General features: G+C 45.1%; 41 protein-coding genes and 2 pseudogenes (1 of these 43 running past the window's edge). 20 read left to right on the forward strand and 23 right to left on the reverse strand.

What is annotated here, in order from left to right:
• Positions 1-109 precede the first annotated feature (109 nt).
• The 5 genes and pseudogenes from H6F66_RS17945 to H6F66_RS17965 form a co-directional block, all read right to left on the reverse strand.
• Positions 110-214 (reverse strand): annotated as a pseudogene (locus tag H6F66_RS17945) (ACT domain-containing protein); the annotation flags it as partial.
• On the reverse strand, positions 211-1,179 hold the full coding sequence (locus tag H6F66_RS17950; protein ID WP_190423790.1) for a DUF4340 domain-containing protein: 969 nt from the start codon (positions 1,177-1,179) through the stop codon (positions 211-213). The gene H6F66_RS17950 and the pseudogene H6F66_RS17945, both read right to left, overlap by 4 nt.
• 165 nt (positions 1,180-1,344) lie before the next feature.
• Complete coding sequence (locus H6F66_RS17955) at positions 1,345-3,216, reverse strand: Gldg family protein (RefSeq protein WP_190423792.1); 1,872 nt, start codon at positions 3,214-3,216, stop codon at positions 1,345-1,347.
• 129 nt (positions 3,217-3,345) lie between these two features.
• Complete coding sequence (locus tag H6F66_RS17960) at positions 3,346-4,149, reverse strand: ABC transporter permease (RefSeq protein WP_190423794.1); 804 nt, start codon at positions 4,147-4,149, stop codon at positions 3,346-3,348.
• Positions 4,149-5,168, reverse strand: coding sequence for an ABC transporter ATP-binding protein (locus tag H6F66_RS17965; RefSeq protein ID WP_190423796.1), 1,020 nt, complete (start codon positions 5,166-5,168; stop codon positions 4,149-4,151). The genes H6F66_RS17960 and H6F66_RS17965 overlap by 1 nt, the downstream gene beginning before the upstream one ends.
• Before the next feature lie 110 nt (positions 5,169-5,278).
• Here H6F66_RS17965 and H6F66_RS17970 point away from each other — a divergent pair, with 110 nt between their 5' ends.
• Together H6F66_RS17970 and H6F66_RS17975 are read left to right on the forward strand one after the other, a co-directional pair.
• Positions 5,279-7,321 carry an S-layer homology domain-containing protein gene (locus tag H6F66_RS17970; protein ID WP_190423799.1) on the forward strand — a complete coding sequence of 681 codons (2,043 nt, stop codon included), beginning with the start codon at positions 5,279-5,281 and terminating at the stop codon, positions 7,319-7,321.
• Positions 7,322-7,466: 145 nt separating this feature from the next.
• Positions 7,467-8,135: a hypothetical protein gene (locus H6F66_RS17975; protein ID WP_190423801.1), complete on the forward strand. Its 669-nt coding sequence runs from the start codon at positions 7,467-7,469 to the stop codon at positions 8,133-8,135.
• 103 nt (positions 8,136-8,238) lie between these two features.
• Here the strand turns inward: H6F66_RS17975 and H6F66_RS17980 are convergent, their stop codons facing one another.
• Positions 8,239-8,799 (reverse strand): phycobiliprotein lyase, encoded by a 561-nt coding sequence (locus H6F66_RS17980; protein ID WP_190423803.1) that lies wholly within the window; start codon positions 8,797-8,799, stop codon positions 8,239-8,241.
• 205 nt (positions 8,800-9,004) lie between these two features.
• Here H6F66_RS17980 and H6F66_RS17985 point away from each other — a divergent pair, with 205 nt between their 5' ends.
• Positions 9,005-9,535, forward strand: coding sequence for a calcium-binding protein (locus H6F66_RS17985; protein ID WP_190423805.1), 531 nt, complete (start codon positions 9,005-9,007; stop codon positions 9,533-9,535).
• Between the two features lie 84 nt (positions 9,536-9,619).
• Here the strand turns inward: H6F66_RS17985 and H6F66_RS17990 are convergent, their stop codons facing one another.
• From H6F66_RS17990 to H6F66_RS18000, 3 genes are all read right to left on the reverse strand, one after another.
• Entirely contained in the window at positions 9,620-10,291 is a 672-nt protein-coding gene (locus tag H6F66_RS17990) for a HEAT repeat domain-containing protein (protein WP_190423806.1), read from the reverse strand.
• 89 nt (positions 10,292-10,380) lie between these two features.
• On the reverse strand, positions 10,381-10,977 hold the full coding sequence (locus H6F66_RS17995) for a methyltransferase domain-containing protein (RefSeq protein WP_190423808.1): 597 nt from the start codon (positions 10,975-10,977) through the stop codon (positions 10,381-10,383).
• Between the two features lie 27 nt (positions 10,978-11,004).
• Complete coding sequence (locus H6F66_RS18000) at positions 11,005-14,250, reverse strand: alpha-mannosidase (protein WP_190423810.1); 3,246 nt, start codon at positions 14,248-14,250, stop codon at positions 11,005-11,007.
• A gap of 68 nt (positions 14,251-14,318) precedes the next feature.
• On the opposite strand from H6F66_RS18000, the gene H6F66_RS18005 reads away from it, so the two are divergent.
• Positions 14,319-16,343, forward strand: coding sequence for a hypothetical protein (locus H6F66_RS18005; RefSeq protein WP_190423812.1), 2,025 nt, complete (start codon positions 14,319-14,321; stop codon positions 16,341-16,343).
• Between the two features lie 7 nt (positions 16,344-16,350).
• Here H6F66_RS18005 and H6F66_RS28490 read toward each other — a convergent pair whose 3' ends face one another.
• The 5 genes from H6F66_RS28490 to H6F66_RS18030 all read right to left on the reverse strand — a co-directional run bounded on the left by H6F66_RS28490 (position 16,351) and on the right by H6F66_RS18030 (position 22,565).
• Complete coding sequence (locus H6F66_RS28490; RefSeq protein WP_190423815.1) at positions 16,351-17,271, reverse strand: tetratricopeptide repeat-containing protein; 921 nt, start codon at positions 17,269-17,271, stop codon at positions 16,351-16,353.
• A gap of 124 nt (positions 17,272-17,395) precedes the next feature.
• Positions 17,396-19,009, reverse strand: a complete 1,614-nt coding sequence (locus H6F66_RS18015) for a DUF4335 domain-containing protein (RefSeq protein ID WP_190423816.1) — start codon at positions 19,007-19,009, stop codon at positions 17,396-17,398.
• Between the two features lie 26 nt (positions 19,010-19,035).
• The gene (locus H6F66_RS18020; protein WP_190423818.1) at positions 19,036-19,623 is read right to left on the reverse strand and encodes a DUF3038 domain-containing protein; all 588 of its coding nucleotides are present in this window, start codon (positions 19,621-19,623) and stop codon (positions 19,036-19,038) included.
• Between the two features lie 145 nt (positions 19,624-19,768).
• On the reverse strand, positions 19,769-22,246 hold the full coding sequence (locus tag H6F66_RS18025) for an endonuclease MutS2 (protein WP_190423820.1): 2,478 nt from the start codon (positions 22,244-22,246) through the stop codon (positions 19,769-19,771).
• Positions 22,247-22,325: 79 nt separating this feature from the next.
• Entirely contained in the window at positions 22,326-22,565 is a 240-nt protein-coding gene (locus H6F66_RS18030; protein ID WP_190423821.1) for a hypothetical protein, read from the reverse strand.
• 489 nt (positions 22,566-23,054) lie between these two features.
• Here H6F66_RS18030 and H6F66_RS18035 point away from each other — a divergent pair, with 489 nt between their 5' ends.
• The 3 genes from H6F66_RS18035 to H6F66_RS18045 all read left to right on the forward strand — a co-directional run bounded on the left by H6F66_RS18035 (position 23,055) and on the right by H6F66_RS18045 (position 26,773).
• Positions 23,055-23,753, forward strand: coding sequence for an OB-fold-containig protein (locus tag H6F66_RS18035; protein ID WP_190423823.1), 699 nt, complete (start codon positions 23,055-23,057; stop codon positions 23,751-23,753).
• Positions 23,754-23,844: 91 nt separating this feature from the next.
• Positions 23,845-25,974 (forward strand): flotillin domain-containing protein, encoded by a 2,130-nt coding sequence (locus H6F66_RS18040; protein ID WP_190423825.1) that lies wholly within the window; start codon positions 23,845-23,847, stop codon positions 25,972-25,974.
• Between the two features lie 190 nt (positions 25,975-26,164).
• On the forward strand, positions 26,165-26,773 hold the full coding sequence (locus H6F66_RS18045; RefSeq protein ID WP_190423827.1) for a hypothetical protein: 609 nt from the start codon (positions 26,165-26,167) through the stop codon (positions 26,771-26,773).
• Between the two features lie 82 nt (positions 26,774-26,855).
• Here H6F66_RS18045 and H6F66_RS18050 read toward each other — a convergent pair whose 3' ends face one another.
• On the reverse strand, positions 26,856-27,422 hold the full coding sequence (locus H6F66_RS18050) for a Uma2 family endonuclease (protein WP_190423829.1): 567 nt from the start codon (positions 27,420-27,422) through the stop codon (positions 26,856-26,858).
• Between the two features lie 451 nt (positions 27,423-27,873).
• Here H6F66_RS18050 and H6F66_RS18055 point away from each other — a divergent pair, with 451 nt between their 5' ends.
• The 5 genes from H6F66_RS18055 (at position 27,874) to H6F66_RS18075 (ending at position 33,186) form a co-directional block, all read left to right on the forward strand.
• Entirely contained in the window at positions 27,874-29,037 is a 1,164-nt protein-coding gene (locus H6F66_RS18055) for a GuaB3 family IMP dehydrogenase-related protein (protein ID WP_190423831.1), read from the forward strand.
• A gap of 276 nt (positions 29,038-29,313) precedes the next feature.
• The gene (trxA, locus tag H6F66_RS18060) at positions 29,314-29,637 is read left to right on the forward strand and encodes a thioredoxin (protein ID WP_190423833.1); all 324 of its coding nucleotides are present in this window, start codon (positions 29,314-29,316) and stop codon (positions 29,635-29,637) included.
• 314 nt (positions 29,638-29,951) lie between these two features.
• Complete coding sequence (locus H6F66_RS18065) at positions 29,952-31,019, forward strand: LOG family protein (protein WP_190423835.1); 1,068 nt, start codon at positions 29,952-29,954, stop codon at positions 31,017-31,019.
• 467 nt (positions 31,020-31,486) lie between these two features.
• On the forward strand, positions 31,487-32,446 hold the full coding sequence (locus tag H6F66_RS18070) for a glycosyltransferase family 2 protein (protein WP_242018992.1): 960 nt from the start codon (positions 31,487-31,489) through the stop codon (positions 32,444-32,446).
• Positions 32,447-32,769: 323 nt separating this feature from the next.
• Positions 32,770-33,186 (forward strand): hypothetical protein, encoded by a 417-nt coding sequence (locus H6F66_RS18075; protein WP_190423837.1) that lies wholly within the window; start codon positions 32,770-32,772, stop codon positions 33,184-33,186.
• A 27-nt stretch (positions 33,187-33,213) separates the two neighbouring features.
• Here the strand turns inward: H6F66_RS18075 and H6F66_RS18080 are convergent, their stop codons facing one another.
• The 3 genes from H6F66_RS18080 to H6F66_RS18090 are packed head-to-tail and all read right to left on the reverse strand — an operon-like array spanning position 33,214 to position 40,013.
• Positions 33,214-35,547, reverse strand: coding sequence for a response regulator (locus tag H6F66_RS18080; protein WP_190423839.1), 2,334 nt, complete (start codon positions 35,545-35,547; stop codon positions 33,214-33,216).
• A gap of 2 nt (positions 35,548-35,549) precedes the next feature.
• Positions 35,550-39,158, reverse strand: coding sequence for a response regulator (locus H6F66_RS18085; RefSeq protein WP_199294822.1), 3,609 nt, complete (start codon positions 39,156-39,158; stop codon positions 35,550-35,552).
• 54 nt (positions 39,159-39,212) lie between these two features.
• Complete coding sequence (locus tag H6F66_RS18090; protein WP_190423841.1) at positions 39,213-40,013, reverse strand: alpha/beta hydrolase; 801 nt, start codon at positions 40,011-40,013, stop codon at positions 39,213-39,215.
• A 999-nt stretch (positions 40,014-41,012) separates the two neighbouring features.
• On the opposite strand from H6F66_RS18090, the gene H6F66_RS18095 reads away from it, so the two are divergent.
• The 3 genes from H6F66_RS18095 (at position 41,013) to H6F66_RS18105 (ending at position 45,084) form a co-directional block, all read left to right on the forward strand.
• The gene (locus tag H6F66_RS18095) at positions 41,013-42,068 is read left to right on the forward strand and encodes an acyltransferase (RefSeq protein WP_190423842.1); all 1,056 of its coding nucleotides are present in this window, start codon (positions 41,013-41,015) and stop codon (positions 42,066-42,068) included.
• 787 nt (positions 42,069-42,855) lie between these two features.
• On the forward strand, positions 42,856-43,257 hold the full coding sequence (gene psb27, locus H6F66_RS18100) for a photosystem II protein Psb27 (RefSeq protein WP_190423844.1): 402 nt from the start codon (positions 42,856-42,858) through the stop codon (positions 43,255-43,257).
• 324 nt (positions 43,258-43,581) lie between these two features.
• Entirely contained in the window at positions 43,582-45,084 is a 1,503-nt protein-coding gene (locus H6F66_RS18105) for a family 10 glycosylhydrolase (protein ID WP_242018993.1), read from the forward strand.
• Positions 45,085-45,493: 409 nt separating this feature from the next.
• Here the strand turns inward: H6F66_RS18105 and leuS are convergent, their stop codons facing one another.
• Positions 45,494-48,061: a leucine--tRNA ligase gene (gene leuS, locus H6F66_RS18110; protein ID WP_190423848.1), complete on the reverse strand. Its 2,568-nt coding sequence runs from the start codon at positions 48,059-48,061 to the stop codon at positions 45,494-45,496.
• 148 nt (positions 48,062-48,209) lie between these two features.
• On the opposite strand from leuS, the gene H6F66_RS18115 reads away from it, so the two are divergent.
• The 3 genes and pseudogenes from H6F66_RS18115 to H6F66_RS18125 all read left to right on the forward strand — a co-directional run bounded on the left by H6F66_RS18115 (position 48,210) and on the right by H6F66_RS18125 (position 50,675).
• The gene (locus tag H6F66_RS18115) at positions 48,210-49,346 is read left to right on the forward strand and encodes a hypothetical protein (protein WP_190423850.1); all 1,137 of its coding nucleotides are present in this window, start codon (positions 48,210-48,212) and stop codon (positions 49,344-49,346) included.
• Positions 49,339-50,148: pseudogene (locus H6F66_RS18120) on the forward strand (DNA adenine methylase); the annotation flags it as partial. The gene H6F66_RS18115 and the pseudogene H6F66_RS18120, both read left to right, overlap by 8 nt.
• A 134-nt stretch (positions 50,149-50,282) precedes the next feature.
• Positions 50,283-50,675 (forward strand): gamma-glutamylcyclotransferase, encoded by a 393-nt coding sequence (locus H6F66_RS18125; protein WP_190423854.1) that lies wholly within the window; start codon positions 50,283-50,285, stop codon positions 50,673-50,675.
• Positions 50,676-50,833: 158 nt separating this feature from the next.
• On the opposite strand, the gene H6F66_RS18130 is transcribed toward H6F66_RS18125, so the two are convergent.
• Together H6F66_RS18130 and H6F66_RS18135 are read right to left on the reverse strand one after the other, a co-directional pair.
• Positions 50,834-51,400 (reverse strand): Fis family transcriptional regulator, encoded by a 567-nt coding sequence (locus tag H6F66_RS18130; RefSeq protein WP_190423857.1) that lies wholly within the window; start codon positions 51,398-51,400, stop codon positions 50,834-50,836.
• Between the two features lie 381 nt (positions 51,401-51,781).
• Positions 51,782-52,432, reverse strand: a complete 651-nt coding sequence (locus H6F66_RS18135) for a sigma-70 family RNA polymerase sigma factor (RefSeq protein ID WP_190423859.1) — start codon at positions 52,430-52,432, stop codon at positions 51,782-51,784.
• Between the two features lie 453 nt (positions 52,433-52,885).
• On the opposite strand from H6F66_RS18135, the gene H6F66_RS18140 reads away from it, so the two are divergent.
• Positions 52,886-53,467 (forward strand): L,D-transpeptidase, encoded by a 582-nt coding sequence (locus H6F66_RS18140; protein ID WP_242018994.1) that lies wholly within the window; start codon positions 52,886-52,888, stop codon positions 53,465-53,467.
• A gap of 247 nt (positions 53,468-53,714) precedes the next feature.
• On the opposite strand, the gene H6F66_RS18145 is transcribed toward H6F66_RS18140, so the two are convergent.
• Positions 53,715-54,269: a late competence development ComFB family protein gene (locus tag H6F66_RS18145; RefSeq protein ID WP_190423861.1), complete on the reverse strand. Its 555-nt coding sequence runs from the start codon at positions 54,267-54,269 to the stop codon at positions 53,715-53,717.
• A 528-nt stretch (positions 54,270-54,797) separates the two neighbouring features.
• Positions 54,798-55,724 (reverse strand): M23 family metallopeptidase, encoded by a 927-nt coding sequence (locus H6F66_RS18150; RefSeq protein WP_190423863.1) that lies wholly within the window; start codon positions 55,722-55,724, stop codon positions 54,798-54,800.
• Positions 55,725-56,084: 360 nt separating this feature from the next.
• Between H6F66_RS18150 and H6F66_RS18155 the strand changes: the two genes are divergently transcribed.
• On the forward strand, positions 56,085-57,671 hold the 5' portion of the coding sequence (locus H6F66_RS18155; protein WP_190423865.1) for a cation:proton antiporter. The gene runs 750 nt beyond the window's last position; only the first 1,587 of its 2,337 coding nucleotides appear in the window; the start codon lies at positions 56,085-56,087; the stop codon falls past the right edge of the window.

Consider the following 57,671-nt stretch of genomic DNA (forward strand, 5'->3'; position numbering starts at 1 on the left):
CGGTTTTTGCTAACGCAAAAATTCACTTAGGGGACGTTTCGCAATTCACCCCCATTCCTCCCAACACCAATCTGAGTACAGATATGGTGTGGGTCTCCTGGGGGCTGAGATGAATAATATTACCGCCGTTAGCGTAGATGAAATTGGCTATTTTTGCCACCAGTCCCCTTTGATCGGGACAGGAAACTAGCAGCGTTGCGGTGGGATTGTTCATGGTGAAGGCGAAGGAGAGGGGCTGGGCTTATTTGAATTTGATGGTGATGGCGCTGCTTTTTTAGAAGTATCGGTTTTCTGATTTACTGGCGAAGGTGATGGACTAGCTTTTTCTGAAGTGGATGGTGATGCTTTTTTAGAAGTATCGGTTTTCTGATTTTCTGGTGAAGGAGAGGGGCTGGGCTTAATTGAATTTGATGGCGCTGCTTTTTTAGAAGTATCAGTTTTCTGATTTACTGGCGAAGCAGAGGGACTGGGCTTAATTGAATTTGATGGTGATGCTTTTGGTGAAGGGGAAGGACTGGGTGACGGTGTTTTGTCAGAAGTATTGTTTTTCTGATTTTCTGGGGAAACTGAGGGGCTAGGTGAAGGTGTTTCTTTTTTCGTCTCGTCCTTTGCTGTCCATTCTGACAAAGGACGATTTACACCATACTGAAATTCTAGCGGCACCAAAAGCACATTTAGCTGACCAGAAGGCGATTTAAGGGGGTCAACTTGAGCATACAAGAAACTGTTGTTAAAGTCAGGTTTCCCCAGAATCAGCTGATGAGTTTGCTGATTGTTCAATTTTACTTCGACGGTAGCTAAAGGCTTGTCTAATCCATATTCTGGAAGCTGGGTAGCGGGGACGCTGAGAATGCGATCGCTTTTACTATCCACTAGCAAATTTAGCAAATACGACACATACGGATCGCTGGCTGGGTTATCATTCGGCGCTTTCATCTGCCACTCAGAAAGACTTGACTTTTTGCCAGCATTCTGAGCCATCCGCTCAAATTGTAAAGTCTGTTCCTGAGTTTTAATTGTTAAAGCTTGAATTTGGTCTTTAGTAAAAGAAAAGATTGGCTTTTGTTTCACCAGTGCTGCTTGTCGTTGGGGTTCGCCTTTAATTTCATAAAAATAAACGAATCCACCTAAACCAAGCGCTAATACCATCAAAATTAGTGTTGTTCGTTGTAACTTCATAATCAGCCTATTAGTTGACTTTAGATTTCAGATTATTACCTCACCCCCAACCCCCTCGTAAATAAAATTTTTTTCTTTGCTACCCCTTACTGGCGGTAGGTGGAGAGCAATAATTCTTTTTTCTGTTTGAAGGGAACTTGGGCATGAATCCAAAATCCAAAATTCCTAGCGTCTTAACCACCAAACAAATCCCGCTGTAGCGAACCCAATTAAAGGCATAATCAACACAGCCATCCAACCTACTAAATTTGCTTTTTGCTGTGACAAGTTGAGGCGGCGGTCTTTTATTTCTTTGGGACGAATAGATAGGGTTTGTTCATCCTGTTTACTTAACCAACTGATAGAGTTGAGAAAGACATCTCCATTGAGTTGTTGTTCAAACAAACCATCGGTAGCAAAGTCAGAGTTTCCTACTACAACGAGGCGAGATTCAACTGGCTTTTGGGAAGCATTTTCTGGGTTTGTTGGTGAAGCTGTGGGTGAACCTGTCGGACTAGGTGAAGCTGTGGGTGAACCTGTTGGACTAGGTGAAGCCGTGGGTGAAGCTGTCGGACTTGGTGAAGGAGATGGTGAACCTGTCGGGCTTGGGCTTGGTGAAGGAGATGGTGAACCTGTCGGGCTTGGGCTTGGTGAAGGAGATGGTGAACCTGTCGGACTTGGTGAAGCTGTTGGGCTTGGTGAAGGAGATGGTGAAGCTGTCGGACTAGGTGAAGCCGTGGGTGAAGCTGTTGGGCTTGGTGAACCTGTAGGGCTTGGAGATGGTACAGAGGCGCTTTGGGGGGCATATCCGCGACTCAGGGCGACACCGAGAGTTAAAGGCCCTTGGCGATCGCTTTGAGGATTAAACTCTAGCTGGTCGTTTTCGGGATCGCTTTCCGCCCAACTTTCATTATTAGTAATCAGCAAAGGTGTTTCCTGAATACCTACAATTGATGTAGTTTGAACTGGTCGCGCCAAGGGGTAAAAGGAACGACCTTCACCGAAATCTTTAGTGATGGGATGCTGACCGTAGCGTGTCACCATAATAATTGCAGGCCCTAGTCCAAGTTGCCGTCCAGAAAGGTCAACAGCAAGGCGATTATCTAGTTTCACTCCCCACTCTTTCAGCAGACTGTCCAAACCAGGATCAACATTGGGATCTACCATTACTAACAAGCTACCGCCGCGTTTCAGGTAATCGTTTAACGCTTTGACTTCCCCTGCAAACAGTGCCTTTTTCGGGCCTGCGATCGCAACTACAGTAGCATCTTCAGGAATTGTCGGCGTTTTAGCTAAATTAAGTGGTTGGGCGGTGTAATTTTTCTCTCCCAAGTTGCTTATTGCTTGTGAAAGTCCGCCTTGCACCGCACTTAGAGGTCTTTCACCGTGACCTTGGAGGAAGTATACTTTACCAACGCGATCGCCTGTTATTTGCGCGATCGCATTCGTCACCTGCGTTTCTGAAAGGTTCTCTCTCTGTTCTTGGTTCAGCGTCTGAATTAACTTTCGCCGCGTCCCAGATTCTATATAAACTTCCCCTGGTAATTGGACATTAAACTTTTGGGCTAAGTTCGGTCGCAGTTGCGGGTCAACAAACTCAAAATTAAATTGCGAACCATACTGTCGATAATTTTCTAGTAATTGTCGGGCTTCAGGATTCGGGTTGCTTTCAAAAACCCAAATCTTGACTGGTTGCTGCAAATTTGCCACCACTCGCTGCGATTGGGGGGCGAGAGTAAATAGCTGATTTTCTGTTAAATCTACGCGCAACGCACGGCGAACGCCCAAGAAATTAATCAGCCCCAAAATCACCAGCATAGACAGCGTTGCTGCTAAAGCATTAGTCCCGGCTTGAGTCGATCGTTTTCCCCAAAAACTGTCTGGCGCAGTGCTTACAAATAGCAACCACAACCCAAGTATTATTATTCCAGCAATAATCAATCCTACTGGTACCGCCCCCCAACTGTTGGAGACAAACCCAGCTACTAGACCCGCCATTGTCAGAAAGGGGCCAAGCAAAAAGAGATATTTTAGATACTTCCAATTGATGTTCTTCATTTTTGCTAATTGCTAATTGCTAATTGCTAATGGGGGTTTAAGCTTCTGAATTACGAGTTTCAAATAAATTAATAACTCTTCAATTCTTACTCTTAGCTTCTCCCCATTCCCCATTCCCCATTCCCCAACTTAAGAACGCTGGAATCGTAAAGCATCGATGGATTGGGCGGTGAGAAACAACCCTAAAATAATGTAACTGGCAAACAAGATTAGACTGCTGGTATCTACTACGCCTTGGACTAAGTTGTTGTAGTGCTTCAGCAAAGATAAATGTCCCAAAGCGTCTCCCAATGAACCACCGATCCATTTGGCGGCAAGATCCATTAGCCAGAGAGCTAAAATTAATCCAAAGGTGAGAAATGCTGCCACAATTGAACTTTCAGTAAGAGAGGAAATAAACATTCCCAAACTCAGAACTGCTGCTGCAAGTAATATTAATCCAGCATGACCGAGTAATGGTACTGCTGGGGGAACGGTGGAACTAGCTGAACTAAATGCGATCGCTTCATACAAAAGCAACGGCAGCACCATCACTGTAAAGAACGTCAGCACTCCTAAAAGTTTACCCACCGCCACAGCCCAATTCGTCAGCGGTGACGTTGCTAATAGTTCTAAAGTCCCGCGCTTGCGTTCCTCAGAATAAAGCCCCATCGAAAGAATTGGCAATACAAACAATACCAACCAACCCATTACATATAAAAAACTTCGCAAAAACTCGTAAGGAACATCTACAGGCGGAACGGGTACGCCAATTTGCTGTCCTTGCAAGTCAGCCAAAGCTACTTGTTGAATGATTTCTACTAAAATCCAGACAAAAAAGAAGCCTGATAAAAGCCAGAAAACACCCGCTACTAAATAAGCTAGTGGCGAAGCAAAATATCCTTGCAACTCCTTGCGGTAAATTGCCACAATGTTACTAAGTACCACGCCCATTAAGTTGTTGTCTCCTCTGCTTCGGTAGCTGACTCTGACGAAGATTCAGACGCATCCGAATCTACAATCGGCAGGATTTTTTCTGCTGTCGTCAGTTCTAAAAATACATCTTCAAGATTAGCCCTAGTGCGGCGCATTTCATACAAAGCCACACCAGCACCAATCAAAACCGCTGCAATATCTCGTCCCGGTTCTGCACCCGGTTCTGATACTACACGGATCTGGCTGCGATTGGGCGGTAAATCTTTATTGGCGATTGATTCTACAAACCGAATTCCCGGCAAAACTTGAATCATTTGTTGTGCAGCTTCCTCATCGCCATCGATTTCCAGTTCGTAGCCAGAACCTCCAGCTAGTTGCGCGACCAAGTTTTCTGGAGTGTTGGTAGCAACAATTTTACCGCGATTGATAATTGCCACCCGGCTACAAGTCATGCTGACTTCTGGCAAGATATGTGTTGAAAGGATGATGGTGTGGCTACCAGCAAGGCTTTTAATTAAATTGCGGACATCGATAATTTGCCGGGGGTCGAGTCCGACGGTGGGTTCATCTAGAATAATGGCAGGTGGATCGTGGACAATGGCTTGGGCAATGCCTACTCGCTGTCTGTAGCCTTTGGAAAGCTTGCGGATTAGGACTTTGCGCTTTTCGGTGAGGTTGCAGCGTTCCATTGCTGAGTTTACGCGATCGCGTCTTACTTTCCTAGCCACGCCCTTGATCCGCGCCACAAAATGCAAAAATCCCTCCACTGTCATGTCAGGATACAAAGGCGGCGTTTCTGGTAAATAGCCAATTCGTCGCCGCACTGCCATAGAATCTTCATGCACGTCGTACTGGGCAATTTTGGCACTGCCGCTGCTAGCTGGTAGATATCCAGCTAAAATCCTCATGGTTGTGGTTTTTCCTGCGCCATTCGGCCCCAAAAACCCCAAAATTTCTCCAGGTTCCACTTTAAAGGTGACATCCTGAATCGCTGGGGTCGAACCATAGATTTTACTTAAATGTTCAACTTCAATCATTTTTGTTGGGGACTGGGGAGAAGGGGATTGGGGAGAAGGGGATTGGGGGAGAATAGTTGTTTATTCCCTATTCCCCATTCCCTATTCCCAATCACTAAACTCTCTACTATATGGTTCAACTAATGCTTTATGTCAACCCAGTTACTGGAAAAGATACTAACGCCGGAAACTCATCTACACCGCACAAAACCCTCACCCGCGCTATAAGGCAGGCTGAACCCGGAACCACAATTCAACTGGCTGCTGGAACTTACAATGCTGCTAGTGGCGAGGTTTTTCCCTTAGTTATCCCCTCTGGGGTGACGGTGGTGGGAAATGAATCAACTAAAGGCAAGGGCGTTCAAATTGATGGTAGTGGGGAATTTATCAGTTCCAGCTTTGGTTCCCAAAATATCGCCCTCCGTCTGGAAACAAATGCCCAATTACGGGGGGTAACGGTGACAAATCGCGCCGCTAAGGGAGTCGGGGTTTGGATAGAATCAACATCGCCAACTCTGGCTAATAATACTTTCACTCTTTGCAGTCGCGATGGCGTGTTTGTGACTGGCACGGCTAAACCGTTAATTTTGGATAATGTGTTTAGTCAAAATTCTGCCAGCGGTGTTTCTGTGTTACGCAATGCTAAGGGGGAAGTGCGGCGAAATGTGGCTCAAAATACTGGTTACGGTATTGTAATTGCAGATAAGGCGGCTCCTCTGCTTACAGATAACAAAGTTTTTGCGAATAGGGTGGGGATTTCTCTGTCTGGTAACGCTAAACCTGTGTTGCGTAATAATTTGATTGAGAAGAATACGCAAGCAGGGTTAATTGCTGCTGAGGAAGCTAAACCACAGTTAGGCAGTCGTCAAGATCCTGCTGGCAATATTATCCGGGATAACGGGGAAGCGGATTTGCAAAATAATACCCGTTTTACTATCGTTTCTGCGGGAAATCTCCTGAATCCGGCGCGGGTACGGGGAGGAATCGATTTTGTGACCACTCAGGCGACTGGTTCTAGTTTTATACTTGGCCCTGCCCAGTTTAGCGATGTTTCTGGCCATTGGGCGGAAGCTTTTATTAAGGCTTTGGTTGCGAAAAATTTGATTAGTGGTTTTCCGGATGGTACGTTCAAGCCGGAAGCGCCAATTACTCGCGCCCAATATGCGGCGATAATTGCGAAGACTTTTAATTTACCGCCACGTCCAGGATCTGGAATATTTACCGATGTTCCTGATAATTTTTGGGCAAAGGATGCTATTCGCAAAGCAGCAGGAATGGGCTTTATTTCGGGCTTCCCGGATGGTACATTTCGACCGGGACAAAATTTAACGCGAGTGCAAGCGATCGCATCTCTAGTTTCTGGCTTGTCACTTACTAGCGGCAATCCTAGCGTCTTGGGAGTATATAGCGATCGCGCTCAAATTCCCAGCTATGCCACAGACGCAGTAGCAACTGCCACCACTCGGCGCATAATTGTAAATTATCCCCAAACCAGTCTACTGCAACCGATGCGGGATATAACTAGAGCTGAAGTCGCAGCACTAATATATCAGGCATTAGTGGCAACCGGGGAAGTTCAGGCGATCTCAAGTCCCTACATCGTCAACCCCGACGCTACCCTTCCTACCTTCAGCGACATTCAAGGACACTGGGGAGAAACTTACATTCGCCCATTAGCTACTCAAAACTTAATCAGTGGCTTTACTAATGGCACCTTCAAACCAGACGACAAACTCAATCGCGCTGGATTTGCTGCTTTACTAATTAAAGCCTTTAACCCTACTCCCAAACGTCCACCTATACAATTCAAAGATATCCCCCTTGATTTTTGGGCGCAGGGTGCAATTCAACAAGCCTACAGCAGCGGTTTCATTACTGGATTTCCCGATCAAACTTTCCGTCCCCAGCAGCAAGTTTTGCGAATTGGGATGATTGTCTCCCTAGTAAGTGGCTTAGGTTTCCCATCGGGGGATGAAAAACTCTTAGAAAGGTACGAAGATCGAAATGAGATCCCAGCATACGCCCGTCCCGCTGCTGCTGCTGCTACGCAAAGAGGCATAATTGTCAATTATCCTTCACAAGCACAACTTAACCCAAACCGGGAAGCCACACGGGCCGAAGCAGCTGCTATGGTTTATCAAGCATTGGTCGCCACTGGACGACTGTCTGTTTAATCAGTTGTTTGTTGTTTGTTAAGGTTTAAAGGTGCGAAAGTTGTTAGAACCTGACAACGTTTCAACTTTCCTTCCTTGATAACTCTTCCCTGACACATAACCAATGACCGCTAACATTGTTTCTGGTCTGCTATTTTAACTTCTGATGACATCAACCCAAGACTCAGCTGCGGTCTACGTCGTAGCTTTGCTTGTTCACTATTGTTTTGAACTGGGGGGTTACAAGCCAGAGGAATTAGTTACCCGGTGGCTAGAAAACTATGCCGCCAGCTGGGTGCGTTTTGCTGTAATTGAGGCGCTTTATCAGGGACGTTACAAAGCGGTTTCTGTGGAACAAATTTTAAGTGCTTGGACTAGGCGTGGGCGGGCATTATATCACTTTAATCATGATTTTGAGCGACTAATTTCGCGCAATTTTCCTCACAATTTGCTGGAACCAGTCGATGCTGTATCGTCAATAGCCTCTGATAATGCGGCGATAGAAGAAGCGATTTATAGCGATTCTACCCCGCCAGAGGATGCGATCGCGTTAACTGCATCTGGCGAGGTAAAAATTCCCGTAGGTGTCACCGAAGTGCCGCCAGCAGAAACACCCAACCTCGCAGAAGCTGCAACTGAAGGTATCACTGCGGGTCTTGCTCGTCGTCCGGACACCCGTATTGTTCGCCAAGCTGATTGGACGCGCTGGAGTGTCGGTAAACGTCCGATTCACCAATTCATTCCCCAGACGGATGATTCTGATTTTTACCAGAAGTTGAAAGCTGTGGCTCACAACGATGAAGATGACGCTTCAAAAAGCGATAAAAATGGCTAATTGCTAATAGCATATGTTGGGCTTCAGATACCCAACTTCTTAGAGAAGTTGGGTATCTCGCCTTCACGAAAAGAGCAATTAGCTATTAGCTACGAACAATTGACTACTGACTAACAGCCGCATCCGTTTCTTCTGGCTTTGGCTGCGTACCACCCATGCGAATTTCCGAACAAAAAGTAGCCATAGAAAAGCCACCAAATCGCTTTAAAATACTACTTCTTAACCGCAAATTAGGACTAGCAAACCAGATGCGTTCTTCAGAGTACATAGTTTCATACTCTGTAATTAACGTCATCGCTTCATCGCTGCCGATGATGTAGCGGCCAGCAACAGATGCTTTCTCCGCATAACCCATGTCGCGCAGCAACTTACCTTCATTCGGCTTATCCGGGTCGGCAATCGGAACGAGAACGGTTGTTCCAGTGTGTTTTTCCTTATCCCATTCCATTGTTCCATCCCAAGTAACACGAGCGCCACCCCAAGCTAAGGCAGGATCAACTTCATATTGCTGGCAAAGCTTAATCACTTCTGGATCGTCTGCTGTTACCATTTCAATTTTGATGTCTGACTTGCCGCTTTCTGCTTGTTTGAAAGCCAAATGGTGGCTGGTACGCTGAGAAAACCATTTGCCAGCACTTTTCTGGAAAAACTCTTGAATATCCATGAATCAAACTCTAGGGTCTAATACTTTGTTAACAGCACTTTGAATATCTTAATTGTTTCAATCCTTAATCGGGATTTTAACTGCCGCTTAGATTTTACACCTGTTTATGGGTAGGTTTATTTACCAGTCGCCAGAGAGAGTGCTGCTGCGTAGCCTCTAGTTTATAAAAAGGTTAAGAGTTTCGGATTTTGGTTAAAAGTGCATCATGTCACGAATTCACGGCACCCCTAAAGATGACTACATCGAAGCTACTGAAGGCGATGATGTTATTTTTGGCTACGCTGGCGATGATACGCTGGTTGGGAAAGAAGGTAATGATATCATCCACGGCGGTCTAGGAAATGATTTGATTCAGGGTGGAGAGGGTGAGGATACCCTGTTAGGCGAAGATGGAGATGATTGTTTGCTGGGTGGTGAAAAACGCGATCGCTTATTCGGGGGCGATGGTGATGATACTCTAGTTGGGGGTAAAAATAGCGATCGATTGTTTGGCGGTAGAGGTAATGATATCTACGTTTACTCTCCCGGCGATGGTTTTGACACTATTGAGGATGAATCTGGTACCGACATCCTACGCTTAAAACATATTCTCTCTGATGAGGTAAGCGTGGATTTTGCCATCGGTGGTTGGCTTTGCGTATCCTACCGCGACCAGCCTATTGTGAAGATGCGCGGTGTGGAGTTTATCCATACTGAAGATGGCTGCTTCACTGTAGCGCAATGGCTGAAGAGATGAAGGGCTTGGGGATTGGGGATTGGGGAAGAGGATAAAAGTCTTACCAATTCCCTAGTCCCTAGCCCCCAGCCCCCAGCCCAGCCTTTACTTATTTTCTGCCAAGCGCTTGAGGGAAATAGTGGCAGCAGCAGAAACTTGGGGATGGCTGTCTTTTTCTAAGTAATTAAGAGCTGATATACTCTTATCACTCTTCAGGTGTCCCAAGGCTTCTGCTAAACGCTGACGAACCAGCCAATCTTCTGACTGAGCAAAGCGCAGAATTTTATCTACAGATTCTACTGCTTTGATTTCTCCCAACGCTGCGATCGCTGCTTGTTGCAATACTACTTCTGGGCCATCTAATGCCCGCATTAGCACATCGAAGGCGCGGGGGTCTTTTAAATTGCCTAAACTAACAGCAGCACTGAACCGCACTAACCAATCTGTATCTTCGTAGAAAGCTCTTACCAAAGGTTCAAATCCTCTGATATCGGCTAGATAACCTAACGCACCAGCCGCGTCAGCCCGGATACCATAATCTGGATCTGTTTCTAACAACTTCGCCAAAATTGGAAAGCATTCTTCGGTCGGTTTTACACCTAGTGCAAATACTGCCATTGAACGAATTTGCAGATTTTCGTCATTTAAAACTTTTTTAATTAAAGGCACCGCCTCGTCTGGTGCAACTTGACGCAATGAAGCAAGAGCAATCATGCGATCGCGTGAATTTGGACTTTCTAACTGTTCGCCAATCTCTTTTAAACTCGGATGACTCATAATATTCTAAGCTTTTTAATAAATCTTAACATATTAAAAAATGGTAAGGGGGTAATAAGGAGTTGGGCAATCACCCCATTACCCGCACTTTACTTAAGGCGAAAGCGTCCCAAATGTTCTTCGCCTTGACGTTTTGGTATGGAATTTGTCACTGGTTCTAAGGAAAGAATTTCAAAATCTGTCTCAAAGTAGTGGCGAATTTCTACGGGTGTTATGCCAAAAGGAGGGCCACCCGGACGATTATGGGTGAAAAATAAGCCAATCAATTCTCCTTTAGGCTTCAACAAAGAGCGTACTAATTGCACGTAGGCTGTACGCTGTTCGGGGGAGATGGCACAGAAGCAAGTATGCTCAACTATGTAGTCGAAATAATTGGGAAACTCCGCTGGTAAGTCAAAAATATCGCGTTGCAAAAATTGGGCGGTGCTACCAGTGGCATTAGCCAAAGATGTTGCGGATGCGATCGCACTCGGTGCCAAATCAACCCCGATTGTTTCAAAGCCATAACGAGCAAATAGCAAGGCATCATAACCGCGACCGCAGCCGAGAACAACTGCACGACCAACAGGAAGTCGAGACGAATTTAGGAGACTTTCCAAAGGCGGTGCTGCCTCACCTAAATCCCAAGGAGTTGTTCCTTCTTGGTAGCGATTTTCCCAATCATTAGGTTCAGTCACTGATTGCATAATTGGTAGGTAATTGTGAATTTTGAATTAATCCTTCTTGGAACTCCTAGGTTTCCCATCCTCAAGGGTAAAGCTAGCAATTTGCCAAGGCTGGATTCTGATTGATTGCCCGGTGGGAAACACTTCGGCTGCATCAATGGGACGCTCTAATAAATCAACAGGATGCGCGATCGCTAATCCCACATCGCTTTTAAGTTGCATTTGTGCCTCTTCTCCGTGACATTCGTAGCACCGCAAAATCCATTGTTGCGGATTATCTTCTGACTGTTTCAACGCCATTAAAATCAAATTTTCAGCTTGCAAATCTAAAAATTGACCCACAGCAGGTAAAGACGAATTTTGTTGATTTACTGATGGCAACACCATCGCTTGCAAAGGTATATTTAGCTCATAGCCGCGGCGCACTGTATGGGCGGACTGCCAAGTGCCGGAATGAGGATATAGAGCATAAGTAAATTGATGTTTGCCTTGGTCTGCTTCTGGGTCAGGCCAAGTAGCACTGCGTAATAATGTCAGGCGTAATTGTGAAGGTTGAGCATCGTAACCGTATTTACAATCATTTAGCAAACTGACACCGTAGTTATTGTCGCTCAGGTCAGCCCAGCGCAAGGCGCTGACTTCCCATTTTGCTTTTTCTTGGGGTGTTTGTGGTTGGGTGGGACGGACAATAGTACCGCAGGGAATTTCGTATGTCGCTGAATCTGTCGTCACGGTAAGCGGGAAAGCAGCTTTTACTAATACGTGACGTTCTTGCCAATCTACAGTAGTGACAATTTTCAGCACTGGCGATTCAGCTTCGAGCAGGTAATCTTGGCAAAATTCCGATTCACCCAACGACGCGCAGACGCGCAAACGAGTTTGCACTAATCCTCGTTCTACCCACTGAATAGATTTTAACTCGGTTGGAGGTAAGGCATTTTCGTTATAGTTGGGATCTATGTTCCAAGCATCCCAATATTGTCCGCTATCTTTGAATGCTTGTAGTTTATTTCCGCCGGATTTATCTATAACTTCTCTATGATTAACTTTGTCGAAAACGCTGCTTAAATCTCCTGTCTCACCGTCCACAATTACCCGCAAAAACTGATTCTCTAAAACCCAATCTTTTAGGTTATTACTATCAGTATCTTGACAGGTGGCATTTTCTCCCGGTATGCTACTGCTAAAATACCCTTGTTGTTGCTGATTTAGGGAAAAACCGTCTTTTTTACATAGCCAAAAAACGCGATAACCCAAGCTGGGTATACTTTTGGCAAGAAACAGTAGAGTTGATGCCTCACCGAGTTGAACAGGCATTTTTTCCCCAACCGATGTACAAATTTGCCACCTTTGTGCAGAATCTGGTAAGTTGAGGGTAACGACCTGAGATCGTTGCCAGTTAAGGGAATTGAAGACGATAACAGGTAAAGCGTCGGGTTGAGGTGGTGGAGGAAGAGAGATAGAGGAAGCGATCGCACTCAAAGATTTCGCCAGTATTTCCTCACCCACCTGTTCTACTTCCTGCCAAGCTTGGTTTGCCTCCACAAAGACTTGAGGAATTGAACTTCCCGGCAGAATATCGTGAAATTGGTTAAATAGGACTTTTTTCCAGGCGGATTCTAACTCATCTTTGGGATAAGTCGCATTTGTAGTGATAGTTGCGAGAGAGGCAAAGAGTTCGGCTTGGTACAACAAACCTTCAGTGCGACGTAGAAAGCGCTTTTGGTCAGCGTGGGTAGTGTAGCAGCCACGATGGAATTCTAGGTAAAGTTCATCTTCCCAGGTAGGAATTGGGGATTGCTCCTGTGCCAACTTACCGCTAATTTGCTGTAAATAGTTGAGAGTGGTAGTAAATTCCAGGTGGGGGAAAAAGGGAGACTTTTCCCAACGCTGTTGGACTTCTAACATATCGCGGGTGGGGCCGCCGCCGTGATCGCCAACACCAGGAAGCCAAAGAGCATCTTGCAGATTAGTTTGTTTTTGCCAATCAAAGGCGTAGGATGACATCTTTATCGGGTCGATACCTTCACCGATGGGGGGAGACATCAGACTGAAAATCTCCGACCCATCAGGCGATCGCCACCAAAAAACACCATAGGGAAATTCTGTAGTGTCGTTCCAGCGCAACTTCTGGGTAACAAAATATTCAATGCCGCCAGATAAAAGAAACTGCGGCAGAGTCGCACAAAAGCCAAAAGTATCTGGCAACCAAGCGACCTTACTCACCTGACCAAATTTTTCTTGGACGTAACGCTGACCGTAAAGTAACTGACGAACAATCGACTCCCCACTAATTAAATTAAGCTCAGGTTCCACCCACATTCCGCCGACAACTTCCCAACGTCCAGCAGCAACCTGTTGTTGAATAGCAGAAAATAAATCAGGACGATGCTGCTCAATCCAGGCATAAAGCGCTGGCGTAGAATGGCAAAATGTCAGATTAGGGAACTCCTGCTGTAACCCAAGAACAGATTCAAAAGTGCGTTGGGCAGCAACCCAAGTTTCACCAACTGGCCATAGCCAAGCCAAATCCAAATGAGCATGACCAACCAAACAGATTACTGCTTCTCTTCCCTCTGCGCTCTCTGTGCCTCTGCGGTTAATCCCTCTTGTCAAATGCAGCAGATTTTCACGAAGAGTAGAAAGCGATCGCATAAACTTCTGACGATCTGGTAATGCTTCCCAATCAATTTGGGAAACAGCTGCGGCTAATATTTCAAGTTTTTCCGGTGCATCTTCCAAATAGCGGTGTAATACAGCTAACTCAGAAGCCACAAAACCCGGTTCTAAAGTAGATTCATACACGCAAAGCGAATTTACCAACGCCCCATCATCATGTCCCGGACTTACCAGACGCAAGACAACCGTAATTACCTCACCCGGAGTAACAGAGGGGCTGAGTAGAACCCGTGTAGAACAATCAAATAAATCTCCCTCTTGCACCAACTTACCATTAACAAAGATTTGGGCAGAATCAGCCCACCAAGTCAGCACCAGACGTAACGCCAAACCCGTTAAAGGGAAACCAGACAAATCTTGGGGAATTAAGAATTGTTGAGCAAGCCATAAAACTTGTCTTCCCCCACTCCAAGCGATATGTTCTTTAGCATTAGGTTGGACAACTTGCCAATTATTCCACTCAGCGTCGAGTGCTTCCGAAACTGGGATATCTGCGGTACAGTAACGCCAATGGAGTTTAACATTCGCCTGAGTCAGCGCATACAGCTTTTCAATCGCTTCCGAAATCTGGCGGCTGCAAGGCTGAGATATAAAAGGTGTCTTGGAATCGGTCATTTTTAGATAGAATCAGGGCATCTACTATTTTGAGCTTTTTAGCACTTAGCTTTTTAGCATTTAGCAAAATGTCCCCCTCTTCCACTGGTCGCTATCAAAGCCGATTATTTAATTTTCTATCTCAAGCATCCCTCAAGTTGAAGGATGAAGGCGATCGCGCCTTTCGGAATTTAAAAGTAGCAACGGTTTGGGGAGTGCAAATTCTGCTTTATCCTGTATATTTGCTAGTTCAAACTTCCCAATTAGCAGGAAAGCAGTTACAGCAAGCAGCACCAGAAGGATTTCCCCAATTAGACGCTTCTAATAAGGATAACCAAAAAAACCGTTCTTCCTCCCAAACAACTCCCGCCGCAGACACACCAATTCAGCAAGTGCTACTCGCACTCAGTGGTGGGGAAAGTGAAATTTCAAATCCACAGCTAGCAGCTAGTGGGAATGAATTTCTCAATTTCTTGACAGATACTGTTAATCGCGTGTCTGCGGCGTGGTGGGGATTCAAATTATTTAATAATAACTCTCTTGCTCGTAGTTCTCAGCCGGAAAATTTAACTCTCCAACCTGCTTTTCTAAAAGAGAAAGGGGGAAAATTATTCTTTACTCCGCTTTTAGGGGGAGGGTTAGCCGAATCTTCCGAGTCTTGTGCGCTGACAATTCAACTGAGTGAGGATGTATTACCCTACACCAAGACATCCATCAGCACTTCTACACAATCATCGGAGGTATCTCCAGCAGAAATTAAAGTGCAGGGAGTGGCGACACTATTAAATACCCGTTCTTTGGTACTCGTCACAGCCGAAAATCAAATTCTGGATATTCTTAGCCATCAGCAACAGCAAAAATTACAACAACGCATCAGTTGGGAATTGGCTGATTACTGGCATCAGTTGCGGTTAGTGCAAGCATCAGCTAGAAGATCCCGAATGCGATTGCAGCCTCCCGTTGACCAAAGAAATATCTTACCACCAGTGCGCGTCTTTTGGGGATTGATGGCGTGGGTGCAAAGAGGGCCAGTTGCGATCGCGGCTAATGTCTTCCAAGAAATCACTTTTGGCAGCACAGCCACCCAGTCGCCCAGCCGCACAACTACACAGCCGCAGGAAAGTAATATAACCCTTCATCCTACATCTTTCATCTTTCAGCTTGACCGCACAGTTGCTGAAATAGAAGTGCGACAACAAGACTTTTTAGCGAATCTGAAACCCGGTTCTCTGGAATTAGAGAAAATTTATCAATTTCCCCTACAGCGTCTACAAACTTTATTCGACAAGCCAAAACAGCAACCTCCGTCTCCCGATGTTACCGATACCCAAAGTCTGAAAATTCAAGCGTTAATTCGGGCAGCAATTGACTACTTTTTTGGCAAGGGAAACGGTAAATTACCCAGTCAAGAAACACCAGTAATTAATTCAGGTTCCAACAGGGAAATCAATCAGTTAAAAGGTCGCAATTGGACTTCGTTGTTTTTACGTCAACCCAGTAGGGAACTTACAGCAGCAGATGTTGCCGATCCGTGGTTAACGATGGACGATTTATTCGGCAAAACTGCACCTACAAAAGAGAAAATAAATAACGCTCAACAGACTTCTCAACTATCGGGAACGAAGACAAGAATTGCTCTCCCTGTAGCCGAAAATACAGAGGTTTCTGTTAAAGATTCTATCTGGAATGTTGTTAAACGTAACCTATTCCGACAAAATGATCTACCGCAGTCAGAACCTGGAAAAACTAGGGAAATAATTCAACGAAAGGCTTCTAGTGTAACTAAATCTCAGAAAAAAGAGGTTGTACGCAAATCTAAACCCGCAGTTGCTACAAGGCAATTGCTAGTAACATCTGTGTTAGACGCGAATAACGCAAACCCGAATAGCGCTAATAGCGGATACGCAAATGCGAATACGATCGCACCCGTCACAGGAAACCGCTTCGCGACCCATACCCCAGATTGGATAGAGGCAGATGCACGACCTGCTGGATATGTCAAGCACCCATTAGAATATTTACTTGAATGGCTAGATGCGGCGATGCTTTGGCTGGAAAATCTGCTGGTGAAAACTTGGCAATGGGCGAACAGAAAGATAGAAGGAAGAAGGTAACTCTCAACTACCCATTTTCCAGATTCTTTTCTCGGTGGTCTTCTATAATATGTTCGCAGGCAACTGCCATATTATTTTGGATCGTTGCCGATTTTTCGGGAAAGGCTTCGCGGGTGTAAACTTGTAATGCGTCTTTGTAGGCAGCGATCGCTATTGTTAAATTTTGGGCTTTGTCGCCCTGAATCCGATCGCGGTAGGCATTGCCGAGATTATTTTGCACCATCGCCCAATCTTCTGGAAAGGCATCGCGGGTATAAACTTCTAACGCCGCTTTGTAAGCAGCGATCGCTTTTTCTAAATTAAGAGTGCCATCGCCCTCATTCCTGTTGCGGTAGGCATTGCCGAGATTGTTTTGCGTCGTCGCCCACTCTAGGGGATGATCGCGAGTAAAAATTTTAACAACTATCTCGTAAAGAGCGATCGCAATTTCCAAGTTGCTTTCTCTGTCCCCCAAGGGGAACTGCGCCATCAGGTTACTCAAAGTACCTAGGGTGGCAGCCAACAATGGTGCTTCTTTTGACTTTACTTGCAGCAAAGTTGCCATTGCCCACTGCTGCAAGATTCGGGCAAATTTCCGATCCAATTTTTCCAGATTGCCTTGTAGCAGCGGATACACTACATAGGGGTCGCCATTGCTATCTGAGGTTGCCTGCAAAAGTTGGGTTAAAAAATTCAGATACGCTTGAGAAGCTACTGGTGAAAAGTTGACCATTTCACCGACTAACGGGGCTGCAACGTTTTGCAACCACTCGGCGGCTTCTGTATCGCCCCGTTCTAAAAGCATTGCGGCTACTCCTGCCATCGTCTTAATTAACCCAGCATCGATTAGCCCTGAATTAACCTGCAAAATCTCTCTTTCTTTGCCGCGATCGCAATTAAGTAGCGCTTGAATAATCTTGAGATAAGGTTCGAGGTGCTTTTCGTTCATGAACAATAAATCTACCTGTTGATAGATTTATTGTTCCCTACATTTCTTAGAAATGTACCTACAAATTTATAGTTTGTTAAAAGGTACGATCAAAAAAAATTCCAAATCTCACAAAAGATACGTTTTAAGGCTCCAAAAACGTTTCCACTTTGCCATCAGGACTAAGAACGACACGGATTTGGGCATTGCGATCGCTTTCAATAGCAGAAACAAAAGGTTTCCCTGGCGCAGGCATTCCCGTGTTGTCAATATACCTAACTGAAGCTTCTCCTAAAGGTCGAATGCGCTCAATTGAGCCATCCGGATTCAGTTGCAGATAGTATTGCAGAGTTTGTTTCAAATCTGCGGGTGGCTTCCAGCGCTGCTGAAGGTATTCTCTGATTTGCGCTACCTGGGGAATAGTGTCAAATAACCTGCCATCATTGGTAGCCGACCTATTATTTGATGCCACCTCGCGCCTTCCCGCAGGTGGTGCAACACTGCGAGTAGCCACCTGAGCAGAAGCATCGTTGCTAGATGCCGAACCGGGATTAAGTAAAGGAAGATCCGGAAGTGGGGGAGGCGTAACCGGAACGCTGGCGCTACTTGGCGACCCTGAAGCGCTTCCACCCCCAGAATTGGCAGTCTGCGACGGCACTATCGGCGCACTCACCCCACTTTGACTGGGGATAGGCTGAAACCTATCAGGACTAAGAGTCGGTTTTACTACTGGCTCAGGAGGTGCTTTCAGGACTGGCAGCTGTTGGAGATTGCCAGGGGCTGCGGGTGGGAAAAGTGGCTCTTGGGGTGGTGCGGGGGCTGAGGTTCGAGCTTGAGGAAGTGTACTAAAAGAGGGGGGGCTAATGTTTCTAGGGGGAGGGGGAAGCGCAGTCAGAGGGGTAGGTGCAGTCAGAGGCGACGGCGAAACGACTATGGGAGAAGAAGATAACGCACCTGGAGAGGGAGATAAGGAAGGCGTGGGCGACGCAGAAATCAACGGCGGCGGCGTTGGCGCTCCTCCTTGGAACGGTGTTGGCGTTACTAGCGGCGACTGAGCTGTGTTTGGCAGTTGAGCGGTGGTTGTGGGTGTAGCTTGAGGTGTGGATGCAGTTTGCACGACCGCATTCTGTGATTCCAGCAGTTTTACCATAACTGCTGTCAAACCCACTCCTAGCAGAAAAATTGCGGCCGTCCGAGTCCAAGCGGGCGGGTTAGAAAGCAATTTATGGCGCTTGAGGCTGGGCAAAGCGACAAGTTCAGTCGCGTATTCATCTAAGGCTGTCGCTAAGTCGAATAATTGCAACACGCTCAGGGTAACGACTGGCCCTGTTTCTTCTGTTGCCATCTGCCCTAAAAATAGGTCGTGGGAAAGTAAACCTCTCGGTTGCAAATAGGGGGTTAAGGTGCGAGGGTACGACCCTATGGGGACAACATCTGGGTTTTGCAGTGTTGTAACTGGGACGGCTGATGCTGGTTCTTCTTGGGCTGTGGCTGTCTGAATCTTCGTCGCCGGAGGCTCGAAAGAGGACTGCTGGAGGAAGTTCTGCACATAGCTGGTAACGCCTTCATACAAGGCTTCCAGATCAGCGCGATCGCCCTGAATTGTCACTCGTTTATCTTCTGGCTGGCGCGGATCGTCAAAGCTCAGCTCAAATCGTAGATGCTTCAGCACTGGTTGTCCTGCCCAGCGGGACAGGGGCGAGTTTTTCGCCTTTATTTCCAGCGTACAGGTGGGGGGAGTATAGCGTCTCAAAACCATTTTGCTAATTCAAGGATTGCTAATTGTTAGCGGGCGCGATCCAAAAGTGCTAACCAGAGGCGGCGATGACCGTTAGGGCTACTGTAAAACAGTAAATCAATCAGAAGTTTTAAAGCCAAGTGGGTTAAGGAGTCAGTTGATACGTTTTCTCCTTCGTCCATGCGTTCTTGATATGTGTTACTAAAGGCATCGAGATAGTCTCCTAATAACGATGCTTGATGTGGTTCGCGGTTTTGCTCGGTTAGCTGTTCGAGTAGGGCAACAGCGCGACGGACTAGCTCTTGGTGTTGTTTGGCAAGATGGCAGATGATCAAAACAAGCGATCGCGCTTCCTCTACATCTAGCTTTTTCCGGCCTCCCTGGCTCTTCCGCATTGGGTTAGATTGTCGCAGTCGCCACAAAGCTACCCGATCTGCCACTATTGACTCTAAATTCAGTTCGGCTGCTGCCTGAAGTATCGCCTCGGAACCTATGTTCGCCAATGCTTCCAAAGCCAATAAAACTAAATCCAGTTGAGCTTTGATGTTGTCCAACTGAATTTCATTCGGCTGTTGGGGAAGGGGCAAATCATCCCACTGCGGGGTTGATGCAGGTGTCTTCACGATGGAGGTCATATCTTTAGAGTAGGTGACGAGACTAGCTGTAACTTCACCGTTACCAGTCTTGAAACCAGACTCTCACGATTTGGAGAAGTTTCACAAGTCTTGGCCAAGAGCTAATGGCTAATTGTTATAGCCATCCTTCCATTAGCTCCTAACGCTATTTAATATACGCAATTGTGACACCTGTGCCGCCCTCTGATGTGCCGGCTAAAGAAAAACTCTCGATTTGCGGGTGCTGTTTCAAGAATTCGTGGACTCCTTCTCGTAATTTTCCGGTTCCTTTGCCGTGTATTATCCACAGGCAGCCAGACTCCATTGCTTTAGCGATCGCTTTCTCTATAACTACTTCTGCATCAGCTACTCGACTACCCCGAATATCGATAGTATTTTGGGAAGTGCGAATTACTGGCTTCGGGCTGGGGGTTTGGGTTTGGGAATCAGATTTTGGATTTTGGTTTTTGGCTTGACTTTGTTTCTGTTCCTTGTTCTTGACTAGCTGTTCCGGTTTTTGACCATCCAGAGATTCAATATCTTCTAGCTTCACGGTCATTTTCATTAACCCGAAGCGGACAGTGAATTCTCCATCTTCGTCTGGATTAGTCAGCACTTCGGCGGTTTGATTTAAGCGAGGAATGCGGACGCGATCGCCACTTTTGGGATTAAACCCTGGTTTTTGTTTGGGTGGCGGCGATGGTGGGATATAACGTTCGGCAATTTGATTTAAGGCATTGGTTGCACCTTGGGCATCTTGAGCGGTAGCATTTCCTTGCTGTAAACGCCGAATTACTTGGGCAATTTCTCCCTTGGCTTGATTTAGAGCTTCCGCTACCGCTCTTTCTTGCGAAAGCTTCAAATCTCGCTCCCGTTCTTGCAAATTTGTTGCTTTTCGCGAAACTTCTTGATAAAAACGTTCTGCTTGTTGCAACAACTCTTGAGCTTCTTGCGCCTTGGTTTCTTGGCTGCGGCGTTGTGCTTCGAGTCCAGCAATCACCTGGTTGATGTCTTCGGATGCACCACCCACCAAACTTTGAGCATCTTCGACAATTTCCGGATTTAGTCCCAAACGTCGGGCAATTGTCAGGGCGTTAGAACGTCCGGGAATTCCCCATAATAGCCGGTATGTAGGGCTGAGGGTACGATCGTCAAACTCTACGGAGGCATTTTCAAAGCGTTCGTCTTCATATTTCAGCGCTTTGAGTTCGCCAAAGTGGGTGGTGGCGATAGTCAGTTGGGCAGTATTTGCCAGATATTTTAAAAGAGCGATCGCTAATGCGCTTCCTTCCGCCGGATCTGTACCCGCACCGACTTCATCCAGCAAAATTAGGGATTGGGGATTGGGGATTGGGGATTGGGGATTGGGAACAGCTAATTCTTGTTCTTCCTCAGTTCCTGTATTACTTATCGCTTTTAAAATCCGACTAATGCGGCGAATATGACCGGAAAAGGTAGATAAACTTTGCTCAAGTGACTGTTCATCCCCAATATCAGCCAAAACCAGGTCAAACCAGGGCAATTCTACTGGCTCTCTTGCTGGCACAAATAACCCCACCTTCGCCATCAGTGCTGCTAATCCCAGGGTTTTCAAGGTGACAGTTTTACCGCCAGTATTAGGCCCCGTAATAGTTACTACCCGAATTTGCGGATGAATCAGTAAATCCACAGGTACAACTGCGCTACCTTGTTCGTGTCGCTGCTGCCACACCAACAGAGGATGACGCAACTGGCGCAGGGTGATGGGTTCGCCTGCATCACGTTCGATAAATTTGGCTGGATTTGCTTCTAACCAATAACTGTATCTGGCTCTAGCTGTTGCCAAATCTAAAGTGGTTGCCACTGCCAACAACTGTTCTAAATCTGGCTTAACTGCTGCCACTTGTTGAGTTAAAGCTTGGCGAATGGCTTCTTCTTCAGCTTGTTCTTGCCGTCGTACCTGCCGCAATTGATTTCCCAACTGCACGATCGCATTTGGTTCAATAAACAGCGTTGCACCGCTGCTAGAGGTGTCGTGGACAATACCGGGAATGGCATCTTTTTGGGGTGCTTTGACAGAAATCACAAAGCGATCGCCCCGCTGTTTTATAGTTGGTTCCTGTACTGCATTGCTTTGACGCTGCAAAATTCCCTGCAATGTCTGATAAATGCGATCGCGCAATTGCCGCATCTGGATGCGAATGCCACCCAGTTTGGCACTCGCCCTATCTGCTACGTCTCCTCGCTCATCAATACAGCGGTTAATTTCCTGCTCTAGTTCTGGATAGGTGCGGATGTCAGCGACTAGCTCACTTAATACTGGCACATCTTCTTGATCGTCGATAATGCGCCGCAGTCGCCTCACTCCCGCCAGAGTTGTTGCGATCGCCAGCAACTCTTCCCCAGCCAAAAGTCCCTGAAGTTCCGCCCTTTCCAAAGAATCGCCTATGTCACTAATTCCATCAAATGTCAAACCAGCCCTCAAGCGATTTTCCAGCTGGTAGACTTCCTGAGTTTGGGCGGCGAGGTGCAGACTTTCAGACTGAGCAGTGGGGATTTGCAGATGGGTTGCAGCGAAAGCCCCCAGCTTAGTTGCCGCAAAGGTTGACAGATGCTGGCACAGGCGGGGCCATTCTAGTAGTTCGAGCGTCTCAGATTGAATCAAAGCTTAAAAAAATTGCTTATATATATTCAATTTTAAGCTGTGATGAAGCTATAGAACGAGCCAGCCGCAATGATTGCCGTCAAGCAAATTGCCATTCATAGTCCTGGGCTTGCTCGAACAACACCCACCCGATTTCCTCCCAAGGTTGCAGGGGAGTTGGGGTAGAGGGAGTAGCGATCGCTTCATCAAGATTTTCTGCCTGTTCTGTGTCCAAGTCATCAAATATTTCTGTAAGTGCTTCCAAGTCGCGCTCCCTCATAGGCATGGCGAGCTGGGAATCTCTCCCGGCTGGGATTTTTCGAGTAGTAGATGCAAACATGGCGTTCCTGATGAAGATAATTTTTTCAAGCTATGGCAAGCTTCTCCTGCACACATCTACCTAATTAAATAAGTTTATTTTTACTTAGTTCTATCTTTATAAGGGTGCTGAAGATAAAATTTCTCTCTAACAACTTTTAATTCCTTCTTTGGATAGAGGACATTAAAAAAGATTTAATTTTTCCGGTTTTCCCTGACATTGCGGCTAGGCTGGGAATTGTTTTACCTAAGTTAGTAAGAATACAACAGCCAAAAGGAAGAATCTAATTGTGACGAGTGACGCAGGTGGAGCATAGAAAAACCAGTGAGCCAACAACTGAGTCAAACAGTGAGCCGAATAGCCGATACATCTGAAGGGATTATAAAAGTGTAGTCAACAGCTCAGTTGGTTAATGAAGCTCAAGAACTAACTTCTCGTTTATGGATTTTGTGCATAAGTCTTGTAGCTATCTAAGTGCCAGCGCAACTCATTCAACAATACTAAGTATTTATGCTGTTCAACCCAGCTAACTTACCCTACTGGATCTTCCTAGGGATGGGAGTCCTTTTATTTCTATTGGTGATTGTTTCTGGTGGGGGAGACTCCGACGTAGATGCCGACATAGATGCAGACATAGATACAGACGTAGATGTTATCGACGTAGACACCGACACAGATGGTGGCTTCAACTCCTTGGAAATCCTGGGATGGTTAGGCATTGGCAAAGCACCCCTAATTCTATTGTTAGGAACTGACTTTAGCCTCTGGGGTGTCATCGGCTGGATGCTCAATGTCTGGGTTGGCAGCCTCACAGGTCGCATCCCCTACCGTTTTTTTGGATTAGGGGGAGTTGTGTTATTAGGTTCAATGGCAATTAGCTTATTTCTCGGAGGGTTGGTTGCTCGACCGTTGGGGAAAATTTTTGCTTCCTTTGGGGAAGATGTCAGTAGCGATCGCTTGATTGGTTGCATTGGTACAGTCAGTTCTGCCTTTATTCCCCACCAGCACCGAAACAAAATTGGTCAAGTAGATGTAATTGATTCAGCGCGAAATCTCGTTACTATTAACGCCACTTTACCTAATTGGGCAAACGTTCTCCCGCGACGCGGCGAAAAAGTTTTAGTCATTGAACGTTGGGAACAATACTATTTAGTCGTCGCCAAAGATAGTTTGGATCAAGAAAATTGGCTTGAAAATTCACGCAAGTAAGATATTTCTCCTTCCCAGTGTGCGACTGGTAATGAAGTTAAAGATGCTCTGCCTCCTTATCCAGTAAATCACCTTTTTACCAATCAACAATATGCTATTTTGGCTTACTTTCATCCAATCGCTACCGATTGCTAACGTCTCTGAATTAGCACCTAACGATTTGCAAGCAGAGGAAAATATTCCCCTGAATGAGCAATCCAATCTAGTCGCTCAAACACTCCAACCACTTCCAGTACAACCTACAGTTGCCCAACTAGGTAGCGGCATTGTCTTCCCTGGAATTATTGCCGCTTTGGTTCTTTTACTGCTGTTAAGTATTTGGGCGTATACGCGGGTTTATGTTGTTACACCCAACAACGAAGCTTTTGTGAGAACTGGCGGAGTTTTTATTAAAAGTAAATCGGTCATTCTCTATGGTGGTTGCGTTGTTTTACCTGGCTTTCACCAACTTACCCGCGTACCTTTGCGAGAAATTTCCATTGATGTTGAGCGCACCGGGAAGCTTGCTGTTCGTACCCAAGATTACCTCCGGGCAAATATGCGGGTGACGTTCTATGTCTGTATCAATGCCGATGAACAAGATGTTTTAACGGCGGCGGCTAGGCTATCTAGAGCTGGAAAAATTACGCCAGAAGATATTAAGGATGCCCTGGAAAAACGCGCAGATGATGCGATTCGGGCAGCCGCGAAAAATAAGAGTTTAGCGGAGATTGATTCAGACAAAATTGGGTTTGCTGATGCTGTTTTAAATTTAGTTCAGCAAGATTTGAAGAAAGTAGGTTTGACGCTGAACAATATTGCCATTTCAGAAATTGAAGAAAGCGATACCTACGATACGAATAATTTCTTCGATGCTCAAGGCGTGCGACTGCGGACTGAAACGATTCAACGCTCGATTCAACAAAAACGAGAAGTTGAACTAACGACTCAAGTTACCATTGAGCAGAAAGAACTGGATGCCCAAAAGCGATCGCTCCAAATTGAGCAAGAGAAAGAAAACGCCAAACAAGAGCAACAACTGCAAGTAGAAGCACTCAAAGCTCAAAAACAGCGGGAAATCCAAGAATCGAAAGACAGAGAAGCAGCAACCGTGCAGCGTACCAAAATTTTGCAGCTAAAATCCGTTGAAGAAGAAGAAATCCGCAAAAAATTGGGGGTGCAACAAAGCCAAATTGAGGCAGATATTTCCCTAGAGGAACGCAATAAACAACTCAAGGTGGCGCAAGCAGTGCAAAAACAAGAAGCAGAAGTTGCGGAAATAACCCGCCAACGCATCATTCAAGAGGAAGAAATTAACAAAAAACTGGCAGTCCAACAAAGCCAAATTGAGGCAGATATTTCCCTAGAGGAACGCAATAAACAACTCAAGGTGGCGCAAACACTGCAAAAACAAGAAGCAGAAATGGCGGAAATTATTCGTCTACAGACAGTAGAATCCTCGAAATTGCAAGCACAAGTGCAGGTAGCGGAGTCCGAAAAACTGTCAAGAATTGCCCAAGAAGAGGTAGCGGTCGCAGTCGCCAATAAAAAACGCGAAAGCTTTGTCGCCGAGGCACAAAAAGCGAAGGCAGAATCATCTGTGACAACGGCAAGTGCAGTTGAGAAAGCAGAACGGGATAAACAGCTTTCAATTATTGCCGCCGAACGAGAAGCCCAAGAAAAGAGTATTAGCGATCGCAACGTTGTCGAAATTGATGCGTTCCGACGCAGAAGGCAAGCCGAAATTGCCCAGCAAGCAGCGGAACTCGAAGCCGAAGCAATTCGCACCCTAGCAGATGCTAACCGCGACAGAGCCTTAGCCGAAGCCGAAGGGATTCAAGCCCAAATTGCTGCCCAAAATACGATTAGCGACGCTAACCTTACTGCCAAGATTATCACCACAATTTGGCCCGATTTAGCAGACAAACTGCCAGAAATTGTCAAGGCATTGGCACCTCAACCAGGAGTTATCGGCGATGCCCGGATTTACTCCTTCCCCGGCGCAAATGGCAGTAACGGCAACGGTGCAGGTGACATCAACAAAATGTTATTATCCACCAGCGGTTTAGCCTTAATTAACACCTTGCTAGAAGATGGCAAATTAGGCTCATTAATTGGTCAAGTTAGTAGTCTGGTTCGTAGCAACAATGGCAGTATTCCGCCAGAAGCCCTGACCGCAATGATTTCCTCAGTAGAAAAGCCAAGCCAAAATAACAACCAAGACGGTATGCAAACCAGTTAAACCCTCCTTCCAATCCCTCTCCTGTAGAGACGCGATATATCGCGTCTCTTTTCCGTAATTGGGAAGGCGTTTAGGTCTTTTTATCTGAGAAGTACTGGCATACGCACTCTACTTTGGGATGATGCCACTCACAAACGGCTGAGCCAAGTTTGAATGGAATTCTTACCTTGGCGAATCCAGCCACACGACAATGAGACGGTTAATCCTCCCCCTAATAGGGCTGCTGGTGCTTTTCACCTCTAGTTGTACTTCTGAGCGTGTGGCAGCCACCCCAGAACAAGTTATACGCCAAAACAACCTCTGTCCCTCTCCCACAACCCAAGCACAGGACTTTCGCGTGCTGGGTACCCGCCAATGGTCGCAGGGTGTAGTGGTACTCTATAGCGCCATCTGCCCCAGCAGCGATCGCAAGCAAGCACCGCCGCAGATATTTGGTCACAGTGTGCTTGTGCGTCAAGGAAGTGGCTGGGAACAGATTGGTAATGGCAGCGCTGAATTCTTTACGGATCTCCCACAGTTACCGCCAGAGGAGCTGGTATGGTATGCAGGCAGCAACTACTCGAATAATAAAGGTGAGACTTACGCCCTGACTTACGGTAAGGTACTCTCGCCAGAAGTCTCAGCTATCGAAATAACCTTTGATAACGGGAAGATTCTGCGCGACGAAGCCACTAACGGTGCTTTTGTCCTAATATCACCAGGCGCTAATCACAGCTGCCAAATGCGGGTACTGGGTAAGAATAATAAAATACTGCGGCGCATTAATGATGTGAACTTTGTACAAAATAATCGGTGCTAAGCGCTTTTTTGCGAATGCGATCGCGCTTTTGTGGAGAGATGCGAACTGACAAGTCAGCGCTTCGCTATCGCGTTCCATTACCTTAAGCCAGTAATTCGTCAACCGCCACGCTAAAACCCTGTAAAACCTTTTGAGTGCTAACCACTTCACGTGTGGTAAATAAAAATCTTTGCTCTTGAGTAATTACGACAATCCACTTACTTTCAGGCAATATTAGCCAGACTTCCTGACAGCCAGATTGTAGATATTCATTTACCTTCCTAAATACTTCTTCAGCATCATCAGTAGGAGAGATTATTTCCGCAATTAGTGGAAAGCTTTGAGGTAATACAGTAAAGTCTTCCCCAAATTGTGCTACAAGTTCTGGTGTCAGGTAGGCTACATCAGGACAACGCCCCCGTCCCACTGTGCGACAAGATATTTCAGTGTAAACTTCTCCACCCTGCTTAATGGAATTCTTATAATTTATCCAGTAAGCAGCTAGTCTGGCTTGACTTCGACTATGCTTTGCCGTTATGCCCTTTTTTTCTATTAATTGCCCATCCACCCATTCTGTATTATCAGGTGGACTTTGCATCCATCCGTCTAGAGAAATGTGGGCAAAATCACTAATTTTATGTTCAGTTGATTCAATGATTGAACTTATCATCTTTAGTTCATCTTCCTTTATTTTTAAGTATAACTTCACCCTCCCCTATTGATGACTCTCCATTGCTTATTTCACTTTCTCAATTTGCTTTGGTGCTTCCTCCCTAAAAAGTCGAATCGCCTCTTGTAAATTTGTTGACTCTTGTCAGCATCACCCATTTGTTGATAAGTTAATGCAAGTTGATAGTAAGCTTCGGCTAAGTCAAATTTAGCGCTGATTATATCCAGCAGTTCTATTGATTCTGAAGGCCAATTTGTTCGGATATGGCTTGGATAGTTTGCCTGTTAGGAAGCGATAAAGCGATCACATCCCAAATTTTCTTCCATCCTTTGTCAGTCCCTATCCGACGCGATCGCTCCACCCTAACCGGAAATCTTAACCTTACCCCCAGAACAAATTACCCATCGAATTTGATACCCTAACTTAAATAGTCTTGGGAACGGGAAGAAGCGTGGATATTGAAATTGGGCGGGGTAAAACAGCTCGTCGAGCTTATGGAATCGATGAAATTGCGCTAGTACCAGGGAATAGAACCCTAGACCCCAGTTTGGCAGATACGACTTGGCGCATCGGGGGTATTGAGCGAGAAATCCCAATTATCGCTAGTGCGATGGATGGGGTAGTAGATGTCCGCATGGCAGTTCTGCTGTCTCAACTGGGGGCTTTGGGTGTCCTCAACTTAGAGGGAATCCAAACCCGATATGAAAACCCAGAGCCGATATTAGAGCGCATTAGCTCAGTCGGGAAAGAAGAGTTTGTTGCGCTGATGCAAGAACTTTATGCCGAACCGATTAAACCAGAATTAATCGAGCGACGCATAGAAGAAATAAAAAGTCAAGGTGGGATTGCCGCAGTAAGTTCTACCCCAGCAGGGGCAACTAAGTACGGCGAGGTTGTGGCGAAAGCTGGTGCAGATTTGTTCTTCGTGCAAGCCACTGTGGTTTCTACCGCTTACCTGTCGCCAGAGTCGATAACCCCCTTGGATTTGGCACAATTCTGTTTAGAAATGCCCATGCCAGTGATTTTGGGCAATTGCGTTACCTACGAAGTGGCTCTCTCCTTAATGAAGGCTGGGGCTGCTGGCGTGTTGGTGGGAATTGGCCCCGGCGCGGCTTGTACCTCTCGCGGCGTTTTGGGCGTGGGTGTGCCACAGGCAACAGCAGTTGCGGACTGTGCCGCTGCCCGCGATGACTATTTCAACGAAACTGGCAATTATGTCCCCGTCATCGCCGATGGCGGTTTAATCACTGGCGGCGACATCTGCAAGTGTATTGCTTGCGGTGCTGACGGGGTGATGATTGGTTCTCCGTTTGCCAGAGCAAAAGAAGCACCCGGAAGGGGGTATCATTGGGGGATGGCAACGCCAAGCCCTATTCTGCCTCGTGGTACTCGCATTCGCGTAAGCACTACAGGCACTTGCGAACAGATCCTTCGCGGCCCGGCTGCATTGGATGATGGCACTCATAACCTGCTGGGAGCTTTGAAAACCAGTATGGGGACGTTGGGAGCCAAAGACCTCAAACAAATGCAGCAAGTGGAAGTAGCGATCGCGCCCTCCTTGCTAACTGAAGGCAAACTTTATCAGAAAGCACAGCAATTGGGCATGGGTAAATAAACTTAAAGCCTAGTTTTTGGGCAAGAAAATTTTCCGGACTCAACGCCAGAGTACGGGAAAAACTAAAGCCGTCGTCTAGAATAGAGAAAGCGGAGACGCATGTTTCCGTTCACTCCTCACACCACACTCCGCCCGGACTACTGTTCGGGCGGTTCCTTATTTAGGGCAGGAATAATTTATGTCTAAATGTATACGGTTTGAGGGAGAGAATGTCGGTTTTCACTATGATAGAATTGCCTATGAAATAAGAAAAATTTAAGCCAAGGATTTCTAGGGATGTCAGCAGCCGCACAAGTTACAGACGCCTCGTTTAAGCAAGAAGTACTTGACAGTGAAGTTCCCGTTTTAGTAGATTTTTGGGCCCCTTGGTGCGGCCCCTGCCGGATGGTGGCTCCTGTCGTCGATGAAATTGCTCAGCAATACGACGGTCAAATAAAAGTAGTGAAACTCAACACCGATGAGAATCCTAACGTCGCCAGCCAGTATGGAATTCGCAGCATTCCTACTTTAATGATTTTTAAAGGCGGTCAACGGGTTGATATGGTAGTGGGTGCGGTTCCTAAAACCACTCTCGCTAATACTTTGGAAAAGTATCTATAACCGCTCTCTAGGGGCAAAATACTGATAAGCCGCGAATATAGTTGTCTGTATTTTCGGAAATTATGCCCTTATGACATCAGCTGCTTCATCCTGCCTGGATGTCTTGGCTGATGGTTTTTCATAACTAAAGATATGCAAAAGCTAAAAAACCCGTTTTTTTTGGAAAAGATGGGGCTTTATTTTTTAGGTTCTCCGATTGTGTATAGTTCACAAACGGAGAATTCCTAGTATTAACTCCTATAGAAAAATACCCATATCTGCTCTGGGGACGCGAATCTAGCTACAATAGAATGCCGTCCTTGAAGCAAGAATTTATGACCATAACTCCTCCTTCCGATGCGCTTGAGTCGCTTCAGGCAGACGTAGCTGAACTAATTAACAATCTGCCGAACCTGAAACATGGAAAATGGATACAACGCGCCCTGACATTACTGGTGCGATTGGCTGGGGAGGAGATCGATCGCCTGGACTGGAAAATATTGAGCGCTTCTATGCAGGATATGGAGCGAGCATTTCAAGTATTTTATCCTTATCGACACGTCCGCAAGGTGACGATTTTTGGTTCGGCTCGGATTTCGTCGGATAGTCCAGAATACCGCATGGCTGCTGATTTTGCTCGTTGCGTGACTGGATTGGGTTACATGGTGATGACCGGTGCTGGTGGGGGCATCATGCAGGCGGGAAATGAAGGCGCTGGTGCTGAAAATTCATTTGGGTTGAATATTCAGCTGCCTTTTGAGCAGGGAGCAAATCCGTTTATTGAGGGCGACCCTAAGCTAATTCCTTTTAAGTATTTTTTCACGCGAAAGCTGTTTTTTCTGAGAGAAAGCGATGCGATCGCACTCTTTCCCGGTGGCTTTGGTACCCAAGATGAAGCTCTGGAATGTTTAACGCTTTGCCAAACCGGAAGGTCTGGCCCCATTCCTGTAGTTTTAGTTGACCGTCCCGGTGGCGACTACTGGAAAGCTTGGGATGCTTATGTTCGCGAACATTTAGTTAAAACAGGTTTGGTGAGTCCAAACGATCCTAGTCTCTACACGATTACAGATAATTTAGATGTGGCGTGCGAGGCGATTAATAGCTTTTATCGGGTTTATCACTCCAGTCGCTATGTGGAAGAGAAGTTTGTCATCCGCCTCAAGGCTGATTTATCGGATACAGATGTTGAACAGCTGAATGCAGACTTCAGCGACATCTTAGTGAAGGGACAAATTGAAAAAAGTCAGGTATTACCCCAAGAGACAGGGGATGGAACTGAAAAACTGCCTCGCTTGGTTTTGTACTTTAATCAGCGGGATTTTGGTCGTTTGTATCAGATGATTGCCGTAATTAACCGTCTGGGAACTCCTTCACCAGTAGCAGCGCATCCAGAACGCAAGTAAAAATTTGTTAGCACGATTCCCGAAATGCTCTGCGGGCAGCATTGGTAAAATTACCAATGCTTTATTGCTAATTTAGTGGTATTATCCCTATCCTAAAATTTAATTTATCGGAAAGTTGTCGTTAGCCAGCTTTCCGATACTTCATATTTGCCGTTAATCTTCACACGAACTTTAAAAAAGGAATTACTATTTTTGCTTGATCTTTAAGTCAACTTGATAAATTCTTTAAAAAAGTGGTCTAAGATAAGTAGTTACACAGAGAAATTAAAAATTTATTGTCTGTCTAAAGGCTGATTCTGGTAAAAACACCTATAAGAAATCAGTAAATTCATCAGTCTAAGGGATGAAAAAGGGAAATAACGAATTGACAAAATGTGAGATATAAGTTGCGGTTGTAAGCAAAAAATGCGATCGCTCTATTAGCGAAATATAAAGTGACTCGATAACAACCCAGGAGATGCTCTCTAATGATGAAATTCAGCATAGTTATCACTACCTATAACCGTTTACCGTTCCTGCGGCGGGCAATTGAATCGGCACTAGCCCAAACCTTGCCTTGTGAAGTTGTGGTAGCGGATGATTGTTCATCGGATGGTACCCAAGAATACGTTCAGAGTCTGGGCGATCGCGTTGTTTATCACCGCAACCCAGTTAACAGCGGTCACTCGGTCACAGTAAATACTGGGGTTGAGGTGGCAAAAGGAGATTGGGTCAAACTGTTGGATGACGATGACTATCTGGCACCCAACTGCATTGAGGAAATGACCAGAGCGATCGCGCAACGTCCAGGCGCAGTTATTTGCTCTTGCCAAGCTATTCAAGTAGATGTCAATGGCGAAGAAGTCACCCGCACCAAACCGAGTGGCCCAGGCAACGTGTTTTACGTGCCACAAGAGGACATCCACTACGGAATGCTCATGGAAGTAGTTCCTTTTGGTACACCAGTCCAAGTTGCTTTCAAAAAAGAAGCGTTTCGGCAATCAGGAGGTTGGGATTCAACCTTAGATGGAAACTGCGACGACATCGACTCCTGGGTAAAAATTGCTCAGTACGGTGATGCTGCCTTTGTCAATCAGTATCTCACCTTCCGGACATTATGGCCCGGTGGATGCAATCAGAAGTTTTCTCTGCAAAAACGGTTAGAAACAAATATTTTAATCAAAGAAAGAATCTACCCGTTAGTCAATGAAAAATATCGCTCATCCATACCGAAACTTAAAGAAATTCAAGCGTTTCTTAAGCTACATTGGAGCCTGGTAAGTTTAAAGCAGGGCAAAGTCGGAGCAGCTTTGAAAATGGGATATCCAGCTTTACTTTCACCTATAGCCTGGACTTCTTTAGTAAGAGTTGTTTATTCCAAAAAAATCAAACGTCAGTCTCAATATGTGCGGCAAGAAGTTATGCCATACATCGCAGCTTCTACATAAGTTGTAGACGTTGCATAAGCTGTAGGCTATCTTAAATAGGTAAATTGATTAAAATAGAGATGCAAATTATCCTATTTAAGAAACTTTGGCAAGAAAGTAAGAAGCAAATAGCAGCAGATCGTTTTATTATCATATTTAATGGTTTGACTGTATTATTGTTTTTTGCTTTGTCAATTTACGCCAAACTATGGGGAAAAGGTCGAGCAATCGAATTTATATTTGCAGATCCCTTTTCTATAAAACGGCCATACTACGGCTTCTTAACCAGTGTTTCTGAAATTATATGGTGTATAGGAGCTACAACCTGTTTATTCAGTTTTAGCTTGCTAAAAAGTATTCATCCCAAGCGCAAAGGAAATTTATTTATCCTGTGTTCTGCGCTTGGGCTTTTTGCTTTACTAGCCGACGATCTGTTTCGGATTACCTTAATTTTGAATGGAACCGCTGGTGTACCTAAAATAGTGATGTACTTAGTTTATGGTGTCGGCGCGATCGCTTATGGCTTTCTCTTCCGGCACCGACTCGTATCGACCCCCTATATTCTGTTGCTAGTTGGTGGTTTGCTGTTCGCTATTTCTTGCATAGTAGATGTCCTACCCATCCAAGGACAGGGAACTCCGGCAATGCTAGAAGACGGAACTAAATTATTAGGAATAATTAATATTACTTTTTATTTTTGGCACGTATGTTGCGATGAAATCTTGCATGGGAAGTATGGCATACGTGTTTTTAAAGGATAGAACCAGGCGAGAATTAGGAGTTTTACATTACCTGCTAATAACCTCATTTAAAGATTGCAACAACTGTTGTGTTGTGTAGGGTTTTGACAAAAAGTTTTTAATCCCCAAGTTAGCCACTTCAGTAACTCTCTCCTTGGACGCTAACCCACTGACAGCAATAACTTTAACTTGTGGGTTGATTTTTTGTAAAGTGCGAATAGTTGTTGGCCCGTCCATAGAAGGCATCATCATATCGAGTAATACAACACTAATTTCCTCTTTGTGCTGCGCGTACACTAAGACTGCCTCAATTCCATCACTAGCAGTTAAGACTCGATAAGCATATGTTTCTAGGGATGTTTTAGTAACCTCAGCAATTGAGGCTTCATCATCAACAACAAGAATCAACTCTCCTTGTCCATTAGGCAGTTTAGATTCATCTTTTTCCACTTGCTGCACTTGCTTCGCCTGGACGGCTGGCAAGTAAACCTTAAACTCTGTGCCTTTTCCAACTTCGCTATATACGTTTATAAAACCGCCATGACTTTTGACAATCCCAAGAACAGTTGAAAGGCCCAGCCCCGTACCTTTGCCAAGCTCTTTAGTGGTAAAAAACGGCTCAAAAATTCTATCCAAAATGTCAGAAGACATTCCCACTCCAGTATCTGAAACAGTAACAACAATGTGGGAACCAACTTTGGCACCCGCGATCATTCGGGCATAATTTTCATCAACAATAATATTTTCAGCACAAATCTTTAGAACCCCGCCATTTGGCATAGCATCACGAGCATTGACGCAAAGATTCATTAATACTTGATGCAGTTGCGTGGCATCTCCAGAAATAGTCCAAAGCTCTCTTGTCTGGATATCAGTACAGAGTTGGATTGATTTAGGAAAAGTTTCTTGGACAATTTTTTTCAGCTCAAGAATTAGATGCCCTACTTGAATAGTTGTACGCTCACCTTCGATTCCTTTCGCAAATGACAGCACTTGCTTAACCAAATCAGCGCCGCGTTTAGTATTCGTTTCTAATATAGAAAGTAGGTGTTTACTTTGTTCGTCTTGGAGTTTTAGTTGCAGCAGTTGAACTGACATCAAAACAGGTGCCAGCACATTATTCAAATCGTGGGCAATGCCACTAGCAAGAGTTCCTAAACTCTCTAGGCGCTGGCCTCTGAGAAACTGCCTTTCTAGTTGTTTTTTCTCTGTGATGTCAGTGTTAACAATTAAAACGGCTTTTGGTTTCTCCTGGTCATCTCGCACTAAAGTCCAGCGGCTTTCGACAATAATTACCTGACCGGATTTCGTAACTTGATGCAACTCACCATACCACTCTCCGTAGGCAAACAAAATTTCGCTATATTCTTGAAGTTGGGATGGCGTTTGCTTGTACAAAAGCTCATTGGTGTTTTTTCCTACTGCTTCCTCTTTATTCCAACCGTATAGACACTCAGCACCTTTGCTCCAAAATAAGATTTGGTTTTCTAGATTTTGCACAATAATAGCGTCTGTGGCGATATCCAGTAGGGCAGCTTGTTCGCGAATTTTTTGTTCTGAGTGCTTGCGTTCGGTGATGTCCATGTCAATTCCGGTCATCCGCACTGGCACGGAGCCGGTTTGGTTGTAATAAACTTGGCCTTTGGTTGCCACCCAATGAAGGCTACCGTCAGTCCAAATAACGCGGAATTCAATGTCGTAGTCCGCACCCTGCTCTAGGGCGCGTTGCACAGCTTGAGTTACTAAATTTCGGTCTTCAGGATGAACGCTCTCTAGAAAGCCTTCATAGGTGGCTTCAAATGAGCCAGGAGCAAGCCCCAGGCTTGCCTCAGTGTTAGAAGAGTAAACAACTTTGCCGTTTTCGATGTCCCAGTCCCAACTACCCATTTGGGCGGCTTCCAGGGCTAATCTCAGTCGCTCCTCGCTGAGTCGCGTGCGTTCAGTCTGCTGTTGTAATTCGGCTGCTGCGCGACTAGCTTGCAGGAGACGACGTACACGCTGGCGCAGAACTGCCCAGTGGATGGGCTTAGTGATGTAATCGATGGCACCTGCTTCAAATGCTTGATCGACTGATTCTTGATCGTCAAGGGCAGTGATCATTAGTACGGGTGTGTTCTCGCCTCGCGCCGCCGAATTATCTTTGGAAAGTGTATTTAGTAGATGACAGCAGGTAAAGCCATCCATAACTGGCATCATGGCATCCAACAGCACAATATCTGGGCGTAGGCGAGTGTAGGCGGACAACCCTTCTTCTCCGTCACCTGCCTCTGCTACTTGATACCCTGCTTGTTCCATCGCTTTGCGAAGTTGAATGCGCGTGAATTTGTCGTCGTCTACGACGAGGATCAGGGGAGTATCTTTATTTTGTTCAGTGCTGTTCATCACTAATTCTGCTGGCGTTCTATTTGCAAAGCCGCTTTGACCCTTTGATATTCAGTTTCCAACTGAGGCAATTTTTCTATTCCACTTTCAGTATTACCACTACGACTGATTATTTCTAACTCTTTGCAAAAATTGGAGAAGGTTATTGCTCCTAGTGTTGCACTGCTTGATTTGAGAGTGTGGGTTGCCTGTCGCAATTGTGTAGCATTTCCTTGTTGGAGTGCTGTTGCGATCGCGCTGATTAGTTTTGGCGTATCTTCAAGGTAGCAATCAATCATCTCAGCTACAATCGAGCCGGAATTTTCACCAATCATTTTGCGGAATGATTGCATTACCTTGGCATCAATGGCATTGGGGGATTCGGGAATTGGGGATTGGGGATTGGGGATTGGGGATTGGGAATTCTTACTCTCCGCCTCTCCCCAGTCCCTTGTCCCCAGTCCCTTGTCCCCAGTCTCTTGTCCCCAGTCCCCAGCTTCTTTAGGTTGACACTTGCTTATGGCTGTAATCAGTGCTTCTATCCGGATGGGTTTGCTAACATAGTCGTCCATACCTGCATTCAGACACTCTTCGCGATCGCCTTGCATGGCATTGGCTGTCATCGCAATAATGTAAGGGCGATCCTTGCACCATTCCTCCACAATGCGGCGAGTTGCACTCAAGCCATCCATTTCTGGCATCTGCACATCCATCAGCACCACGTCATAAGACTGGCGGCGTAAAGCTTCCAATACTTCCAATCCATTGTTAGCTATATCTGCTTGATAGCCAATTTGTTTTAGTAATTGTAAAGCTACCTTTTGATTCACTATATTATCTTCAGCCAATAGAATTCTTAGGGGAAACTCTACCCCTAGTTGGGAATTTATCTGAGGGATGTTAGAGCGAGAAGGCTTTACTTGAATAGGCTGTTGCGCTAAAACATTGCCTAATACATTATAGAGATGGGATTGTTTTACTGGCTTAGTTAGGAAAGCTGCGAAATCTACAGTTCCAGAGACAGGATTAATTATTTCTGATCTATTGATAGAGGTCAATACGATTAAGGGTAATTTTTCGTAATTAGGCAACTGGCGAATTTCTGCCGCTAAAGTCATACCATCCATTTGTGGCATCTGCATATCCAGAATTGCCATATCAAATGCTTCCCCGAACTTTAGCAATTCCAAAGCTTGAAAGCCTGATTCAACTTCTTTGGTTAGCATTCCCCAAGATTGTGTTTGTAGCCTCAAAATTTTCCGATTTGTAGCATTATCATCTACAATCAGCACTTTTTTACCATTCAACCGAGGTGGTAAATTATTACTACCAATGAGTGCGGAATGGGGATATGATGCAGCAACTATGGTGAAATAAAAAGTAGAACCAATCGATTTTGGATGGTGGGGAATTGGGAATTGGGAATTGGGAATTGGTAACTCGCCCACTTTCCCCTCCTCCCCAGTCCCCAGTCCCCAGCCCCCAGTCAATGTAAAATCTTTAGGGGGATTTCCAGCGATCGCGCCTTTACTCTCGACCCACATCTGACCGCCCATTATTTCGCACAGTTGTTTACCTATTGCTAAACCTAACCCTGTTCCTCCATACTGGCGAGTTGTGGAAGAATCCACTTGACTGAATGACTGGAAAAGACGGTCGATTCTGTCTGGGGGAATACCAATTCCTGTGTCTGTGACAGCAAATTGAATTTCGTATTTTTGTTTGTTGTCCGTTAACGTTGTCAAGTTGTTAAAACCTGATACGTGTTCAAGAGAACTTGACAATTCCGAGTCAATTAACAACGGACGACTGGCCACTGACAGAACAACTTCCCCTGTCTGTGTGAACTTGACCGCATTACTTAGTAAATTTATTAATATTTGGCGTAATCGAGTCGCATCACCGACAATTGATATAGGGACTTCCGGATGAATTAAATAGGCTAATTCAATACCTTTTTCTGCTGCTTTAAAAGCTACTAAATCAAGAGATTCTTCAACACAATTTCTAAGAACAAAAGAATGTTCTTCTAACTCCAGTTTCCCTGACTCAATTTTAGAAAGGTCGAGGATGTCGTTAATTAGTGTTAGTAACGCATCGCTACTGTTCTGGGTTGTTTCCGCGAAATCACGCTGCTGTTCGGTTAACTCTGTACCAAGTAGCAAACCCGTCATACCAATGATGGCATTCATTGGGGTACGGATTTCGTGACTCATATTGGCTAAAAATTGGCTCTTGATGCGAGTTGCTTCCTCAGCAGCAGCTTTTGCTTTTTCTAATTCCTGATTCGCCTCGGATAATTCCAGGGTGCGTTCAATTAGAGCTTGCCGTGCGAAATAACGCTCAGTAATATCATCTAATATCCACAGACGACCGGGTACATCGCGTACCTTGGTTGGTGTACTAGAAAGGCTCAAAACTTTGGGCTGCGGTTTATTAAAAACCCAATTCCAGTTACGAATTACAGCTTGAGGTTGGGAGAAAAACTGGGCCGCCAGTGCCATAATTTCCGCTTGATTATCAGCGCTGGTACGCAATATAGCCATTGCTTGCGCGATTGCTGGTGGTTCTACAGCGCCGGGAGAAAGTTCCAGTTGTTCGGCGGCTGCTTGATTGACCCAGCCTTGTTCGCCACTCTCATCAACAAAAACTACTCCTTGATGGATTGTCTCTAGCATGGCACCAAAGCGTGCCTGTAGCTTATCCAGGTTTAAGGTAGTATCGCAGAACTTGATCAGGGTGCCTAACTCGCCAAGTAATGACTCGATAAATTGGCGCAGATTTGAGGAAATGTCAGTTTGACGATGCCAAATCAGTAGGATAGCACCCCGGAATGCTCCCGTCTTATCCGAAGTTAGGGCAGGTTGGAGTGGGAGTATAGCTAATGACTTAGTGCCTTGGGCTAATAAGACATGAGATGCGCCGGGGGTTGCTTTGTAGTCTGTATAGTAGAGGCAACAGTTTTGCTCTAGTGCCTCTGCAAACAAGCTGGGAGTTGTAACTTGATTGGGGAGAGCCTTTGGAGGTATACATACCAAGGCTTCAGCCGTGACATCATCGAGTTGGCGCAGCGCGATCGCTGCATCTGCACGAGTTAAGGAGTGCAGTAACTCTAGGGCTTGCTCAAGCAGTTTATCGGGTGTAGCATTTGTCTGATCATCCGTGAGTTTAGCCAGCAGGGATTGAGAAGCCAACCGCCACTCAATGCCCCGCAGGAAAGAGCCAAAGTTAGTACCGAATACAGCCGCGCTACCCAGTTCTATTGACTGACGCAACAGCCCTAGATCGCGCAGCAGCGCTACGATTAGGGTCATAAGCCCCACCGATAGAGCAACGCGCCAGTTTTTTAGCGGTGACAGCGTGCATAATGTCAAGATCACTGGGGCAAAAAGCTGTCCGGGTGTCCATCCCGATCCCACGCCTAAGCCGACAAGAAAGAGCGTTAGCCATAGTAAGGCTGGTCTAAATGTCGGTAGCCACTCAGGAGCAGGACGCAGTAGTAACGGCGACCAAAGACGATTTAGAATTAAGCGGCGAAACATGGGGAAAGGTGCTGCATCTAGCGGCATATCGCAACGAGTAATGCTTATGCCATTTTGGATTTTGAATTGTAGAGATGGGAAAATTCGCATCTCTACCAATATTTAGCTAAAAAAGTCAAAGCGTTACAAGTCTCAACCTAAGTATTATGCAGCTATGCTATCAGCGATCGCATTCGTTACCACTTCGGGGGCGCTGATATGCGGTAAGTGTCCCTTGGCGTTGATGTTCACTAGCTTACCTTTAGGAATTTTATCTGCCAGATACTGACCGACTTGGGTTGGCACAGCAATATCGTCACTCGCCTGGAGAATCACCGTTGGTACAGTTAATCGAGGCAACTCGGTTCTATGGTCAGACTGGAAAATCACGCGAGAGACGGCTTGGGCGATGTCCGGACGGACAGCCGCAAGGGTCTTGGCAAATTCTGCCGCCAACTCAGGTTGATCCTGGGTAGCCATTGCTATAGGAGCAAACCCAGCCGCCCAAGCATAATAGTTGGTTGACATGGAGTCATAAAGCGCATCCAAATCAGACTGCTCAAAGCCGCCGTAATATCCCATATCATTGAGATAACGGGGAGAGGCATCGAGAAAAACCAGCTGGCTGAAGCAATCAGGCTCTACCAATGCTGCCAGCAAGCTTACCATTCCACTAACAGAGTGACCAACCAGGATGCTCTTAGTTAGCTTTAACTCAGCACACAGATCCAGCAAATCTTCTGCATAGCTGTAGAGACTTGTGTAGCGGCGCGGACTATAAGCTCCAAAATCTGACTTACCCGCGCCTACATGGTCGAACAGTACGATTCGGAAATCAGACGCAAAAGTTGCTACCTGGTGTCTCCAGGCTGTCTGATCGGAGCCGAATCCGTGGGCAAAGATGATTGTGCGATCGCCCTGACCCACAATATTGACATTATTCCGCTGCATGATGCTAGTTGCCATCGGTCGGTACTCCTGTCTCCATTATCTAAATACACAGTCCGAAATGCTCGCCAGAAAAAGGTTATATATAGTAGCTGACGGCGTGACAAAACACCTTAAAACCAATCCTCTGTAAGCCTTTCAACCTTATTATGCAAGAAAAGATACATATGAATTTGAAGCTTTCTCGCCTGCAAAATCCCATTTTCCACTGGTGTTAGTTCTAAAATCGCTTTAATTTTTTCAAGGTTGCTCCTCTAAAATCCTTGTTCCATAAGCTTTTGTTTCCTACGTGTCCCCACTTTAACATTTGGAATAGTAAAAAGATTATTTCGACTTTCAATCCTCCTAACTCAAAAAAAATGATGCTTTTGCACAACTCATTTAGGGTTGCTATATCTTATGTTAATTGTTTTTATCTACAACATTTTGTTAAATTATAACTGGAGCAACTACCTTTTAAGTATCCAATAAACACCTAAAGTGTCAGTTAAATCTAGGTATTTATTGGTAGCACTGAGTTAGATACTGAAGGCGGTTACATAGACCCTGAACCGCTTGATAGCATTCACTCACACCTATTGCAATACCTATAGGAGTCTTCACCGGCGCAATCGCCAAAAGGGGATTATTAGGGTAAGGTTCCGTTTACCACAAGGCATATGTAATTAGTAAGTACCGGATATAAAATCAGCATAAGTGCGACACCTCTAAAACACTATTTTTTGTTATTTATACCGTTAAAATTTTTTCAACCGCCCTATCTATAAGATTTGTTGAAAAACATAAAATTTTATTTTAAACAAATAATAAATAAAAATAGGTAATATTATTTTTAGGGGTTTGTTAATTCCCTACAAATTCCATAAAGTATATCAACTTTAAGTAATTTTACGTAGATTTGATTGATGACCCTTATTCTATTCTAAAAATTACGAGTATTTACTGATTCTAAATTCAATAATCTTCAAGATAATCTTAAGTAAACAAAAAACTAGCTCTTAAAAAGGCTGAGTCCTGATGACAAAGCGATTACTAACGTTCGATTTAATGAGGGTTATTGCTATCTTTATCATTTTGTTTCACCACTTAACTGATTACTCATTCAATTTTTACAACCTTCAATATTTTGGGATTGCTCTTGATTTATCTCCTTGGCACGAGCTAAATCCCCATCTTGGACTTGGAATGTTTTTGTTCTTATCGGGATATTTACTCAATCGTAAAAATATAAACTTTTCCGGCTTCAAAGATTCAAAAAACTTTCTGAGCAACAAGCTTTTGAGAATTTTACCTCTTTACTATTTAGCATTAATTTTATTTTTTTACATTGATAAACCAGACAGTCTTATCGAAATCGCGATCCATACTATTGCCCTACAGCTCATTTTTGTATCACATTTTCCAATTCTAAAAACCTTGTGGTTTGTGGGATTAATTATGGTTTATTACCTAGCCTTTGCGTTGGTAAAAAATAGAACATTAAATTTATTATACAAGATAGCTATTGTAGTTATTCTTCCGCTTCTAATTTTGTTCTTAGGAAGATATTATGGATTAACAGATGTCAGGTTGGCTAACTACTACTGGGTTTTCTTTTTCGGTACTTTATGTGCAGAAACTAATTTATTTCAGCAAAAAATATGGCAAAAGATAAAGTTTGTAATCCCTTTATCTTTTGTAAGCATTTTTATCTTCATGTATCATTTGGAAGATACTTTTGGACTGTATAAAATTAATTTGCTTCAACGCCATCTTTTAATTACTGTTCTTTCAATTTCGTTTTCGCTCTTTATATATCAGATTTCTGATGCAGTAGCCAAAAGTATCAAATCAAAGAAGATGTCGCAAGCAATAGAGTTAGTTGCCTATTCTTCATACTGTATGTTTCTGTTTCATCGACCTGTGTGGTATTTCCTAGGCAAGATTCATAAAGAAATATTGGCATTAGATAATCCCTATGTAAATTTAGGAATTGCAACAATTATTGGAATACCGTTAATTGTGGGAATTTCCTTTGGATTACAGAGCTTGCATGATAAGTATTTTGTAGGATTGTTCCGTAAAACGGCATAAGCCTAATAGTAGGTGGCAAACTTGGGAATGTGACAGTTATGGAGCAAAAGCTTATCAAACCAGGATTTTAGAGGAGCAACTATGAAAAAATTAAAGTGATTTTAGAACCAAGACTAACAGAAAATAGGATTTCCCAAGCAAGTTTAGGAAAAATTAAATCAATGAAGCTTACAGAGAATTGATGTTAAGGTGTTTTGTAATTTCTCAGATATAATAGACATCTCCAAAAGCTAAATTTGAATTTCTGGAGAACTCTAATACTGCTGTCAAAGCATCAATTGCTAACAGAGAGCATAAAAAAAATATGCAGCTTTTGGGATGCTTTGACTGAAAATATTTTAAAAAACAAACACTAGGACTTACGCATTGACAGAAAATCCCAAATATGAGATATGAATTTCAGGAATTCAAAGTTTATTTTTTGATGATCGCTACCGCTCAAAGGATGATTGAAAAAAGCCTAAAATGATATATTTATGTTAATGCACAGAATCGTGAATTTGTACAGTGCGTAACTCTTAAGTATGTCCTAATCTTGCATAGGTTTAAGAATTGTTGATGCTCGTAACTGGATCTGAAAATACCGCGAGGCATAGCAGTTAGTGTATCGCCGCTAGGGTTGATGGAGCTGTTGACTTTACGGCTCACCTCACAGTTATGGCATTAGCCGCTTGTGTAAATCAGTACAACCAGAGTACAAATCTCAAATCTAAAATTTTAATGGCCCCAATTCGGGATAGGATTAACTCTGATTTTGCTTTTCTATCTCGTTTGGCGAAAAATACTTATGAAGCGCTATTTATCACGTCTGCTTGCCATTGTTTTAGTTTTTGCGATCGCTATGACGGGCTGTTCCTCAAACAGTGCAGTCGGCTTGAGTGGAGATTACCGCTCTGATACATTGGCATTGTTGCAAAATTTGAGAACAGCCATTGAATTACCAGAAGGTACACCAGACAAGGCAGCAGCTCAGGCACAAGCGCGTCAGACAATTAATGATTTTGCCTCGCGCTATCGGCGGGATAGCTCTGTCATCAAGCTGAGTTCGTTCACAACTATGCGAACCGCTTTGAACTCCCTCGCCGGTCATTACAGTTCTTATCCTAACCGTCCTTTGCCGGAAAAACTCAAGAATCGCTTAGAGCAAGAGTTCCAGCAGGTGGAAACTGCTCTCAGACGAGGATCTTGAAGTAAAGGCTCTCATGCAAAAGGAAAAAATGAAGTATTCTTTTTTTGCATGAGAGCATGAGAGTCTTTATATGCTTGGAGCGATCGCCGCAGTGCTTCAAACAGTTAAGACGCGGCAGCTAGCGCTGCTTGCTTATAGGTGCATATCTACTAAATGCTTATATTTCTCGGAAAAACTTTTCCAAAATCTGTATAAAGTCAATCAAAAAGTGCTGTTATGATGCTTTTTCAGTGAAAGGGAATGATGACACCTTATTTCCCACCTTTCGTCTGATAAACAGACACATATAACAGTTCAATGAAATTGGTGTATAGGAGGAAGTCCTTGACTCAGGCATCGCTAAAGTTGCCGCAACAGTGGCGGCGTCTCTATCGCGGCTTGGTCGCGGCAGTGCTGACAAGTAGTAGTCTTGTCAATCTGTGGTTGGTACAGCCAGCCGAAGCTCAAACAAAGGCATATTGCCAATTATCAGCAGATGCGATCGCAGAAAAAGAAAGCCTGCGCTCCTCAGCCTTAAAGGGAAACCCAGATGCTCAAACCCGCTACAAAGCGCTCTTGAAAAAACACGCAGAGCGTTTGCAGCAATGTCGCTCTCAAACCTGGCCCCGCACTCAGGCAATTTGGCTACGCCTGTATCCATGCGATATCCGTCAGGGTGCCCTCGATGAACTTATGGATCGTCTGGTTAACCGAGGCTACAACCAAGTTTATGTGGAAACCTTTGCTGATGGTCAGGTGTTGTTGCCCGTCGCCGAAAACCGCACTCCTTGGCCTTCCGTAGTCCGAACCCCTGGTGCAGAAAAAGTTGACTTATTAGCACAAGCGATTAACAAAGGGCATGAGCGGGGGCTGAAAGTTTACGCCTGGATGTTTAGCATGAACTTCGGCTACTCCTACTCTCAGCGAAGCGATCGCCAAGAGGTTTTAGCTCGTGACGGCAAGGGACAGACCAGTTCCTTGGTTGTCGAGGATGGCTCTCAAGTCTTCATAGATCCCTACAACCCCCTAGCCAAACGAGATTATTACGACCTGGTGCAGGCTATGGTTCGCCGTCGTCCGGATGGGGTACTTTTTGACTACATTCGGTATCCACGGCAGGCAGGTGCCAGCTCTGTAGTTACCAAAGTCCAAGACTTGTGGATTTATGGAGACGGTGCGCGAGAAGCTTTGTATCAACGCGCTCTTAACAATAAGGGACGAGATTTAATTCAGCGTTACTTGACAAAAGGCTTTATTCGTGCAGGTGATGTTGCCGAGGTGGATAAGCTTTACCCGCAGGAAGGATCGCCGCTTTGGCAGGGACGTAAACCCCCGGATGAGGAAATGAAAGCCACCCCTGGTCAGCGTCAACCATTGCTGCAATGGGAGCTGTGGCAATTGAGTGTTGCCCACGCTGCTCAAGGCGTTCTGGATTTTATAAATTTAGCCAGCCAGCCTGCGGCTAGGCAAGGAATTACCACCGGGGCAGTGTTTTTTCCAGAGGGGAACCAACCCATCGGACAGGGAGGTTATGATTCCAGAATCCAGCCTTGGGATCGGTTTCCGGCTTCTATGGAGTGGCATCCGATGTCCTACGGAACCTGCGGCAGCACCAACTGCATTGTCTCCCAAGTTCAGCGAGTCTTGAGCCAGGCACCGCCGGGAACTCAGGTTCAACCAGTATTGGCGGGAGCCTGGGGAAAGTCGTATAATTCTCGCCCATCGCTAGAAGAGCAGATGCAGGCAATTCGCTCTGGAACCCCACAAATTAACGCAGTGAGCCATTTTGCCTTCTCCTGGCAAGAACCGGAAGTAGATCGCGATCGCAAATCCTGCGGTTCCCGCTAAGTTACTCGTTCCTGGGTTGCGGCCTGGGAACGAATAACCAGCGCTCTGCTAATATCCAAATGGTTTTAGCCGCGAGTGGCTCTACTGGTACGATTCCAACTCTAACCGTTTCCCGGCACCAGAGAATGTTATTCAACAGGAGCGCCAACGAGCTAAAGTTGAACGCCAACGCGCTGACAGGGCTGAACAACAGCTTGCCGAATTAATGGCTAAGTTACAAGAGCGAGGCATCGATCTCAAAGAGCTTTAGAAAGAGCGATCGCTTTTCATATTAGTGGTTAACGCTTCCTTCTACCACGGCTTTAACTTATTGTCAATCAGCAATTCTCATTCCCAGACTCAGTCTGGGAATGAGTCGGAAGAGAACTTTTCTCGTTCCCAGGCTCAGCCTGGTGCCTCCACCCTAAACCTACGCCACCACAAAATTAACCAACTTTCCAGGCACCACAATTACCTTTTTAATCTCCTTACCCTGGATATGCTTCAAAGCCACCTCTGACTCACGGGCATACTTCTCCAAAGCCTCCCGACTAGCATCAGCAGGCACTTGAATCGCCCCGCGAGTTTTCCCCATAATCTGAATCACCAGAGTAATTTCATCAACCACCAAGGCATCGGGGTCAACTTTAGGCCAGGTTTGCAAGTGTACTGACTCAGTGTTACCTAAATTCCACAACTCATCAGCAATGTGAGGAGCAAAAGGTGCCATTAACAAAATCAAAGTGTTTATCCCTTCCGCATACACAGGAGAATCTTTGCAGATGGCATCACTAAGAGCATTACTTAACTTCATCAACTCAGAAACCGCCGTATTGAATTGATATTCGCCCTCTAAATCTTCCGTGACAGCTTGGATAGCATTGTGAATTGCTCGTCGCAAATCTTTTTCAGGTTTTGTTAGTTGTCGGTTGTCCGTTGTTTGTTGTAAAGACGACTGACTGCTGATAAACTCCGCAACCAAACGCCACACACGATTTAAAAAGCGGAATTGTCCCTCAACGTCAGCATCATCCCATTCCAAATCTTTTTCCGGAGGTGCCTTGAACAAGGTAAACATCCGCGCCGTATCTGCACCGTACTTGGCGAGAACTTCCAACGGATCTACACCGTTGTACTTCGACTTCGACATTTTCTCATAGAAGACTTCCAACGGTTTACCCGTTTCCGGGTCTTTTGGGGCTGTCGGGTCTTTTACCTGTGCCGCTGGAATATACTTACCAGTCTCAGGATTTTTGTAAGTTATACCTTGAACCATCCCTTGAGTTAGCAAGCGCCCGAAGGGTTCGTCAAAATTCAGCAAGCCGCAGTCTCGCAACACTTTAGTAAAGAAGCGCGAGTAAAGCAAGTGCAAAATTGCGTGTTCAATTCCGCCTACATACTGGTCTACAGCCATCCAGTCGTTTGTCTTCGCCTTGTCGAATACCTGTTGTCTGTTATTAGCGTCGGGATAGCGCAAGAAATACCACGAGGAATCGATAAATGTGTCCATCGTGTCTGTTTCCCGCTTTGCTTGTGTTCCGCAACTCGGACAAGGCACGTTTACCCAATCCATCCCAGACAAAGGAGAAGCACCGCGTCCGGTAAATTCTACATTTTCCGGCAATACTACTGGTAAGTCTTCGTCCGGGACTGGCACTATACCGCACTTGGGACAGTGAATGACCGGGATAGGCGCACCCCAGTAACGTTGTCGGGAAATTAGCCAATCTCGCAAGCGATACTGTATCCGCGCTTTCCCGAAACCTTGTTGTTCGGCGTATTGAATAATCGCTGACTTGGCTTCGTTTGAATCCATGCCATTGAAGATGTCAGAATTAACTACAACTCCCGCCTCGGTATAAGCTTCTTTCAAATTTATGGGTGTATCAGCTGCATCAGCAAGCACAATTACCACGTTGATTGGCAAATCGTTTCCATTCGCAAACTTGAAATCCCGAACATCGTGAGCGGGTACGCCCATCACCGCGCCCGTGCCATACTCGTACAATACATAATCTGCGATCCAAATCGGAATCTCTTCGCCAGTGAAGGGGTTAATCGCCTTACCACCTGTAGGAATACCGCGCTTTGGCTTATCTTCGGCAGTACGTTCCAACTCAGTTTGGTTAGAAACTTCCTGAATAAACGCTTCTACAGCCGCTTTCCGTTCTGGAGTAGTAACCTTGGCAGTTAAAGGATGCTCTGGTGCCAATACTACGTAAGTAACACCATAGACAGTATCGGGACGGGTAGTGAAAACACCAATTTTTTCATCCTTCCCGACAATCGGAAATTCTAAGTAAGCGCCAACAGATTTACCAATCCAGTTAGCCTGCATCAACTTTACACGCTCAGGCCATCCGTTCAATTTGTCCAAATCGTTGAGCAATTGCTCGGCATAATCGGTAATCTTGAGGAACCACTGCCGCAACAACTTGCGCTCAACTTTGGCACCGGAACGCCAAGAACGCCCTTCGTTATCAACTTGCTCGTTTGCCAATACTGTCTGGTCGATGGGATCCCAGTTGACGGCGGATTCTTTCTGATAAGCTAGTCCGCGAGAGAAAAATTGCAAGAAAATCCACTGCGTCCACTTGTAATAGTCGGGAGAACAAGTGGTTACTTCGCGACTCCAGTCTATAGAAAGCCCCAACTGCTGCAACTGACGCCGCATCTGAGCAATATTTTGATAAGTCCACTCTGCCGGAGGAACGCCCCGGTCAATGGCGGCATTTTCCGCTGGCAAACCAAAGGCATCCCAACCCATCGGATGGAGTACGCGATACCCTTGCATCCGCTTGAGTCGGGCAATCACGTCTGTGATGGTGTAGTTGCGGACGTGTCCCATGTGCAGGCTGCCCGATGGATACGGGAACATGGACAGGGCGTAGAATTTCGGCTTGCTGCTGTCTAAGGAGGGGGTTTTATCTAAGCCTTGTTCTATCCAAGTCTGTTGCCACTTTTCCTCTATTGCTGCTGGGTTGTATCGGGACTCCACAACGAAAACTCCTAACTCACTTAGCGATCGCTTCTGTTTCGCTATTGTGGCATATACTGTTACCCTGATGCTTGCATCTCTCCTGGTTACTGCTATTCAGTCTTTCTGCTATTCTCCTTAAGTTTCCTATCTCTGATTATGACAAGCTATGGATATACTTAATTTCACTGGTTTTATAAGAGATATTGTTTATACACCATGCCTCATCCCTCGTAGAATTGACACTTATAATATAAATAACTTTAATATAAATTCTTCAAAACCATTTGGTATCATAACTTTAGATACTCCTCAAAATACTATTGCTTTTTCTAAATGGAAATCTCCTAAAAGAACTAGGACATATCCATTTGCTAGAATTTACAATACTTATAATCTTAATTCTAAGAAAGTAACAGTTATTCCTGTAATTAAGGATGAGGGAGCTGGTACCCGAAATAATGATAGGATTAATTTTATTACATTATCTTGGATGAATTTGCTGAATGTGTATATTATTCTGGCTTGGTATGAGCAAGCTGATAGAGTGCAAAATTCTCCCGATAAAATTACAAACCAAAAATTTGATAATAATTATATAAATCAAAAGATTTTAGAAATCAGCCATTATCAATCGACAGCTTTACATTGGAATATTACTCATTTTGAAAGAGATTTTGCAACGGTCTACTTAAACGCTGTCAACAGCTATGAAAGCATAGAAATGACTCAGAAGGTAAAATTACACCCACGGTCAAAACATCTTGAAATACTTGAAAAATTTAAGAATAATGGCTATTTTAATATAGAACAATTCAAAAAATATACTTTAACTAGATCCCTTGAGGCTGCTCACCGCGAATCAAGGACTACCCATAAATTTGAGCATTTGGCTGATGGGTATAAAGGAATATTTTTTCTGTCAAATTATTTAGGAGGAGTTTATCATCTAACGGCTGATGAGATTTACAAAGAAGGAGATACATTTATTATACAGGAGTCAAAAAACGTTAATAATAAAAAACTGCCCTCTGTAGACGATATTAAAGATGGCTTATTTAAGCTGATGCTTTTCAGTAATTTAGAATCTTTATTTTTAGATAATGCAGAAGTTAAATTTACCACTCGCTTAAAAATTACCGGAAGTGTTAAAGGTTCTCTAAATTTACAAAGTGATTTTTCTACAATAGAAGCATTTTGTCAAAATAACACCTTTAGCAAAACCCAAAGGCAACTGGTTGAGTTACTATACCAGGAAACAATACAAAATCCTAAATTCAACATCATAATTACTAGCAATGAGTAAAATTATAAAAAGTCCTTTAAGATACCCTGGCGGCAAATCAAAGGTTGTGCAGTATTTATTGCCTTATGTGCCTCTAAATGTATCTGACTTTAGAGAACCATTCATAGGGGGTGGTTCAGTTTTTTTCGCTGTGAAAAGTGTATTTGATAGACAAGTAAATAAATATTGGATTAACGATATTAACTTGGACTTGTATCTATTTTGGAAGTACGCAAGAGATGATATAGACAATTTAGTTACAGCGATCGCTAAATTAAAAAATGATTATAGCTGTGGAAGAGAATTATATAATTATTTGAATAATAAAGACAATATATGTTGTGAATTTGATAGAGCAGTCCGTTTTTTTATTATGAATCGGATCACTTTTTCGGGGGTGATGGATTCCGGCGGTTATTCCCAACAGGCATTTGAAAAACGATTTACTCAATCATCTATTGATAGATTAAAAAATGTATCTATCTATCTATCAGGAGTTACTATTACTCAGGGGGATTACGAGCGTCTGTTGGTAGAAGAAGGAGAAAATGTATTTGTGTTTCTCGATCCGCCCTATTATCAACCGGCTAAGTCGAAACTTTATGGGGTTAAAGGTGACTTACATACAAACTTCGATCATGAAAGATTTGCCGATGACATGAAAAAATGCCAGCACAGATGGTTGATAACTTACGATGATTGTCCAGAAATTAGAAACTTATTTAGTTTTGCTGAGATTATAGAATTCCAGGTACAGTATGGAATGAATAATTATAAACAAAAAAAAGCGGCTAAGGGAAGAGAATTAATAATTAAAAATTATTCCTGCTCTATGCCCAAACATCAAGAAAAAAAAGCACAGATGTTAGCATTAGAAGATGTAGGAAAACCCGCTCAATTATTTAATGACTTATTTTCTACAATAAAAGACGAGGAGATTACTATTGAGGATTCTTGATGGTAAAAGTATTCGTTTACGGCACTCTCAAGCCTGGGGGGTCGAATTATCAACGTTATTGTGCGGGTAAGGTGGTGGAGGAGACAAGCGCGATCGCGCACGGTAAACTCTTCGCCCTAAAATTAGGTTATCCCGCCATGACTACAGGCGACGGGAAAGTTCACGGCTTTTTGCTGTCTTTCGCCGATTCAGCAGTTTTACTGAATTTGGATGAATTGGAAGATTACAATCCAGAGCGGAAAGCGGCACAAAATTTATATAATCGGCACGAAATCCAGACGTATGATTTAGATGCGCGATCGCTAGGGACGGCGTGGGTTTATTTGATGACACCAGAGCAAGTTAGACGCTACGGGGGTGTTGCTCTGCCGTGTGGTTACTGGAAAGGATAAAACCCTGAAGTGCAAATAAGTTAAAGCCCCTGTCCACCTAACCCTCCTCTCAGAGGGCTAGGGTTAGGTGGACAGGGGTGGGAAAGAGGTTAACTGTGAATTGATTGAGCGTTTCATCCCCCAACTCCAAAGGTCAATTGAGGGGTTAAGAATGTAAATTAATAACTTTGATTTTGTGTATCTTCGGCAGAGTTTAGCAGTTGGTTGAGAGAGTGTTCTGGACTCGCTACTGCTGCTTTGGGAATCTCTATGGCAGGGCGATTCAGAGCAACCATCAAAGGCTCTGAAGGCTGCGGTGCTATGGGAGATTGAGCCATCTGCGGACTCAAGGAGTAATTGCCGGGGAGAATGCCTGAGAAAGCGCCAACAAACAAAGCTGCGATCGCTGCACCACTCCATCCAGCAAATTTTTGAAATCTGCGGCGGTTGATCGAAGCGAAAACTTCATTTACTGCCTGTTCTGTGGATTGCCCAGACTCAGGAACTGGCAGGGTTTGTAACCCTTGACGTAACGTCACTAATCTGGTGTACAAGCACTGCACTGTCGGGTCAGTTTTCAGCCATTCCTGAACTTGTTTGCGTTCCGCAGCAGTTACTTCACCGTCTAAGTAGGCACTGAGCAATTCAAAGCGATCGCGCTGCAAAATATCCATTTCCTTCGAGGTCTGTGCGTCCGCTGGGCATCGCAGTCCAGCATCCTTATGAGTATTAAAGTCAGGGGTCATGTTTACGTCACCAGCAAATCACACAATTGGAAACTACAGCTCTCACAAATTTTTGCCACTATCAGTATATGGTAGATACTCGTATCTCGTCTAAGATTGTAACTGTCCTGTCAACAATCAGCACGTAAGTGAGTGGTAGGGAATTTACTTAAGCCGTCCGGAGTAGCTTGGTTGGGGTTCAACTTAGCTCTTTGGGAGTTTTTGGCGGTTATAGCAGCAAGTAGATATCAAACTTTCTTCACCCGATGATTAGGGTAAATTCCTTACAGCAGAACCACTTCAACAATCTAAAGAACACCATTCTACTGCTTTGAGCATAATTGACTTTCTGGGGAGGGCAAATCCACCTAAAAGCTGAAAATTAATTTCACCTTGAAAAGGCTAGCGCCCATCTAGATAGTTTTGCAACTGAGATTGCAGCCGCTGTCTGGCTCTAGCAATTCTAGACTTCACAGTTCCCAAAGAAACGCCAGTAATTTCAGCAATTTCTTCGTATGCCATACCTTCGATTTCTCTAAGGACGATGGTAGTACGGAAAACCTCTGGCAGATCAGCGATCGCTTCATGCAGCTGTTCGTAGAATTCCCGCGTCGTCATATCTTCGTCGGGACTTGGATTGTCTGAGGCAATTTCCCAATCCATTTCACCGTCATCCATCATGCGAGGAGCATCCAGCGACAGCGGATTAGAAACCCGTTTGCGTTTACGCAGCTCATCGTAAAACAGGTTGGTGGCTATGCGGCTCAACCATCCCCGGAACTTGACTGGTTCCTGCAAACGTTTGATATTGCGGTAAACCCGAATCCAAACTTCTTGTGCTAAATCTGCCCGATCCTGCCAATCTGGAGCCAGGTGGTACAAAATTTTCTCGACATGAGACTGATAGCGACGCAACAGCTCTGCAAAGGCAGCGCGATCGGGACGCAGATCGGCCTGACAGCGTAAAATTAAATCGTAGTTTGAGAGTTTTTCAGGTTGCACCTGAACCGTTACTTCAGCCGTTGACCAGGTTGCAGGAATCGATTGACTCATGGATGAAATGGGGGTTAAAACAGCCTTACTCCCCAAGACGCTGCCACTTGTGCAATGTTCCCAATTAGATGGAACGCAATTTTTGCGCTCTCACACCAATGTAGCGAATAGCAGTAGCAGAGAGTGGGGAGTTATTACTATTCTTCGCAACTAATAAAATCCCATCAGGAAAAATTTCCTTGGCTCAATAAACTGCTGGCAAAGTCCCCAACGACTGAATTCCCTTAAAAGCCAACCTCTATTCTTCTGGAAGAGGACGCAAGTTGAGAGCTTTTATTTAAGGAAGTCCTGATGGTGAGGGGACTTTACTATATCAAGCCTGGGTGGATGAGGGTTGGTTTGTGTAGGGTCATTTAGCTTTCCGCCAATTGCGCGAAGCCTAATATTGATAGGCGTATGCTAAAAGAAGAAGGTTATAAGGTAATTAGGTAGCAACTCGTAGCGAAAAGCGCTATGTCAAGAAATGAGCCACTGTCTCGAAATTTGATGCTGATTTGTTTTGGGACAGCTTTTGTGCTGTTGTCAGTTTCGTGGCGATCGCATTTCTCAAAGCTGACGCTCAACAGCTTAGGATTACCAGTTATTGCTGGGGAAAATTTTAGCTTCGGGGCTGCTTTATCGCCATCAACGTCAGAATACCTTGGGCGATCGCGTTTGATTGTCGATTTGAGCGATCGCGTTGTCTATGTTTACCTAGACAATCAGCTTTTCGCCACCTACCCGGTAGCTGTGGGACAGTCGGGTTGGGAAACTCCCATCGGTTCATTTCAAGTTCTAAAAATGAACAAAAATCCAGCTTGGAGTCAACCCATCACCGGGGAAGTCTTCCCCGCTGGGGCGAAGAATAATCCTTTAGGCGATCGCTGGATTAGCTTTTGGTCGGATGGACGACATCAAATCGGGTTCCACGGCACCAACCAGGAGCAGCTGGTAGGGCAAGCTGTTTCTCACGGCTGCGTGCGAATGCGTAATCAGGATATTCGGGCTATGTATCAGCAGATAAGTAAAGGAACGCCTGTAATTGTTCGTCGCTGAGAAGGTAGAAGTTTGGCCTCCTCCCCACCTTAAACCTTAGCTCCACGAGCCTGCGGTTTTGAAAGTGGGGATTTCCCGAAACGTTAGCATTGCTTGTGAGTCTGTATAACCTCGCGGTTTTTCTTCCCTGCTTCATTACACCCGCCGCCATCCTGCTCGGCTCTTGGCCTTACGGTGGCTCCACCGGCTAACACTGTGAATCCCACAGCTAAGATATTCTTCCCCGCGTTCTCTTATTTAGAAGATTTCATTCTTCATCATTTTCATCCTTATCTCTTTGCTCAAAGTTGGAAGCGTAAGTTTGTAGTAAAGAACTGACCTGCTTAAATACATCCGGCCCAGAAGATTTGCTGATAACTTGTCCTGGGTTTTCGGGACGATCCAAGTTACGAGCGATCGCTTCGTTTACTTGCTGGGTAATTAGCTCTTGGAGTTCATCTTTTGCTCGCATTCGCTGATAGCTGGCTCCTTCCTCCGTCGTCGCGTACAGCGGCGGTAGACGATTTAGAGCGTAGGCGGCGATATCCCCCACATCCAAAACGCGATCGCTAGTAGCTTCAATTTCTGCGACTCGCGCGATCGCTTCCGTCAGCACCAACTCTTCCATCACATTGATAAACTGTTTGCGAGGAACCGCAACGACTTCCCCCGTCAACAGCGCCCCCATCAGACGATCCAGCGCCATGTACTCTTCAATTGACAGCTCAGACGCGGTGTCACAAATGCGTCCTACCTCTGCCTCCATCGCTGGTGTCAGATAACCATCTTGTAGGGCTTGTTCAACAATCTTTTCAATACTCATCTAAAAATCCCGCTTTATACCCCATCCTTTACAGCGGAGGCGGAGTAAATCCGCCTCCGGGCAACATGGCTAGTTGCCTCCTACTTTGGTTGGCGAGGAAAGCAAGGCTGAGATTGCCGCTTCCCTAAAAAATTGATTTTCTCTCTTTGGGTAGAAGCAATTTTTTTAAACGCCTCTATAAGCCATGAGTAAAGTTGAAATCTGTATAGATGTCTCTTCGCTCATCCCCATCAAAATATCTTGGCATGACACAGCACCTCTCACCAGCTACCCTGAAAATCAGTTTTGTCGGGCGAAGAAACCGGAAGTGTTTTACCTACGGGGATTTTCGAGATTGTTCCCTGGAGGCTATTCAACATTGGCGTTGCCGCTAAAGCTATATGCAATCCCCAAGCGAGGGATATTGCAAGACATTAAAAGTGCCACGCCCCCTCCTTTTTTACATAGACAACCCTGCCACAATGTGTACCTCAATACAACACTAAATAGATCAAAACTTCAAAAAATACATCAAAACTTCCTAAAGCCTCATTGAAATTCTTGATTTCGCCAGGGGCCAGGGTCAACTGATAAGCCATTTACATACAATCCCCAGTGCAAATGAGGGCCAGTTGAAGCGCCCGTAGAACCAATTGCACCAATTACCTGACCAGGTTTTACAATATCCCCTTCCTTAACATCAATACGGCTCAGGTGCATAAAAATGCTGGTGACACCTTGCCCGTGGTCAACTCCAATTACATTACCGTGAACCCGGAACCCTTGGCTTACCCTTCCCACCAACGCCACCCGTCCTGCTGCTGGCGCTGTCACAGGCGAACCATACCCGCCAGCGTAGTCAACTCCGCGATGGTAGTAATCGTTGGCAAATTTGCCATTGTAGTAGCGACGAACTCCGTAAATGCTGCTGATTCTTCCCCGGTTCGGCTTCAGGAAGGGGCCATTCCAGAACTTTTGGGGTGTCACTAACTTTTTAAAAGCCGCTACCCGATCTAGTTCATATTGCGTTGCTCCCTGTCCAGCTTTTCCAGGGGGTAGAGTAATCCGTTGCACTGGAAAAGAGCGCGATCGCAAAACAATCGGAATTTCCCGGACTTCCCCATCACCCGCCACCCGAATTACCAACTTTCCTGGCTTATCTAAAGGTGTCGTTGGTAGCAAAGCTCGAAAACGATTTTGACCGATAGAAAACGTTGAGTAATTCTGCTGTTTCAGAGACACCGTGGGACTTTGCGAGTCTGCTGCATCTTTTTGAATTACCACTGAAAGAGTATCTCCCAACTGGGGATTAGTGGGTGTCACCTGAACCTGCAAGGCTCGCGCTGGCAAAGTAAAAAGGCAAAAAGCAACCGGCAAAAGAAAAAATTCTTTCTTTGTACTTTTGACTTTCAGAGAAAAAAGTGTAGAACTGAGTTGCTGTAGGTCAGGGCGAAATTTTAGCAGATTCTTCGACATCACAGGCAATTACTCCCACAGGATTGTTTACAAAACATCTATATGTTTTTTGTACTAGCGGATAGACTATCACCCTGTCTCAAGTGTTTCCCATATTCTTCTACTCGTTAAGAGCCTCCGAACGCGATTAGCAAAGGCTCCAGTCTTCCCCAACGGCGAATAAAGCCAAGGAACAGATGAGGCAGGAGCCTGATTCTGAGCATTCCTTTTTGTGACCTGGGAAGGAGAAAAGGCAGACTAAGTAGTGTCCGTATTTCCTACTGAAGGCAGATGACCTTTAGTCAAAGGGATCTGCACAGCCCTTAAAACTCTGTATCCTAAAGTTTATATACCTTCATAGTTTTTTTATAAAAGAAACTTGTGCAAGAAGATTTTAGACTGATTGTTGACTTAGTGACGGTTCTCGCGGCAGCTGCGGCTGGGGGGCTGGTGGCAGCCTTATGCCGTCAACCTGCTTTGCTGGGCTATATTCTGGGCGGGATGGTTGTTGGCCCAGCTGGATTGAAACTAATTAAAGAGTTGATTCAGATAGAAACGCTGGCTCAGTTTGGCGTTGCCTTTTTGTTGTTCGCGCTGGGAGTCGAGTTTTCCTTTACGGAACTGAAAAAAGTTCAAAAAATTGCTCTGGGAGGGGGCGGGTTACAAATCGCCCTGACTATTCTAGTCACAGTTGTGGTATGTGGCGTAACTGGGGCTTGGGGTACTTTACCAGCCAAGGGTGTCTTCCTAGGGGCGATTCTGTCTCTGTCTTCCACCGCTGTTGTCCTCAAGTGTCTGATGGAGCGCAACGAGACGGCAACGCCTCATGCTCAGGTGATGCTGGGGATTCTGGTGGTGCAGGATTTGGCGCTGGGATTGATGCTGGCGGTGTTACCAGCGCTGGACAAACCCCCGGAAGCAATTGGCAAAGCGATCGCTTTAGCGCTTTTGCAGATTGGGCTATTTGCTGCGGGGGCTGTGGCTGTTGGTATTTGGCTAATTCCGCCTTTGCTGCGTTTGCTGGCTAAAACGGAAAGCCGGGAGCTGTTTCTACTGGGCGTGGTGGCGCTGTGTTTGGGCATTGCGTTGCTCACAGAGTATATGGGTCTTTCGATTGAGATGGGGGCATTTGTCGCCGGGTTAATGATTTCGGAGGTGGAATATGCCGACCAAACTCTGACTTATGTGGAACCGCTGCGGGATGTTTTTGCAGCTTTATTTTTTGCCGCGATTGGGATGCTGATCGACCCGGTTTTTCTCTGGGAAAATCTGGAGTTAATTTTGGGGCTAGTCTGTTTGGTTTTTGTGGGCAAGTTTTTGATTGTGACACCAATCGTGAGAGCGTTTGGATATCCTTTGAAAACGGCTTTAATTGTTGGGTTGGGATTAGCGCAGATTGGGGAATTCTCGTTTGTGCTGGCGAGTGAAGGGCAAGCACTGGGATTGGTTTCTCGCCGAATTTACTTACTGATTTTGGGTACAACTGCTGTAACGTTGGTACTTACGCCTTTTGTGCTGCGCCTGGTGCCAAAATTGTTGGAGTTGCCTTGGCTGAAGTCGTTTTTAGACACAGCAGATGCCCCGTTGGAAGTTGCTTGCGATTTGCCTTTGCAAAATCATGTGGTGGTTTGTGGCTATGGGCGAGTCGGACGAAATCTGGTGAAACTGTTGCAGGAACACAAGTATCCAGTTGTGGTTATCGATCAGTCTGAAAGTAAGATTCAGCAAATGAGAGAGGCGGGGGTTTCCTATGTTTATGGCAATGGGGCTTCTTTGCATGTTTTGGAAGCTGCTGGGGTAGGTAAGGCGACGGGGATGGCGATCGCTATGCCCGATCCGATGGCTACCCGTCTTTGCCTGAAACGCGCCTTAGAATTGGCTCCTGAGTTGGATATCGTTGTCCGCGCCAACCACAATAAAGATATCGAACTGCTTTACCAACTGGGAGCGCGGGAGGTGGTGCAACCT

It is taken from the genome of Trichocoleus sp. FACHB-6, from assembly GCF_014695815.1.
Classification (GTDB): domain Bacteria; phylum Cyanobacteriota; class Cyanobacteriia; order Cyanobacteriales; family FACHB-T130; genus Funiculus; species Funiculus sociatus.

Coding starts and splice junctions, on each gene's coding strand:
- H6F66_RS17950 (WP_190423790.1), bottom strand. CDS start 1,179: ATGAAGTTACAACGAACAACACTAATTTTGATGGTATTAGCGCTTGGT.
- H6F66_RS17955 (WP_190423792.1), bottom strand. CDS start 3,216: ATGAAGAACATCAATTGGAAGTATCTAAAATATCTCTTTTTGCTTGGC.
- H6F66_RS17960 (WP_190423794.1), bottom strand. CDS start 4,149: ATGGGCGTGGTACTTAGTAACATTGTGGCAATTTACCGCAAGGAGTTG.
- H6F66_RS17965 (WP_190423796.1), bottom strand. CDS start 5,168: ATGATTGAAGTTGAACATTTAAGTAAAATCTATGGTTCGACCCCAGCG.
- H6F66_RS17970 (WP_190423799.1), top strand. CDS start 5,279: ATGGTTCAACTAATGCTTTATGTCAACCCAGTTACTGGAAAAGATACT.
- H6F66_RS17975 (WP_190423801.1), top strand. CDS start 7,467: ATGACATCAACCCAAGACTCAGCTGCGGTCTACGTCGTAGCTTTGCTT.
- H6F66_RS17980 (WP_190423803.1), bottom strand. CDS start 8,799: ATGGATATTCAAGAGTTTTTCCAGAAAAGTGCTGGCAAATGGTTTTCT.
- H6F66_RS17985 (WP_190423805.1), top strand. CDS start 9,005: ATGTCACGAATTCACGGCACCCCTAAAGATGACTACATCGAAGCTACT.
- H6F66_RS17990 (WP_190423806.1), bottom strand. CDS start 10,291: ATGAGTCATCCGAGTTTAAAAGAGATTGGCGAACAGTTAGAAAGTCCA.
- H6F66_RS17995 (WP_190423808.1), bottom strand. CDS start 10,977: ATGCAATCAGTGACTGAACCTAATGATTGGGAAAATCGCTACCAAGAA.
- H6F66_RS18000 (WP_190423810.1), bottom strand. CDS start 14,250: ATGACCGATTCCAAGACACCTTTTATATCTCAGCCTTGCAGCCGCCAG.
- H6F66_RS18005 (WP_190423812.1), top strand. CDS start 14,319: ATGTCCCCCTCTTCCACTGGTCGCTATCAAAGCCGATTATTTAATTTT.
- H6F66_RS28490 (WP_190423815.1), bottom strand. CDS start 17,271: ATGAACGAAAAGCACCTCGAACCTTATCTCAAGATTATTCAAGCGCTA.
- H6F66_RS18015 (WP_190423816.1), bottom strand. CDS start 19,009: ATGGTTTTGAGACGCTATACTCCCCCCACCTGTACGCTGGAAATAAAG.
- H6F66_RS18020 (WP_190423818.1), bottom strand. CDS start 19,623: ATGACCTCCATCGTGAAGACACCTGCATCAACCCCGCAGTGGGATGAT.
- H6F66_RS18030 (WP_190423821.1), bottom strand. CDS start 22,565: ATGTTTGCATCTACTACTCGAAAAATCCCAGCCGGGAGAGATTCCCAG.
- H6F66_RS18035 (WP_190423823.1), top strand. CDS start 23,055: ATGCTGTTCAACCCAGCTAACTTACCCTACTGGATCTTCCTAGGGATG.
- H6F66_RS18040 (WP_190423825.1), top strand. CDS start 23,845: ATGCTATTTTGGCTTACTTTCATCCAATCGCTACCGATTGCTAACGTC.
- H6F66_RS18045 (WP_190423827.1), top strand. CDS start 26,165: ATGAGACGGTTAATCCTCCCCCTAATAGGGCTGCTGGTGCTTTTCACC.
- H6F66_RS18050 (WP_190423829.1), bottom strand. CDS start 27,422: ATGATAAGTTCAATCATTGAATCAACTGAACATAAAATTAGTGATTTT.
- trxA (WP_190423833.1), top strand. CDS start 29,314: ATGTCAGCAGCCGCACAAGTTACAGACGCCTCGTTTAAGCAAGAAGTA.
- H6F66_RS18065 (WP_190423835.1), top strand. CDS start 29,952: ATGACCATAACTCCTCCTTCCGATGCGCTTGAGTCGCTTCAGGCAGAC.
- H6F66_RS18070 (WP_242018992.1), top strand. CDS start 31,487: ATGATGAAATTCAGCATAGTTATCACTACCTATAACCGTTTACCGTTC.
- H6F66_RS18080 (WP_190423839.1), bottom strand. CDS start 35,547: ATGAACAGCACTGAACAAAATAAAGATACTCCCCTGATCCTCGTCGTA.
- H6F66_RS18085 (WP_199294822.1), bottom strand. CDS start 39,158: ATGCGAATTTTCCCATCTCTACAATTCAAAATCCAAAATGGCATAAGC.
- H6F66_RS18090 (WP_190423841.1), bottom strand. CDS start 40,013: ATGGCAACTAGCATCATGCAGCGGAATAATGTCAATATTGTGGGTCAG.
- H6F66_RS18095 (WP_190423842.1), top strand. CDS start 41,013: ATGACAAAGCGATTACTAACGTTCGATTTAATGAGGGTTATTGCTATC.
- psb27 (WP_190423844.1), top strand. CDS start 42,856: ATGAAGCGCTATTTATCACGTCTGCTTGCCATTGTTTTAGTTTTTGCG.
- H6F66_RS18115 (WP_190423850.1), top strand. CDS start 48,210: ATGGATATACTTAATTTCACTGGTTTTATAAGAGATATTGTTTATACA.
- H6F66_RS18125 (WP_190423854.1), top strand. CDS start 50,283: ATGGTAAAAGTATTCGTTTACGGCACTCTCAAGCCTGGGGGGTCGAAT.
- H6F66_RS18130 (WP_190423857.1), bottom strand. CDS start 51,400: ATGACCCCTGACTTTAATACTCATAAGGATGCTGGACTGCGATGCCCA.
- H6F66_RS18135 (WP_190423859.1), bottom strand. CDS start 52,432: ATGAGTCAATCGATTCCTGCAACCTGGTCAACGGCTGAAGTAACGGTT.
- H6F66_RS18140 (WP_242018994.1), top strand. CDS start 52,886: ATGTCAAGAAATGAGCCACTGTCTCGAAATTTGATGCTGATTTGTTTT.
- H6F66_RS18145 (WP_190423861.1), bottom strand. CDS start 54,269: ATGAGTATTGAAAAGATTGTTGAACAAGCCCTACAAGATGGTTATCTG.
- H6F66_RS18150 (WP_190423863.1), bottom strand. CDS start 55,724: ATGTCGAAGAATCTGCTAAAATTTCGCCCTGACCTACAGCAACTCAGT.